General features: G+C 53.1%; 54 protein-coding genes and 2 tRNA genes (2 of these 56 running past the window's edge). 35 read left to right on the top strand and 21 right to left on the bottom strand.

The window, feature by feature from the left end; translation table 11 throughout:
• Positions 1–601: the beginning of an FAD-dependent oxidoreductase gene (locus QNN86_RS17420; RefSeq protein WP_182270905.1), read on the bottom strand. The gene continues 818 nt to the left of window position 1, outside the view; only the first 601 of its 1,419 coding nucleotides appear in the window; its start codon is at positions 599–601; its stop codon lies beyond the left edge, outside the window.
• A 12-nt stretch (positions 602–613) separates the two neighbouring features.
• The gene (gene gltB / locus QNN86_RS17415; protein ID WP_414211940.1) at positions 614–5,074 is read right to left on the bottom strand and encodes a glutamate synthase large subunit; all 4,461 of its coding nucleotides are present in this window, start codon (positions 5,072–5,074) and stop codon (positions 614–616) included.
• 687 nt (positions 5,075–5,761) lie between these two features.
• Here gltB and QNN86_RS17410 point away from each other — a divergent pair.
• From QNN86_RS17410 to mtgA, 4 genes are all read left to right on the top strand, one after another.
• Positions 5,762–6,691 carry a TIGR01212 family radical SAM protein gene (locus QNN86_RS17410; RefSeq protein WP_115257371.1) on the top strand — a complete coding sequence of 310 codons (930 nt, stop codon included), beginning with the start codon at positions 5,762–5,764 and terminating at the stop codon, positions 6,689–6,691.
• Positions 6,692–6,886: 195 nt separating this feature from the next.
• The gene (gene arcB / locus QNN86_RS17405; RefSeq protein ID WP_117342737.1) at positions 6,887–9,223 is read left to right on the top strand and encodes an aerobic respiration two-component sensor histidine kinase ArcB; all 2,337 of its coding nucleotides are present in this window, start codon (positions 6,887–6,889) and stop codon (positions 9,221–9,223) included.
• Positions 9,224–9,452: 229 nt separating this feature from the next.
• On the top strand, positions 9,453–10,106 hold the full coding sequence (gene elbB, locus QNN86_RS17400; protein ID WP_117342736.1) for an isoprenoid biosynthesis glyoxalase ElbB: 654 nt from the start codon (positions 9,453–9,455) through the stop codon (positions 10,104–10,106).
• Positions 10,103–10,822, top strand: coding sequence for a monofunctional biosynthetic peptidoglycan transglycosylase (gene mtgA, locus QNN86_RS17395; RefSeq protein WP_181618005.1), 720 nt, complete (start codon positions 10,103–10,105; stop codon positions 10,820–10,822). Before elbB ends, mtgA begins: the two co-directional genes overlap by 4 nt.
• A 98-nt stretch (positions 10,823–10,920) precedes the next feature.
• Here mtgA and npr read toward each other — a convergent pair whose 3' ends face one another.
• The 11 genes from npr to QNN86_RS17340 form a co-directional block, all read right to left on the bottom strand.
• On the bottom strand, positions 10,921–11,193 hold the full coding sequence (gene npr, locus QNN86_RS17390) for a PTS phosphocarrier protein NPr (RefSeq protein WP_096755498.1): 273 nt from the start codon (positions 11,191–11,193) through the stop codon (positions 10,921–10,923).
• Entirely contained in the window at positions 11,190–12,044 is an 855-nt protein-coding gene (gene rapZ, locus QNN86_RS17385; protein ID WP_096755499.1) for an RNase adapter RapZ, read from the bottom strand. Before rapZ ends, npr begins: the two co-directional genes overlap by 4 nt.
• A gap of 45 nt (positions 12,045–12,089) precedes the next feature.
• Positions 12,090–12,581, bottom strand: a complete 492-nt coding sequence (gene ptsN / locus QNN86_RS17380; RefSeq protein WP_096755500.1) for a PTS IIA-like nitrogen regulatory protein PtsN — start codon at positions 12,579–12,581, stop codon at positions 12,090–12,092.
• Positions 12,582–12,664: 83 nt separating this feature from the next.
• Entirely contained in the window at positions 12,665–12,952 is a 288-nt protein-coding gene (hpf, locus tag QNN86_RS17375) for a ribosome hibernation promoting factor (RefSeq protein WP_003025078.1), read from the bottom strand.
• A gap of 22 nt (positions 12,953–12,974) precedes the next feature.
• Complete coding sequence (gene rpoN / locus QNN86_RS17370; RefSeq protein WP_135911328.1) at positions 12,975–14,408, bottom strand: RNA polymerase factor sigma-54; 1,434 nt, start codon at positions 14,406–14,408, stop codon at positions 12,975–12,977.
• Positions 14,409–14,454: 46 nt separating this feature from the next.
• Entirely contained in the window at positions 14,455–15,180 is a 726-nt protein-coding gene (lptB, locus tag QNN86_RS17365; protein ID WP_040234138.1) for an LPS export ABC transporter ATP-binding protein, read from the bottom strand.
• A 6-nt stretch (positions 15,181–15,186) separates the two neighbouring features.
• A complete protein-coding gene (gene lptA / locus QNN86_RS17360) occupies positions 15,187–15,741 on the bottom strand; it encodes a lipopolysaccharide ABC transporter substrate-binding protein LptA (protein WP_181618001.1) in 555 nt (184 codons plus the stop codon).
• Entirely contained in the window at positions 15,710–16,285 is a 576-nt protein-coding gene (gene lptC / locus QNN86_RS17355; RefSeq protein ID WP_181618000.1) for an LPS export ABC transporter periplasmic protein LptC, read from the bottom strand. The genes lptA and lptC overlap by 32 nt, the downstream gene beginning before the upstream one ends.
• On the bottom strand, positions 16,282–16,848 hold the full coding sequence (kdsC, locus tag QNN86_RS17350) for a 3-deoxy-manno-octulosonate-8-phosphatase KdsC (protein WP_181617999.1): 567 nt from the start codon (positions 16,846–16,848) through the stop codon (positions 16,282–16,284). Before kdsC ends, lptC begins: the two co-directional genes overlap by 4 nt.
• Before the next feature lie 31 nt (positions 16,849–16,879).
• Complete coding sequence (gene kdsD / locus QNN86_RS17345; protein WP_096755505.1) at positions 16,880–17,866, bottom strand: arabinose-5-phosphate isomerase KdsD; 987 nt, start codon at positions 17,864–17,866, stop codon at positions 16,880–16,882.
• A 13-nt stretch (positions 17,867–17,879) separates the two neighbouring features.
• The gene (locus QNN86_RS17340) at positions 17,880–18,857 is read right to left on the bottom strand and encodes a calcium/sodium antiporter (protein ID WP_096755506.1); all 978 of its coding nucleotides are present in this window, start codon (positions 18,855–18,857) and stop codon (positions 17,880–17,882) included.
• 215 nt (positions 18,858–19,072) lie between these two features.
• Here QNN86_RS17340 and mlaF point away from each other — a divergent pair, with 215 nt between their 5' ends.
• The 7 genes from mlaF (at position 19,073) to murA (ending at position 23,923) form a co-directional block, all read left to right on the top strand.
• Positions 19,073–19,885, top strand: a complete 813-nt coding sequence (mlaF, locus tag QNN86_RS17335) for a phospholipid ABC transporter ATP-binding protein MlaF (RefSeq protein ID WP_115257381.1) — start codon at positions 19,073–19,075, stop codon at positions 19,883–19,885.
• A 7-nt stretch (positions 19,886–19,892) separates the two neighbouring features.
• Positions 19,893–20,675 (top strand): lipid asymmetry maintenance ABC transporter permease subunit MlaE, encoded by a 783-nt coding sequence (gene mlaE, locus QNN86_RS17330; protein WP_045448070.1) that lies wholly within the window; start codon positions 19,893–19,895, stop codon positions 20,673–20,675.
• Between the two features lie 4 nt (positions 20,676–20,679).
• A complete protein-coding gene (gene mlaD / locus QNN86_RS17325; protein ID WP_115259895.1) occupies positions 20,680–21,237 on the top strand; it encodes an outer membrane lipid asymmetry maintenance protein MlaD in 558 nt (185 codons plus the stop codon).
• Positions 21,238–21,255: 18 nt separating this feature from the next.
• Positions 21,256–21,891: a phospholipid-binding protein MlaC gene (gene mlaC / locus QNN86_RS17320; protein WP_115257382.1), complete on the top strand. Its 636-nt coding sequence runs from the start codon at positions 21,256–21,258 to the stop codon at positions 21,889–21,891.
• Positions 21,891–22,184 (top strand): lipid asymmetry maintenance protein MlaB, encoded by a 294-nt coding sequence (mlaB, locus tag QNN86_RS17315; RefSeq protein ID WP_096755509.1) that lies wholly within the window; start codon positions 21,891–21,893, stop codon positions 22,182–22,184. Before mlaC ends, mlaB begins: the two co-directional genes overlap by 1 nt.
• A gap of 171 nt (positions 22,185–22,355) precedes the next feature.
• Positions 22,356–22,610, top strand: a complete 255-nt coding sequence (gene ibaG, locus QNN86_RS17310; RefSeq protein WP_005121314.1) for a BolA family iron metabolism protein IbaG — start codon at positions 22,356–22,358, stop codon at positions 22,608–22,610.
• A 53-nt stretch (positions 22,611–22,663) separates the two neighbouring features.
• A complete protein-coding gene (gene murA, locus QNN86_RS17305) occupies positions 22,664–23,923 on the top strand; it encodes a UDP-N-acetylglucosamine 1-carboxyvinyltransferase (RefSeq protein WP_096755510.1) in 1,260 nt (419 codons plus the stop codon).
• A 56-nt stretch (positions 23,924–23,979) separates the two neighbouring features.
• Here the strand turns inward: murA and sfsB are convergent, their stop codons facing one another.
• Both sfsB and ispB read right to left on the bottom strand, forming a co-directional pair.
• Entirely contained in the window at positions 23,980–24,264 is a 285-nt protein-coding gene (gene sfsB / locus QNN86_RS17300) for a DNA-binding transcriptional regulator SfsB (protein WP_115257384.1), read from the bottom strand.
• A gap of 237 nt (positions 24,265–24,501) precedes the next feature.
• Positions 24,502–25,473, bottom strand: a complete 972-nt coding sequence (ispB, locus tag QNN86_RS17295) for an octaprenyl diphosphate synthase (protein WP_115257385.1) — start codon at positions 25,471–25,473, stop codon at positions 24,502–24,504.
• 258 nt (positions 25,474–25,731) lie between these two features.
• On the opposite strand from ispB, the gene rplU reads away from it, so the two are divergent.
• The 4 genes from rplU (at position 25,732) to cgtA (ending at position 28,601) form a co-directional block, all read left to right on the top strand.
• Entirely contained in the window at positions 25,732–26,043 is a 312-nt protein-coding gene (gene rplU, locus QNN86_RS17290; protein ID WP_003025032.1) for a 50S ribosomal protein L21, read from the top strand.
• 19 nt (positions 26,044–26,062) lie between these two features.
• Positions 26,063–26,320: a 50S ribosomal protein L27 gene (gene rpmA, locus QNN86_RS17285; RefSeq protein ID WP_096755516.1), complete on the top strand. Its 258-nt coding sequence runs from the start codon at positions 26,063–26,065 to the stop codon at positions 26,318–26,320.
• A gap of 127 nt (positions 26,321–26,447) precedes the next feature.
• Entirely contained in the window at positions 26,448–27,413 is a 966-nt protein-coding gene (locus QNN86_RS17280; RefSeq protein WP_096755517.1) for a DMT family transporter, read from the top strand.
• Between the two features lie 15 nt (positions 27,414–27,428).
• On the top strand, positions 27,429–28,601 hold the full coding sequence (cgtA, locus tag QNN86_RS17275) for an Obg family GTPase CgtA (protein WP_181617993.1): 1,173 nt from the start codon (positions 27,429–27,431) through the stop codon (positions 28,599–28,601).
• A 124-nt stretch (positions 28,602–28,725) separates the two neighbouring features.
• Here cgtA and dacB read toward each other — a convergent pair whose 3' ends face one another.
• Complete coding sequence (gene dacB, locus QNN86_RS17270) at positions 28,726–30,162, bottom strand: serine-type D-Ala-D-Ala carboxypeptidase (RefSeq protein WP_153880041.1); 1,437 nt, start codon at positions 30,160–30,162, stop codon at positions 28,726–28,728.
• Between the two features lie 247 nt (positions 30,163–30,409).
• On the opposite strand from dacB, the gene greA reads away from it, so the two are divergent.
• On the top strand, positions 30,410–30,886 hold the full coding sequence (gene greA / locus QNN86_RS17265; protein WP_096755520.1) for a transcription elongation factor GreA: 477 nt from the start codon (positions 30,410–30,412) through the stop codon (positions 30,884–30,886).
• Positions 30,887–31,039: 153 nt separating this feature from the next.
• On the opposite strand, the gene yhbY is transcribed toward greA, so the two are convergent.
• Positions 31,040–31,333, bottom strand: coding sequence for a ribosome assembly RNA-binding protein YhbY (gene yhbY / locus QNN86_RS17260; protein WP_003025016.1), 294 nt, complete (start codon positions 31,331–31,333; stop codon positions 31,040–31,042).
• 125 nt (positions 31,334–31,458) lie between these two features.
• Here yhbY and rlmE point away from each other — a divergent pair, with 125 nt between their 5' ends.
• The 4 genes from rlmE to glmM all read left to right on the top strand — a co-directional run bounded on the left by rlmE (position 31,459) and on the right by glmM (position 36,396).
• Positions 31,459–32,088: a 23S rRNA (uridine(2552)-2'-O)-methyltransferase RlmE gene (rlmE, locus tag QNN86_RS17255; protein ID WP_004106110.1), complete on the top strand. Its 630-nt coding sequence runs from the start codon at positions 31,459–31,461 to the stop codon at positions 32,086–32,088.
• Positions 32,089–32,187: 99 nt separating this feature from the next.
• Complete coding sequence (ftsH, locus tag QNN86_RS17250) at positions 32,188–34,119, top strand: ATP-dependent zinc metalloprotease FtsH (protein WP_115257388.1); 1,932 nt, start codon at positions 32,188–32,190, stop codon at positions 34,117–34,119.
• Positions 34,120–34,217: 98 nt separating this feature from the next.
• Complete coding sequence (gene folP / locus QNN86_RS17245; protein ID WP_096755524.1) at positions 34,218–35,066, top strand: dihydropteroate synthase; 849 nt, start codon at positions 34,218–34,220, stop codon at positions 35,064–35,066.
• A complete protein-coding gene (glmM, locus tag QNN86_RS17240; RefSeq protein ID WP_115257390.1) occupies positions 35,059–36,396 on the top strand; it encodes a phosphoglucosamine mutase in 1,338 nt (445 codons plus the stop codon). The genes folP and glmM overlap by 8 nt, the downstream gene beginning before the upstream one ends.
• A gap of 43 nt (positions 36,397–36,439) precedes the next feature.
• On the opposite strand, the gene dcuC is transcribed toward glmM, so the two are convergent.
• Both dcuC and iadA read right to left on the bottom strand, forming a co-directional pair.
• Complete coding sequence (dcuC, locus tag QNN86_RS17235) at positions 36,440–37,906, bottom strand: C4-dicarboxylate transporter DcuC (protein WP_115257391.1); 1,467 nt, start codon at positions 37,904–37,906, stop codon at positions 36,440–36,442.
• 10 nt (positions 37,907–37,916) lie between these two features.
• Positions 37,917–39,050 (bottom strand): beta-aspartyl-peptidase, encoded by a 1,134-nt coding sequence (gene iadA / locus QNN86_RS17230; protein WP_414211924.1) that lies wholly within the window; start codon positions 39,048–39,050, stop codon positions 37,917–37,919.
• Positions 39,051–39,201: 151 nt separating this feature from the next.
• Between iadA and QNN86_RS17225 the strand changes: the two genes are divergently transcribed.
• The 3 genes from QNN86_RS17225 (at position 39,202) to QNN86_RS17215 (ending at position 40,697) form a co-directional block, all read left to right on the top strand.
• Positions 39,202–40,095, top strand: a complete 894-nt coding sequence (locus QNN86_RS17225; protein WP_174361208.1) for a LysR family transcriptional regulator — start codon at positions 39,202–39,204, stop codon at positions 40,093–40,095.
• 169 nt (positions 40,096–40,264) lie between these two features.
• A complete protein-coding gene (gene secG, locus QNN86_RS17220) occupies positions 40,265–40,597 on the top strand; it encodes a preprotein translocase subunit SecG (RefSeq protein ID WP_003025000.1) in 333 nt (110 codons plus the stop codon).
• A gap of 13 nt (positions 40,598–40,610) precedes the next feature.
• Positions 40,611–40,697 (top strand) — tRNA-Leu (locus QNN86_RS17215).
• Between the two features lie 213 nt (positions 40,698–40,910).
• On the opposite strand, the gene argG is transcribed toward QNN86_RS17215, so the two are convergent.
• On the bottom strand, positions 40,911–42,254 hold the full coding sequence (argG, locus tag QNN86_RS17210) for an argininosuccinate synthase (RefSeq protein ID WP_115257395.1): 1,344 nt from the start codon (positions 42,252–42,254) through the stop codon (positions 40,911–40,913).
• 345 nt (positions 42,255–42,599) lie between these two features.
• On the opposite strand from argG, the gene QNN86_RS17205 reads away from it, so the two are divergent.
• The 12 genes from QNN86_RS17205 (at position 42,600) to mtr (ending at position 56,631) form a co-directional block, all read left to right on the top strand.
• A tRNA-Met gene (locus tag QNN86_RS17205) sits at positions 42,600–42,676 on the top strand.
• 208 nt (positions 42,677–42,884) lie between these two features.
• Entirely contained in the window at positions 42,885–43,337 is a 453-nt protein-coding gene (gene rimP, locus QNN86_RS17200; RefSeq protein WP_135911333.1) for a ribosome maturation factor RimP, read from the top strand.
• 28 nt (positions 43,338–43,365) lie between these two features.
• Entirely contained in the window at positions 43,366–44,853 is a 1,488-nt protein-coding gene (gene nusA, locus QNN86_RS17195; RefSeq protein WP_096755531.1) for a transcription termination factor NusA, read from the top strand.
• A 24-nt stretch (positions 44,854–44,877) separates the two neighbouring features.
• On the top strand, positions 44,878–47,574 hold the full coding sequence (gene infB / locus QNN86_RS17190; RefSeq protein WP_181617988.1) for a translation initiation factor IF-2: 2,697 nt from the start codon (positions 44,878–44,880) through the stop codon (positions 47,572–47,574).
• A 150-nt stretch (positions 47,575–47,724) separates the two neighbouring features.
• Positions 47,725–48,129: a 30S ribosome-binding factor RbfA gene (gene rbfA, locus QNN86_RS17185; RefSeq protein WP_096755533.1), complete on the top strand. Its 405-nt coding sequence runs from the start codon at positions 47,725–47,727 to the stop codon at positions 48,127–48,129.
• Positions 48,129–49,073 carry a tRNA pseudouridine(55) synthase TruB gene (truB, locus tag QNN86_RS17180; protein ID WP_181617987.1) on the top strand — a complete coding sequence of 315 codons (945 nt, stop codon included), beginning with the start codon at positions 48,129–48,131 and terminating at the stop codon, positions 49,071–49,073. Before rbfA ends, truB begins: the two co-directional genes overlap by 1 nt.
• 273 nt (positions 49,074–49,346) lie before the next feature.
• Complete coding sequence (gene rpsO / locus QNN86_RS17175) at positions 49,347–49,616, top strand: 30S ribosomal protein S15 (protein ID WP_096755535.1); 270 nt, start codon at positions 49,347–49,349, stop codon at positions 49,614–49,616.
• A 248-nt stretch (positions 49,617–49,864) separates the two neighbouring features.
• Positions 49,865–51,997 carry a polyribonucleotide nucleotidyltransferase gene (gene pnp, locus QNN86_RS17170; protein ID WP_181617986.1) on the top strand — a complete coding sequence of 711 codons (2,133 nt, stop codon included), beginning with the start codon at positions 49,865–49,867 and terminating at the stop codon, positions 51,995–51,997.
• 108 nt (positions 51,998–52,105) lie between these two features.
• A complete protein-coding gene (gene nlpI, locus QNN86_RS17165) occupies positions 52,106–52,990 on the top strand; it encodes a lipoprotein NlpI (protein WP_096755537.1) in 885 nt (294 codons plus the stop codon).
• Positions 52,991–53,096: 106 nt separating this feature from the next.
• Entirely contained in the window at positions 53,097–53,177 is an 81-nt protein-coding gene (gene yrbN, locus QNN86_RS17160; protein ID WP_010723222.1) for a protein YrbN, read from the top strand.
• Complete coding sequence (locus QNN86_RS17155; RefSeq protein ID WP_414211917.1) at positions 53,170–55,116, top strand: DEAD/DEAH family ATP-dependent RNA helicase; 1,947 nt, start codon at positions 53,170–53,172, stop codon at positions 55,114–55,116. The genes yrbN and QNN86_RS17155 overlap by 8 nt, the downstream gene beginning before the upstream one ends.
• A gap of 270 nt (positions 55,117–55,386) precedes the next feature.
• A complete protein-coding gene (mtr, locus tag QNN86_RS17150) occupies positions 55,387–56,631 on the top strand; it encodes a tryptophan permease (RefSeq protein WP_414211915.1) in 1,245 nt (414 codons plus the stop codon).
• Positions 56,632–56,717: 86 nt separating this feature from the next.
• Here the strand turns inward: mtr and QNN86_RS17145 are convergent, their stop codons facing one another.
• Positions 56,718–57,671, bottom strand: partial view of a luciferase-like monooxygenase gene (locus QNN86_RS17145; protein ID WP_181617983.1) — the 3' portion only. The gene runs 54 nt beyond the window's last position; 954 of the gene's 1,008 nt are visible here — the last part of the coding sequence; the start codon falls outside the window, past its right edge; the stop codon is at positions 56,718–56,720.

Raw genomic sequence — 57,671 nt, 5'->3', positions numbered from 1 at the left:
GGGTCATCACCTCTTTTTCCAGCTTGAAGGCTGGAATACCGAAGGTCAGCAGACCGCCGATTTCCGGGTGGCGGTCAAATACCACCGCCTTCACGCCGTTGCGGGTCAGCACATCGGCACACGCCAGTCCTGCCGGACCGGCACCGATAATCGCCACACGCTTATCCGTCTGGCGAACGCCGGTCATATCCGGGCGCCAGCCCATTTCAAACGCTTTATCGTTGATATAGCGCTCAATGTTGCCGATGGTTACCGCGCCGAACTCATCGTTCAACGTACAGGATCCTTCACACAGACGGTCCTGCGGACACACACGACCGCAGACTTCCGGCAGCGTGTTGGTCTGGTGTGACAGCTCGGCGGCTTCAAAAATACGTCCTTCGTTAGCCAGCTTCAGCCAGTTCGGGATGTAGTTGTGCACCGGGCATTTCCATTCGCAGTACGGGTTGCCGCAGGACAGGCAGCGATCTGCCTGCGCCTTGGCCTGGCCTTCGGAAAACGGCTCGTAAATTTCGATAAACTCGATCTTGCGGATCTTCAGCGGTTTCTTCGGCGGATCAACGCGCTGCAGGTCGATAAATTGGTATACGTTCTGGCTCATTGCTGCTACCCCTTACTGCGCCTGCACGCGCAGCTCAGCTGCGCTACGACTACGGTGACCCAACAGTGCTTTTACATCACTGGACTTCGGTTTAACCAGCGCGAATTTCGCCGAGAATGCCGGCCAGTTGGCCAGGATCTCTTCGCCGCGTGACGAACCGGTATGCTGAACATGCTCGGTGATCAGTCCACGCAAATGCTCTTCGTGGATAGCCAGCGAGTCTACGCTCAGGACTTCGACCAGCTCCGGATTCACGCGTTTGCGGAATTCGCCGTCTTCGTCCAGCACGTAGGCGAACCCGCCCGTCATGCCAGCGCCGAAGTTGACGCCCGTTTTACCGAGAATACAGACGATGCCGCCGGTCATGTATTCACAGCCGTTATCACCGATGCCTTCGACCACAGTGATGGCACCTGAGTTACGTACCCCAAAGCGTTCACCCGCGCGTCCTGCGGCAAACAGACGACCGCCGGTTGCGCCGTACAGGCAGGTGTTGCCGATGATGCTCGCTTTATGACTCGGAAAGGCAGAACCGACCGGAGGACGTACCGCCAGCAGGCCGCCCGCCATGCCTTTACCGACATAGTCGTTGGCATCGCCGGTCAGATACAGCTCCACGCCGCCCGCGTTCCACACGCCAAAGCTCTGGCCTGCGGTACCGCTGAAATGCGCCTTGATCGGGTCGGAAGCCAGCCCCTGATCGCCGTGCGTCTGAGCGATATAGCCCGACAGTGATGCGCCGACAGAACGGTCGGTGTTGCGGATGTCAAACCAGAACGTTTTACTCTGGCGCTCATCAACAAACGGTTTGGCCTGCTGCAGCAGCTGCGCGTTGAGCACGCCGTTGTCGAACGGCGGGTTGTTCTCAGTACAGTACACCGCTTTGCCCGGGTGCGGCTGTGCGGTTTCCAGCAGGTGAGACAGCACCAGCTTCTGTTGCTTGGCAGTATACCCATCCAGCTCTTTGAGCAGGTCGGTACGGCCAATCAGATCCACCAGGCGTGTTACGCCAAGCGATGCCATCAGCTCGCGGGTTTCACGGGCGACAAACTCAAAGTAGTTGGTCACCTTGAACGGCAGACCGTGGTAGTGGTTCTTACGCAGTTTTTCGTCCTGGGTTGCTACACCGGTTGCACAGTTGTTCAGGTGGCAAATACGCAGGTATTTACAGCCCAGCGCGACCATCGGGCCGGTACCAAAGCCGAAGCTTTCCGCGCCGAGAATGGCTGCTTTGATGATGTCGACGCCGGTTTTCAGACCGCCATCGACCTGCAGACGGATCTTATGACGCAGACCGTTAGCCACTAGCGCCTGCTGAGTTTCCACCAGCCCCAGTTCCCACGGACAGCCCGCGTATTTCACCGAGGAGAGCGGACTGGCGCCGGTGCCGCCGTCGTAACCGGCAATGGTTATCAGATCCGCGTAGGCTTTTGCCACGCCGGTGGCGATGGTACCGACGCCCGGTTCGGAAACCAGCTTCACAGAGATCATCGCCTTCGGGTTGACCTGTTTTAAGTCGAAAATCAGCTGCGCCAGGTCCTCGATAGAGTAGATATCGTGGTGTGGCGGCGGGGAAATCAGCGTCACGCCCGGCACCGAATAACGCAGTTTGGCGATGTATGGAGTAACTTTATCCCCCGGCAACTGGCCGCCTTCGCCGGGCTTCGCGCCTTGTGCGACCTTAATCTGAATGACGTCAGCGTTGACCAGATACGCCGGGGTGACGCCGAAGCGACCGGAAGCCACCTGCTTGATGCGCGACACCTTGTTGGTGCCATAGCGTGCAGGGTCCTCGCCGCCTTCGCCGGAGTTGGAGTTGCCGCCAATGCTGTTCATTGCTTCGGCCAGCGCTTCGTGTGCTTCCGGGCTTAACGCGCCGATGGACATGGCTGCGGTATCAAAACGTTTGAACAACTCGGTTGCGGGTTCGACGTCGTCAATACTTACTGCTTCATTGCCTGGTGCGATAGCCAGCAGATCGCGCAGCGTTGCCGCCGGACGCTCGTTTACCAGCGTGGCGTATTGCTGGTAGTCACTGTATTCACCGCTTTGTACCGCCTGTTGCAGCGTGCGTACCACGTCCGGGTTGTAGGCGTGGTATTCGCCACCGTGAACGTACTTCAGCAGGCCGCCCTGGCTAATCGGTTTGCGCGCCAGCCAGGCGTGTTTGGAGAGGTTCAGCAGATCCTGCTGGAAGTCGGCAAAGCCTGCGCCGCTGATGCGACTGACCACGCCCTGGAAGCACAATGCCACCACGTCATCGTGCAGGCCAACGGCTTCAAACAGCTTCGAACAGCGGTAAGAGGCAATGGTCGAAATGCCCATTTTGGACATGATTTTGTACAGACCTTTGTTGATGCCGTTACGGTAGTTCAGCATCACGGTCCGGTAATCTTTGGCGATGGCGTGAGTGTCAATCAGACGCCCCAGCGTTTCATAGGCCAGATACGGATAGATGGCCGTGGCACCAAAGCCGAGGAGTACCGCGAAGTGATGTGGATCGCGGGTACTGGCGGTTTCGACGATGATGTTAGCGTCGCAGCGCAGGTTTTGTTCCACCAGACGCGTTTGCACCGCACCAACCGCCATCGGTGCCGGGACCGGCAGGCGATTTTTGGCGATGTTACGGTCAGAGAGCACCAGCAATACCGTGCCGTTACGCACCATCTGTTCGGCTTTATCGCACAGCGCCTTGACGGTCTCTTCCAGCGTGGTTTCACTCACGTCGAAGGTGATATCGAGCCGGTCAGCGCGATAATGTTCCTCTTTCATGGTGGTGAGCTGGGTGAAATCAGAGTACAGCAAGATCGGCGATTTAAAGCTCAGGCGATGCGCCTGGCCTTCGGCTTCACAGAAGACGTTCATCTCACGGCCAATGCTGGTGGCCAGCGACATCACGTGCGCCTCACGCAGCGGATCGATAGGCGGGTTGGTCACCTGCGCGAACTGCTGACGGAAGTAGTCATAAATGATACGCGGCTGGCTGGAAAGCACGGCAAACGGGGTGTCATCGCCCATTGAACCGACCGCTTCCTGGCCGTTTTCACCCAACACGCGAATCACGGAATCCAGTTCTTCGGCGCTGTAGTTAAACTGTTTTTGGTAGCTGGCAAGGGTGTCGTCGTCCAGCTCACGGCTGCCGACTTGATCGTCAGCCAGGTCTTCAAACGGTACCAGACGGCGGACGTTCTTTTCCATCCACTCTTTGTACGGATGGCGACTTTTCAGGTCATCATCGGTTTCCGCCGAGTGCAGAATGCGACCCGAGCGGGTGTCGATCACCATCAGTTCGCCGGGACCGACGCGGCCTTTCTCGACGACTTCATCGGGCTGATAATCCCAGATACCCACTTCGGAGGCGCAGGTGATGAGCTTGTCTTTGGTGATGACGTAGCGCGCCGGGCGCAGGCCGTTACGGTCAAGGTTACAGGCGGCAAAGCGACCGTCAGACATGACAATGCCTGCCGGGCCGTCCCACGGCTCCATGTGCATGGAGTTAAAGTCAAAGAATGCGCGCAGCTCCGGGTCCATATCCGGGTTGTTCTGCCAGGCCGGTGGCACCAGCAGTCGCATCGCGCGGATGATGTCCATCCCGCCTGCCAGCAGCAGTTCGAGCATGTTATCCATTGAGCTGGAGTCGGAGCCGGTTTCGTTGACGAACGGCGCGGCATCGTGGAGATCCGGGATCAGCGGGGTCTGGAACTTATAAGTACGGGCGCGCGCCCACTGGCGGTTACCGGTAATGGTATTGATTTCGCCGTTGTGCGCCAGGTAGCGGAACGGTTGGGCCAGCGGCCAGCGCGGTACGGTGTTGGTGGAAAAGCGCTGGTGGAACAGGCAGATGGCCGATTCCAGACGCAGGTCCGCGAGGTCCAGGTAAAAGCGCGGCAGATCCGCCGGCATACACAGACCTTTATAGATATTGACCAGATTGGACAAGCTACAGACGTAGAAGTCTTTATCGTCCTGTAAACGTTTTTCGATGCGGCGACGCGCGATGAACAGACGGCGCTCCATATCGCGTGGACGCCAGCCCGCAGGGGCGTTAACAAAAATTTGCTCAATACGGGGCAGGGAGGAGAGGGCAATTTCACCGAGAACACCGTCGTTGGTCGGCACGTCGCGCCAGCCCACAATCGACAGGGTTTCCTGCTGTAACTCTTCTTCAACGATGCGACGAGACGCCGCCGCCAGTTCAGCGTCTTTATTTAAAAAGATCATGCCGACCGCGTAGTTTTTGGCTAAACGCCAGCCGCGCTCTTGCGCAACAATGCGGAAAAAGCGATCGGGTTTTTGTAATAACAGGCCACAGCCGTCGCCGGTTTTACCGTCCGCGAGGATGGCTCCACGGTGCTGCATACGGGCCAGTGCGTGTATGGCGGTACGCACTACCTTGTGGCTAGGTTCGCCTTCTATGTGGGCGATCAGGCCGAAACCACAGTTATCCTTCTCAAGGGATTTATCGTACAACATATCAGTGAACCTCCCCAGGCTCTGCGGGACGCCTCTCCGATACCGTTTGCGCACAGGCACACCAAGAGCATGGCGACGGGGGTTGCGCGTTATACGCTCACCTCGCATTCGCCCTCTTTAATCCTTTTCGCATAGGTCAAACAAGTTTGAGGACTTGCTTCAGAGGGAATCTCAATTACTGCATAAATATGATGAGCAGGCTGCTCATCCAGAAAGCTTCCAGCGGATTTCCACGTTATCGGGAATCCACACACAGGTCAAATGGCAATCTTATTTATGCAAAAATGTGCTATAGGTCGATTAACGATATGAATATCTTGAAATTAATGGCATTTTTACATTGATTTAACGCACAGTGGATGGCGAAGGAAGTGTGATCTGTCTCACTGTCAGAAAGGTCCGTTATCGCTTGTCCTCCCTTTGTTTATCGCGATGTTTGGTATTTTATGCTGGTTTATAGAGTTTACGCGTCTTAAAGATACTGTTTTTATCCATTGGCCGTCGGAAGATAAAAAAAATCACCGGATATAAGGAAAAGTAATCACATTTTGATTGAATGAAATTTCATTTATTTTGCTTGAATATGCAATGAATAAAAGCACGCCGGGGCGATTGATCCAGGTCATCGCCGACGGGGGCTAAAAATGGCAGGCTTTGGCCTCTTTTCAAGGCGCGGTCTATCAGATTATGCAGTTACAGAAATTAGTCAATATGTTTGGTGGGGATCTTTCTCGTCGTTATGGGCAAAAGGTTCATAAACTCACGCTGCACGGCGGGTTTAGCTGCCCAAATCGCGATGGCACCATTGGACGTGGCGGGTGCACCTTCTGTAATGTCGCCTCCTTTGCCGATGAGGCACAGCAGCATCATTCGATTGCTGAGCAGCTCGAACATCAGGCTCAACTGGTGAATCGCGCCAAGCGCTACCTGGCCTATTTTCAGGCTTATACCAGCACGTTTGCCGAAGTGCAGGTGCTGCGTTCGATGTACCAGCAGGCGGTCACTCAGGCCAATATTGTCGGGCTGTGCGTCGGGACACGCCCTGACTGCGTGCCAGAGGCGGTGCTCGATCTGCTGTGCGAATATAAAGATCAGGGCTACGAGGTGTGGTTGGAACTGGGGCTGCAAACGGCCCATGATAAAACGCTGCACCGTATTAACCGTGGGCATGACTTTGCCTGCTATCAACGCACCACGCAGTTGGCGCGTGAGCGTGGGTTGAAAGTGTGCTCACATCTGATTGTTGGCCTGCCGGGAGAAGGGCAAGCGGAATGTCTGCAAACGCTGGCGCGCGTGGTGGAGACCGGCGTTGATGGCATTAAGCTGCATCCGCTGCATATCGTGAAGGGCAGCATTATGGCAAAAGCCTGGGAAGCAGGGCGTCTGAGTGGTATTGAGCTTGCTGATTACACGGTCACCGCCGGTGAAATGATTCGCCATACGCCGCCAGAGGTCATCTATCATCGTATTTCCGCCAGTGCCCGTCGGCCGACGCTGCTGGCACCGCTGTGGTGTGAAAATCGCTGGACCGGGATGGTCGAACTGGACCGTTATCTCAATGAGCATGGTGTACAAGGCTCCGCTCTTGGAACGCCGTGGGCTCAGCCGGGGAGCTAACCCTCTGTAGGCCGGATAAGGCAAAGCCGACCTCCGGCAATCTGCGCCTGCTTGCCTGATGGCGCTTCGCTTATCAGGTCTACGATGACCTCTCCTCAGTCATTTCACCGATAGCCTCCGCATTTATTGCACAATCTCAAACGTCACGCCGAGAATTGAGTATTATTGTGCCAAGTTGTCGTGAAGGAACCCTCTATGAAGCAAATTCGAATGCTGGCGCAGTATTATGTCGACCTGATGATGAAATTAGGTCTGGTGCGCTTTTCGCTGCTATTGGCGCTGGCTCTGGTGGTGTTGGCCATAGTGGTGCAAATGGCCGTCACCATGGTGCTGCATGGCCAGGTAGAAAGTATTGATGTAATACGTTCCATCTTTTTTGGCCTGTTAATTACCCCCTGGGCGGTCTATTTCCTGTCAGTGGTCGTGGAGCAACTGGAGGAGTCCCGGCAACGCCTGTCACGACTGGTGCAGAAGCTGGAAGAGATGCGCGAACGCGATCTCAAGCTTAACGTGCAGTTAAAGGACAATATTGCGCAGCTTAACCAGGAGATTGTCGAACGTGAAAAGGCGGAAGCGGAGCGCCAGGAAACGTTTGAACAACTCAAAGTCGAAATTAAAGAGCGTGAAGAAGCGCAGATCCAACTGGAACAACAATCCTCTTTTCTGCGTTCTTTTCTCGATGCTTCACCGGATCTGGTTTTTTATCGCAATGAAGATAAAGAGTTCTCCGGCTGTAACCGCGCCATGGAATTGCTGACAGGCAAGAGCGAAAAGCAACTGGTGAATTTAAAACCGATTGAAGTTTACTCGCCAGAAGCGGCTGAAAAAGTTATCGAAACCGACGAGAAAGTGTTCCGCCATAATGTCTCGTTGACCTATGAACAATGGCTGGATTACCCGGACGGACGTAAAGCCTGCTTTGAAATTCGTAAAGTGCCTTATTACGACCGCGTCGGTAAACGACACGGCCTGATGGGCTTTGGCCGCGATATTACCGAGCGCAAGCGCTACCAGGATGCACTTGAACGTGCCAGCCGTGACAAGACGACCTTTATTTCCACCATCAGCCACGAACTGCGTACGCCGCTGAACGGTATTGTCGGTTTGAGTCGGATCCTGCTGGATACGGATCTGACCGCTGAGCAGGAAAAATACCTGAAAACTATCCATGTTTCCGCCGTTACGCTTGGGAATATTTTCAACGATATTATCGACATGGATAAGATGGAGCGGCGTAAAGTTCAGCTCGATAACCAGCCGATAGATTTCACCAGCTTTATGGCGGATCTGGAAAACCTCTCCGGCCTGCAGGCGCAGCAAAAAGGGCTGCGCTTTGTACTTGATCCGACCTTGCCGCTGCCGCATAAGGTCATTACCGACGGGACGCGTCTGCGTCAAATCCTGTGGAATCTGATCAGCAACGCCGTGAAGTTTACCCAGAAAGGGCAGGTCACCGTGCGGGCGCGCTATGACAAAGGCAACATGCTGCATTTTGAAGTGGAAGATTCTGGTATCGGTATTCCGCAGGATGAGCAGGATAAAATCTTCGCCATGTATTATCAGGTGAAGGACAGCAATGGCGGTAAACCGGCCACCGGGACCGGGATTGGTCTGGCGGTGTCTCGTCGTCTGGCGAAAAACATGGGCGGCGATATTACGGTTTCCAGCCAGCCGGGGAAAGGTTCCGTCTTTACCCTTACCGTTCATGCCCCAGCCGTTGCGGAAGAGATTGAAGACGCCTTCGAAGAAGACGACATGCCGTTGCCTGCCCTGAATGTGCTGCTGGTGGAGGACATTGAACTGAACGTGATTGTCGCCCGTTCGGTGCTGGAAAAACTGGGTAACAGCGTGGACGTCGCCATGACCGGGAAAGCCGCGCTGGAAATGTTCAAACCGGGTGAGTACGACCTGGTGCTGTTGGATATTCAGTTGCCGGATATGACGGGTCTGGATATCTCCAGAGAGTTAACGCAAAAGTACGCGCGGGAAGATCTGCCGCCGCTGGTGGCGCTCACCGCTAACGTTCTGAAAGACAAAAAAGAATATCTGGAAGCGGGTATGGATGACGTGCTGAGCAAGCCGCTGTCGGTACCGGCGTTAACCGCCATGATTAAAAAATACTGGGATACCCGAAACAAAGAGGAGAGCACTGTGACATCTGAAGAAAGCAGTAAATCGCAAGCGCTGTTAGATATTCCCATGTTGGAACAATACCTCGAGCTGGTGGGACCGAAGTTAATTACCGATGGATTGGCGGTATTTGAGAAGATGATGCCGGGTTATTTAAGTGTGCTGGAGTCCAACCTGACCGCGCGTGATAAAAAAGGCGTTGTTGAGGAAGGCCATAAAATCAAAGGTGCCGCGGGGTCAGTGGGACTGCGCCATCTGCAGCAGCTGGGTCAGCAAATTCAATCCCCGGACCTTCCTGCCTGGGAGGACAACGTGGGGGAATGGATTGAAGAGATGAAGCAGGAGTGGCAGCACGACGTGGCGGTATTAAGAGCCTGGGTGGCGAGTGTTGAAAAAAAATGACCCCGGCTTAGCCGGGGTGCGCGAATACTGCGCCAACACCAGGGAAATCGTGGCTGCGCCGTAAATTATTATCATTGTTTACAAGGGCGCAGCCCTAATTTTCAGGCCGCACGCAGTTAAGATAGCAAATCTTAAATAATTTGTTACATGAATCAGTTAAATGTGTGAAGCGTAGCATTTTAATAAGAATTATTAATATGCTACAGCCAGTTGCGAAAGGAGTATCACGATGAAGAAAATTGGCGTAGTGCTCGGTGGATGCGGCGTGTATGACGGCTCGGAGATCCATGAAGCCGTGTTAACGCTGCTGGCTATTGCCCGCAACGGGGCTCAGGCCATCTGCTTTGCGCCGGATAAACAACAAGCAGATGTGATTAATCATCTGACGGGCGAACCCATGCAGGAGACCCGCAATGTCCTGATTGAGGCTGCACGTATAACCCGTGGTGATATTCGCCCGCTTGCCCAGGCGGTCTCTGCTGAACTGGATGCGCTGATTGTCCCTGGTGGATTCGGTGCAGCGAAGAACCTGAGCAATTTCGCCAGCCAGGGAAGCGAATGCCGGGTGGATAGCGACTTAGCCGCGCTGGCAGTCGCCATGCATCAATCCGGTAAGCCGTTGGGGTTCATGTGTATTGCCCCAGCGATGCTGCCTAAAATATTCGATTTTCCGCTGCGTCTGACGATTGGCACCGATATCGATACTGCGGAAGTGCTGGAAGATATGGGGGCAGAGCATGTGCCGTGTCCGGTCGATGATATTGTGGTTGATGAAGACCATAAAATCGTCACCACGCCGGCTTATATGCTGGCACAGGATATTGCCCAGGCGGCGAGCGGTATCGACAAGCTGGTCTCGCGTGTGCTGGTGCTGACTGAATGAAAAAAGGGGTGACCGCCAGTTTGCGGCGACTCTTTCTGCGGGCGGTCATTGTCCTCGCCGTGTTCTGGGGCGGGGGCCTCGCCCTCTTCAGCGTGCTGCCGGTGCCTTTTTCAGCGGTGATGGCTGAACGACAAATTAGCGCCTGGTTGCACGGTGATTTCGGCTATGTGGCGCATTCTGACTGGGTCAGTATGGATGAGATCTCACCGTGGATGGGGCTGGCGGTGATTGCCGCAGAAGACCAAAAATTTCCGCAGCACTGGGGATTTGATGTCTCTGCGATAGAAAAGGCGCTGGCGCATAATGAGCGCAATGAAAGCCGCATTCGTGGAGCATCGACGCTTTCGCAGCAGACAGCAAAAAATCTCTTTCTGTGGGATGGACGCAGTTGGGTGCGTAAAGGTCTTGAGGCCGGACTCACGCTGGGCATGGAAACAGTGTGGAGTAAGAAACGTATTCTGACCGTTTATCTGAACATCGCTGAGTTTGGCGACGGAATTTTTGGCGTGGAGGCGGCGGCGCAGCGCTATTTCCATAAGCCCGCCAGTCGCTTGAGCCAGTCCGAAGCGGCGTTGCTGGCGGCGGTGCTGCCAAATCCTCTGCGTTTTAAGGCGAATGCGCCTTCTGGTTATGTGCGTAGCCGTCAGGCGTGGATTATGCGGCAAATGCGCCAGTTAGGCGGTGAGTCGTTTATGCGGGAAAATAAGCTATATTGAGTCGGCATTGCCGGATGGCGGCGTAAACGCCTTATCCGGCCTACGGGAGTAGGTCATTGCCGTGTAGGCCTGATAAGCGTAGCGCATCAGGCACTTTACTAATCCTCATCAAACCCCGAATTAAACAGCGCAATCACCGCCGCCAGGGCTTCTACTTCCTGTGGGCCAGAGGCTTCAACCTCTATCTGGCGACCTTTGGCGGAATCCAGCATCAGCAGGGCGATGACGCTGTTCGCCTCCGCCTCTGTACCTTCATCGTTACGCAACAGCACTTCCGCCTCAAAACCCTGCATTAATTCAAACAGCTTCATCGCAGGCCGGGCGTGCATGCCCAGCTTATTGGTGATTTCGACAGTCTGTTTTACGGTCATGATTTGCGTTTTTCCAGCGTGCGATGGCGTGACTGCACGTTTTTACCGCGAGAGCGGAAGTAGTCAGCCAGTTGCTCTGCAATATACACCGATCGGTGTTTCCCGCCGGTACAGCCGATGGCTACGGTGAGGTAGCTGCGGTTGTTAGTCTCCAGCATGGGTAACCATAGCTCAAGATAGCTGCGAGTCTGGTAGATAAAATTGTGTACTTCTGTGTGGCGGTCGAGAAACGCGGCAACGGGCCTGTCCAGACCGGTCATCGGACGCAGTTTAGGATCCCAGTGTGGGTTTGGCAGGAAGCGCACGTCAAAGACGTAATCCGCATCAATCGGGATGCCGTGCTTGAAGCCAAAGGACTCGAATACCATGGTCAGTTCACGTTCACGTTTGCCTAGCAGTCGGGTACGCAACATTTCTGCCAGCTCGTGCACGGACATTTCAGAGGTATCGACGATCAGGTCCGCGCGAGAACGCAGTGGCTCCAGTAAGTCACTTTCCTTATCGATAGCACTTTCCAGTGACAGATTTTTGCTGGAGAGTGGGTGCAGTCGACGGGTATCACTGTAGCGACGGATCAGCGTGTTACGGTCAGCATCGAGGAACAGCAGCTGCGGCGAGAAACCTTCAGGCAGGTTATTCATTGCCTGCTCGAAAATTTCTGGTGACTCAGGCATATTGCGCACATCAATGCTGACGGCCGCAGAAATTTGGCTATCGGCCAGGGTGCGGGCCAGATCGGGCAACAGCACTACGGGAAGGTTATCCACGCAGTAAAAACCCATATCTTCCAGCGCTCGCAGGGCAACAGATTTGCCTGACCCTGAACGACCGCTGACGATCATCAGTACCATGTACTGTTTCTCCTCACAACGACAAAAAAGGGTGCCATTGGGTTGTTATGCTTCATCCTGTACACCTTCGGTGTCCGTGATGATTTGATACAGCTCCTGATCGCTCTGCGCGGAACGCAGGCGGCGACAGATGGTTTTATCCGCCAGACGTTTGGCAACCAGTGACAAGGTGTGCAAATGCGTCTTGGTTTGGTCTGCGGGAACCAGCAGGGCGAACAACAGATCGACCGGTTGATTATCAATGGCGTCGAACGCGATAGGCGTTTCGAGCTGCACAAACACGCCGACCGCGCGCATCGTGTCTTCTTCCAGCTTTCCGTGCGGAATGGCAATACCATTGCCGATGCCGGTACTGCCCATTTTTTCACGCGTCAGAATGGCTTCAAATACCACCTGAGAAGGCAAGCTGAGCTGCTTTGCTGCCAGTTCGCTGATGATTTCCAGAGCGCGTTTTTTGCTTTGGCAGTGAACACCAGAGCGCGTACATTCCTGGTTAAGAACAGTACTCAGTTGTAGAGTCGTATCGTTATTTGTCATAATTTCACCTAAGCGCTAACTGTACAAATGGCCCGTTGTGCTGCACAACAGGCCGTCCTGCACCCGCTAACTGCCCGGACAAGTTAGTGCTGTTTCAGTTTATCTTTATGTTTTGTTAACTGCCGAGCCAGTTTATCAATTAAACCGTCAATGGCGGCGTACATATCCTGACCTTCCGCGCTGGCATGAATTTCGCCACCGTTCACATGCAGTGTTGCATCCGAGATGTGTGTCACCTTCTCCACCTTCAACACAATATAGACCTGATTAATCCGGTCGAAATATTGCTCAAGTTTGGCGAACTTTGTGTTCACAAAGTCACGCAGTGCTTCAGTGATTTCGACGTTGTTTCCAGTGATGTTGAGCTGCATAGTGTCTTCCTTATCGGTTGGGTCAGACCAGCTGTTTGCGCTGGTTAGACGGCGGAATGGATAAAGACTCTCGGTACTTCGCAACGGTGCGGCGTGCCACCATGATACCCTGTTCTGACAGCATAGAGGTTAACTTGCTGTCACTCAGCGGTTTCGCAGGGTTCTCCGCAGCAATTAATTTCTTCACCAGTGCGCGTATCGCTGTAGAAGAGGCTTCGCCCCCGCCCTCAGTGTTGACGTGGCTGGAAAAGAAATACTTGAGTTCAAAAATGCCGCGTGGACTGTGCAGATACTTTTGCGTGGTCACTCGGGAAATGGTTGATTCGTGCATCTCGACGGCTTGGGCGATATCCGCCAGCACCATCGGCTTCATAAATTCTTCGCCTTTCTCAAAGAAGGCTTGCTGTTGCTCAACGATACATCGACTGACGCGCAACAGCGTGTCGTTACGGCTTTCCAGACTTTTAATCAGCCACTTTGCATCCTGGAGATTGGTGCGAATAAACTGGCTGTCGGCATCGTTGCGCGCGCCATTGCACATGGCGGCATAGTGCTGATTAATCTGTAGACGCGGAATGCTGTCGCTGTTCAGTTCGACGACCCAACGATCGTTATGTTTGCGGACCAGTACATCTGGGATCACGTACTCTGGCTCACCGGTTTGGATCGACTGCCCGGGTCTCGGATCCAGCGACTGGATCAGGTTGACGGCTTCTTTCAGCACATCTTCTTTCAACCGGGTAACGCGCATGAGCGAGCGGAAATCGTGATTGGCTAACAGATCGAGGTGATCGCTGATGATCAGGCGGGCTTCTTCCAGCCATGCTGTGGCTTTGTCAAACTGCGACAGTTGAATCAACAGGCAGTCGCGGAGATCTTTCGCCGCCACGCCAACTGGATCAAAACGTTGAACGCGTTTTAGCACGGCTTCGACTTCATCGAGACCAATGTCGTCATCACCCATGCTCTCGAGAATATCATCCAGAGAAACGGTGAGATATCCGGTGTCATCAACCGCATCGACAATTGACGTCGCAATGGCGCGATCGGTATCCGAGAACGGGGTCAATCCCACTTGCCACATCAGGTAATCTTGTAATGATTGCGTAGTTTCACCCTGATACACAGGCAGTTCGTCGTCGATGTAATCCCCACTGGTGCCCGACGGCGTGCCTGCGGTGTAAATTTCATCCCAACTGGCATCCAGCGGCAGTTCTTCCGGCATCTCTTTTTGTTCGAGAGCATCTGCGGTATCGAGGGAATCGCTGTCCTGCTTTTCCTGGGTATCAATTTCGTCGTGAAGATCGGTTTGCTCGAGCAGTGGGTTACTTTCCAGCGCTTGCTGAAGTTCTTGCTGAAGTTCCAGCGTAGACAACTGCAACAGACGGATAGCCTGTTGTAGCTGAGGCGTCATTGCCAGTTGTTGGCTAAGCCTGAGTTGCAAACCTTGCTTCATGTTCAGAGTGGTTTTCTCCTGCAGTAACGTGACGTCTTCTACCCTATCAGAGTCTGAAGTCTTCCCCAAGGTATACGCGCTTAACGTGTTCGTCTTGCAGTATTTCGGTTGGCGTGCCGTGTGCTATCAGATGTCCCTGACTCACAATATAGGCGCGTTCACAGACCGCCAGCGTTTCACGTACGTTATGGTCGGTGATCAGCACGCCCAGTCCGCTGTCGCGCAGGTGTTCAATGATACGTTTGATATCAATAACGGAGATCGGGTCAACGCCGGCAAACGGTTCATCCAGCAGGATAAATTTCGGATTTGCAGCCAATGCACGAGCGATTTCCACACGGCGACGTTCCCCCCCGGACAGCGACTGTCCCAGGCTGTCCCGCAGGTGTTCGATATGGAACTCTTCCATCAGTTCGTTAGCACGATCTTCGCGCTGTTCGCTGGAGAGATCGTCACGAATTTGCAGTACCGCCATCAGGTTATCAAACACGCTCAGACGACGAAAAATAGAGGCTTCCTGCGGTAAATAACCGATGCCGCGACGGGCGCGTGCATGCAGCGGCAGCAGGCTGATGTCTTCGTCATCGATGATGATGTTGCCCGCATCGCGCGGCACAATGCCCACCACCATGTAAAAGGTCGTTGTTTTGCCCGCACCGTTAGGGCCGAGCAGACCGACGATCTCCCCGGAGTTGACGGTCAGACTGACGTCTTCCACCACACGGCGGCCTTTATAGGCTTTTGCAAGGTTCTTTGCAGTTAATGTTGCCATAACGAATCAGTTACCTTTTTTCTCTGCCGGAGCTTTGGTTTTGTTTTTATCCTGCAGCTGTGACGGCACTAAAACGGTAGTGACGCGTTTGCCTTTATCGCTGAAGGCCTGCATTTTCTGCTCTTTTACCAGATAGGTAATTTTGTCGCCGGTGATGTTGCTGTCCACCTGCTCCAGATAGGCTTTACCCGTCAGCACAACGAAATCTTTTGCCAGTTCATAGTGCATCTGTAAGGCATGGCCGTTAACGGGTTTACCGTTATCCTGCATCTGGTAAAACGTTGCCGGATTGCCGTAGCCATCGATCACTTCTTTACCGTCTTCACCGCCCGGACGGGTCACGACAACCTTATCGGCATTAATTTTGATGGTGCCCTGCGTCACGATAACATTACCGGTAAATGTCACCACGTTACCCTGCATATCCAGGGACTGCTGATCCGATTCAATGTGAATCGGCTGCTCGGTATCGCCGGTGACGGCAAATGCCGGAATGCTGGCGGCCAGAAGGGCGCTGGCAAGCACAAGATTAAGGCTGAGTTTGTTTGTTTTGGATTTCATATGAGGTTCTAACCTTTTCAATCAGCTCGGCGTTCTTGCTGCGTAAATTGCCGCGCATCTTCAGTCCGCTGGAGTTAAATGTTGTGCCATACAACGTGACCAGATCGTTTGAGGTGACATCTTGCGTCACCAGGTTAATCTGCGCGTTATCGGTCGTAATTCTGCGTAGTTGAGAGTCTGCCACCAGGGCGTTGACTTCAACATGGCCATACAGATACAGCATCCGATCCTCAGTCAATTTGGCTTTATCGGCCTTGATCGACCAGGTCGGCACTTTATCCTTATCAAACGTGGTTAATACCGGTTGAGTAAACCACGAAACAGCCTGATCGGAATAATATTCAACGTGTTGAGCGACGAGTCGATAGCTCAGCGCGCCTTCCGGGCTATACACGACGGTGTCGGTATGTTCGCTCTTATAGGTCGGCTCGTTGTTATTGATTACCACCTGAGTGGTGTCGTCTTTGTCTGCCAGATTAATACCGATCAGTACAAGGACGGCCAGCGACAGTAGAATGATAACCCAACGTCTGGTTTTGCTCATATCGATTGACCTTTGGCCTCGTCCAGTTTGCCCTGCGCCAGGAGTAATAAATCGCAGACCTCACGTACCGCGCCGCGCCCTCCATCAATGCGCGTGACATAGTTGGCTCGCGGGATTAGCAGCGGGTGGGCATCCGCTACCGCCACGCTTAATCCGACTTTCGCCATCACCGGCCAGTCGATCAGATCGTCGCCGACGTATGCCACCTGTTCCGGCGCGATCGCCAGCTTGTTGAGCAGATCGTCGAAGGCGACCAGTTTGTCCGACTGTCCCTGGTACAGATGGGTAATCCCCAACGTGTTACAGCGGTCTTCTACAAGTTTAGCCTTTCGTCCGGTAATAATAGCAACCTCGATACCGGAAGTGAGCGCACAACGAATTCCGTAGCCATCACGGACGTTAAACGCCTTGAGCTCTTCGCCGTTGTTGCCCATATAAATCAGGCCATCAGACAGTACGCCATCCACATCAAGGATCAGCAGACGAATATTCTCTGCCCTGGTGATGACTTCAGCGCTGACGGGTCCATAACAGGTCGCAAGCGACGCACCTGCGTTACTCATTTCTTTTATCCTTGCGTTTCTACTCTACTTTTTACACTACGCCTGCACGCAGCAGATCATGCATATGTAACACACCGAGTAAACGGTCGCCATCAGCAACCATCACCGAGGTAATATGGCGGGATTGCATTAAATTCAGAGCGTCCACGGCAAGAATGCCCGGACGCACGCGAATGCCCCCGGGGGTCATCACGTCGGCAATCCCCAACTGGCGAACGTCAACGCCCATATCAAAGACGCGGCGTAAGTCACCATCCGTGAAGATGCCGTCGATCTTCATGGTGTCATCGCAAATGACGGTCATGCCGAGATTTTTACGCGTAATCTCAAGTAACGCATCGCGCAGGCTGGCGTTTTTATTCACATGCGGGATCTCGTCGCCCGTATGCATAATATCGTTAACGCGCAGCAAAAGCTTACGCCCCAGTGCGCCACCGGGGTGCGACAACGCAAAATCTTCCGCAGTAAAGCCGCGGGCTTTCAATAATGCCACGGCGAGCGCATCGCCCATCACCAGCGTCGCGGTTGTGCTGCTGGTCGGCGCCAGACCTAATGGGCAGGCTTCCTTGGGTACTTTAACACACAGATGCACATCTGCTGCACGCGCCATGCTGCTTTCCGGACGACCGGTCATGCAGATAAGCGGGACGTGAAGGCGTTTGAGCACCGGAATTAATGCGGCAATCTCATTGGATTCACCGGAATTAGAAATGGCGATCACCACGTCCTGCGGCGATACCATGCCCAGATCGCCGTGTGCGGCTTCACCAGGATGTACGAAAAAGGACGGCGTACCGGTACTGGCAAACGTGGCGGCCATTTTGCGCCCGATATGCCCGGATTTCCCCATTCCCATCACCACAACTTTACCCGCGCAGTTGACGATTTTCTCACAGGCGAGGGTAAAGTTCAGGTCGATGTACTGATCAAGCTCCGCCAGGCCTTCACGTTCAATAGCCAGGACTTCCTTGCCTGCTTGCTGAAAGTCAAAACCCGGTTGCAACTCTAAGTGCGACATAATGCGTTTCCAGTTATCCAACGAGAAGTGGCGATACCCAATACAGCATCGCCAGCCATATGATAAAACCGCCGGTCAGCAGCGCACCCGCGCCGCGACCAATCTGGCGCGGACGTCGCCAGCAGAGTAATGCAAAAATAACACTTACCAGTAGCATCACACTGTAGTCACGGACGAAGGCCATCGGATTGACCTCGCCCGGTGTGATCAGTGCGGGGAGTCCGAGAACGATAACAATATTAAAAATGTTGGCACCGATGATGTTGCCGACAGCAATATCATTTTCACCCTTACGCAGGCCCGCGATAGCCGTTGCCAGCTCTGGCAGGCTGGTGCCAATCGCCACCACCGTTAATCCGATGGTGAGTTCGCTCATGGCAAAGTAATTCGCCAGTACGGTGGCGTTATCGACCACCATTCGCGTTGCCATTGGCATAATAATCAGCGCAATGCCCAGCCACAGAAAAGCGACAGGTAGTCCCCCTTCGCGCGGCAGTTCTGCCACTTGCTCCCGGGTCAGGCTGTCATTGCCTTCCCGTTCCGCCAACCGCGCGATTTTAACAATGAATAGCAGCCATAGCACGGCCAGAAGCAGAAGAAAAAAACCATCGCTGCGGCTTAGTTCCCCGTCGTACAGCACGGATGCGGCCAGAATACTGACCAGCAACATTAGCGGTAATTCGCGACGCAGAACATCAGAATGCACGGTAAAAGGGTGAATCAGCGCTGACAGGCCTAAAATCAGGAGAATATTGGTGATGTTTGAGCCGAGCGCGGTGCCGACGGCTAAATCGAGCTGCCCATTCATAGAGGCGGCAACGGAGACAATAATTTCAGGTAACGATGTGCCTATGCTGACGACGGTCATCCCAATGATGATGGGGGGAATGCCGAAGGTGCGGCATAAAATAGAGGCGGCAAATACCAGACGGTCGGCACCGTAGACCACCAGAAGTAAACCAATTATTAACAGCGCCGTCGCTAAAAGCATCTAAAGTCCTTTCTTCAGGTATACTCGCCGGTCCACGTGAAGGATCTTCTGGAAGCCGTAACGAAGTCTTAATTTTGACTTTATGCGGCTAAAAAGTAAAACAAATGCCAGCTTTCGCTAACCAGAGCGGGTAATAATCTGTAAATATGTTGGGTTCATGGCTAAATTGAGCGCCAAACTCTTCGATCAACGAGGCAATAGTAAAGGATGAATCAATGGGTCAGTCTGTGGCGAATCTAGTCGATATGCACGATGTCAGCTTTTCCCGAGGCGACCGCTGCATTTTTGATAATATTTCCCTGACGGTGCCGCGCGGCAAGATAACGGCGATCATGGGGCCATCAGGCATCGGCAAAACGACGCTGTTGCGTCTGATTGGCGGACAAATCCCCCCGGATAAGGGTGAGATCCTGTTTGATGGCGAGAACGTCCCGGCCATGTCTCGTTCGCGGTTATACACCGTGCGTAAACGTATGAGTATGCTGTTTCAATCGGGTGCGCTGTTTACCGATATGAACGTGTTCGACAACGTTGCCTATCCGCTACGTGAGCATACGACGCTACCCGCGCCGTTGCTGAAAAGCACGGTGATGATGAAGCTTGAGGCAGTTGGCCTGCGCGGTGCAGCAAAATTAATGCCTTCTGAATTATCTGGTGGGATGGCGCGACGTGCCGCACTTGCACGCGCCATTGCGCTGGAACCAGACCTGATCATGTTTGATGAGCCGTTTGTCGGTCAGGACCCCATCACCATGGGCGTGCTGGTGAAGCTGATCTCTGAACTGAACAGCACGCTGGGCGTCACCTGTGTGGTGGTGTCTCATGATGTGCCGGAGGTTCTGAGTATTGCGGATTACGCCTATATAATGGCGGATAAAAAAATTGTGGCCTACGGTAGTGCTCAGGCACTGCAAGAAAATGCCGATCCGCGTGTACGTCAGTTCCTCGATGGCATTGCTGATGGGCCGGTTCCGTTCCGCTACCCGGCGGGTGATTACCACTCCGATTTACTTAAAACAGGGAGTTAAGCCATCCATGTTGTTAAATGCGCTGGCCTCACTCGGACATCGAGGGATTAAAACCCTCAGGACGTTCGGGCGTGCCGGATTAATGTTGTTCAATGCGGTAGTCGGCAAGCCGGAGTTTCGCAAACATGCGCCGCTTCTGATCCGTCAGCTCTATAATGTCGGCGTCTTATCGATGCTGATTATTATCGTTTCTGGCGTGTTCATCGGTATGGTGTTGGGGCTGCAGGGATACCTGGTTCTGACCACCTACAGTGCGGAAACCAGTCTTGGTATGCTGGTGGCGCTTTCGCTGCTGCGTGAACTGGGACCGGTTGTGGCGGCGCTGCTGTTCGCCGGGCGAGCCGGGTCGGCCTTAACCGCAGAAATTGGTCTGATGCGGGCAACCGAACAGCTTTCCAGTATGGAAATGATGGCGGTTGATCCCCTGCGTCGGGTGATATCCCCACGCTTTTGGGCGGGGGTGATTTCACTGCCGCTGCTGACGATTATTTTTGTCGCGGTAGGTATCTGGGGCGGTTCACTGGTCGGCGTAAGCTGGAAAGGTATTGATGCAGGCTTTTTCTGGTCTGCGATGCAAAATGCCGTCGACTGGCGCCTGGACCTGGTCAACTGTTTAATTAAGAGCGTGGTGTTCGCCATTACGGTCACATGGATTGCATTGTTCAATGGTTATGATGCAATCCCGACCTCTGCCGGGATTAGCCGGGCAACGACACGTACCGTTGTGCACGCCTCTCTTGCCGTTCTGGGGCTGGATTTTGTGCTGACCGCACTGATGTTTGGGAATTGAGTTCATGCAAACGAAAAAAAATGAAATTTGGGTCGGGTTATTCCTGTTGGTTGCGCTGCTGGCGGCGCTGTTTGTCTGCCTGAAAGCAGCTAACGTCACCTCTATGCGTACTGAGCCGACCTACACGATTTATGCGACCTTTGATAACATTGGCGGCTTGAGAGAACGCTCTCCGGTGCGGATTGGCGGGGTAGTTGTTGGACGCGTGTCGGACATTTCGTTGGATCCGAAATCGTACCTGCCGCGTGTGACGCTGGAGATTGAATCGCGCTTTAACCAGATTCCAGATACCAGTTCGCTGAGTATCCGGACTTCCGGTCTGCTGGGTGAGCAATATCTGGCATTGAACGTCGGTTTTGAGGATCCTGAACTGGGAACCGCTATTCTCAAGGATGGTGATACGATCCAGGACACCAAATCGGCGATGGTGCTGGAAGATATGATTGGTCAGTTCCTTTACAACAGTAACAGTAAAGGCGATGACAATAAGAATTCTGGCGATGCGCCGACTGCGGCTCAGGGTAATAATGAAGCCACCACGCCTGCGGGCGCGACGAAATAATCTCAGGAGAATCGACATATGTTTAAACGATTGATGATGGTGGCTATGCTGGTCATTGCTCCACTTAGCGCAGCAACGGCAGCGGATCAAGCCAACCCTTACAAACAGATGGATGAGGCGGCGCAGAAAACCTTCGACCGTCTGAAGAACGAACAGCCGAAAATCCGTTCTAACCCGGATTACCTGCGTGATATCGTCGATCAGGAGCTGTTGCCGTACGTGCAGGTGAAATATGCCGGCGCGCTGGTGCTGGGTCGTTATTACAAAGAAGCGACGCCTGCACAACGTGACGCGTATTTTGCTGCGTTTCGTGAGTACCTGAAACAGGCCTACGGCCAGGCGCTGGCGATGTACCATGGCCAGACTTATCAGATTGCCCCGGAACAACCGCTGGGTGACGCGACCATCGTGCCGATCCGTGTCACCATTATCGATCCGAATGGCCGTCCTCCGGTACGTCTGGATTTCCAGTGGCGTAAAAACTCCCAGACCGGTCACTGGCAGGCGTATGACATGATCGCCGAAGGCGTCAGCATGATCACCACCAAACAAAATGAGTGGAGTGACCTGCTGCGGACCAAAGGTATTGATGGCCTGACGGCGCAGCTGAAATCTATTTCTCAGCAGAAAATCACTCTGGAAGAGAAAAAATAATGACGCAGTCACTCGCCTGGGCGCGTGAAGGTGACAAGTTGTTGCTGGTGGGGGAACTGGATCAGGACGTGTTAAACCCATTATGGGATGCGCGTGTTGAAGCGATGAAAGGGGTTACCTGCATCGATCTGAGCCAGGTTTCCCGGGTTGATACCGGTGGACTGGCACTGCTGGTCCATCTTATTGACCAGGGCAAGAGGCAGGGGAACCGTGTTGTACTCAGCGGTGTGAACGATAAGGTTTATACGCTGGCAAAGCTTTACAATCTGCCTGACGATGTCCTTCCGCGTTAATTTTTTGTAGGCCGGATAAGGTCTTGTGCCGCCATCCGGCAAACCCCCTGAGGGGGTAGCAGCCACCAAAGCCTTGTCTGATTTATCGGCGAGGCTTTTTGCTTATTTATGACAGCGCAACTTTGCTCTAAGATGTTGGGCTGTTTTCACTATCTGACGAATGAAGAGCCCATGGAAAATAATGAAATTCAGAGCGTGCTGATGAACGCACTCTCCCTCCAGGAAGTCCACGTCTCTGGCGATGGCAGTCACTTTCAGGTTATTGCCGTGGGTGAGATGTTTGACGGCATGAGCCGGGTCAAGAAGCAGCAATCGGTCTATGGCCCATTGATGGAGTATATTGCGGACAACCGCATTCATGCCGTGTCGATCAAAGCATTTACCCCAGCGGAATGGGCACGCGATCGCAAACTTAACGGTTTTTGAGCTACGGGTGATGCGCCGGTAGCGAATATGAATTCTTAACAGAGAACAGAATAATGGATAAGTTTCGTGTACAGGGGCCGACTAAGCTCCAGGGCGAAGTCACAATTTCAGGCGCTAAAAACGCCGCACTGCCAATCCTGTTTGCGGCATTGCTGGCAGAAGAACCTGTCGAAATCCAAAACGTCCCGAAACTGAAGGACGTTGATACCTCGATGAAGCTGCTGAGTCAGCTGGGCGCAAAGGTTGAACGTAACGGTTCCGTGCACATTGATGCTCGCGACGTTAACGTCTTCTGCGCGCCATACGACCTGGTAAAAACCATGCGTGCGTCTATCTGGGCGCTGGGGCCGCTGGTGGCTCGCTTTGGTCAGGGCCAGGTATCACTGCCGGGCGGCTGCACGATTGGCGCGCGTCCAGTTGACCTGCACATTACCGGTCTGGAGCAGTTAGGGGCGACCATCAAGCTGGAAGAAGGCTATGTGAAGGCGTCCGTTGATGGCCGTCTGAAAGGCGCGCACATCGTGATGGATAAAGTGAGCGTCGGCGCGACGGTCACTATCATGTGTGCGGCTACGCTTGCCGAAGGTACGACCATCATCGAGAACGCCGCGCGCGAGCCGGAAATCGTTGATACCGCGAACTTCCTGATTGCACTGGGTGCGAAGATCACCGGTCAGGGCACCGATCGTATCACCATCGAGGGCGTTGAGCGTCTCGGTGGCGGCGTGTATCGCGTTCTGCCAGACCGTATTGAAACCGGGACGTTCCTGGTGGCTGCGGCGATTTCTCGCGGCAAAATCATCTGCCACAACGCACAACCGGACACGCTGGATGCCGTTCTGGCGAAGCTGCGTGATGCGGGTGCGGATATTGAAGTCGGGGCAGACTGGATTAGCCTCGACATGCACGGCAAACGTCCGAAAGCGGTCAATGTGCGCACTGCTCCGCATCCGGCGTTCCCGACTGACATGCAGGCACAGTTCACGCTGCTGAATCTGGTGGCTGAAGGCACCGGTTTCATCACGGAGACCGTGTTTGAAAACCGCTTCATGCACGTGCCTGAACTTAGCCGTATGGGCGCTCATGCAGAGATTGAAAGCAATACCGTGATTTGTCACGGCGTTGAAACGCTCTCCGGCGCGCAGGTGATGGCAACGGATCTGCGTGCGTCAGCAAGCCTGGTACTGGCAGGCTGTATTGCAGAAGGCACCACGGTAGTTGATCGCATTTATCACATCGATCGTGGCTATGAGCGCATCGAAGATAAGCTGCGTGCGCTGGGCGCAAATATCGAGCGCGTGAAAGGCGAGTAATAGTCAACGTGTCTAGTGACCCCTTGGTTTTTGCTCAGGGGTCACTGTTCAGCACTTCACTCGAGGGGCATTTTCTCTTTACGCACTCTCATCATCCGTGTTCTGTCGATGAATTCATGCGTCTTTGCGTCGTGATATCGTGACGGCCAAATTACCCAGGGTTCCGTGCCTAGCGCTTTCGCGATAATGACTTCTCCTTTTGGCCATGGACGAGTTAACGCATTTGCCAGCGTTGATGAACTCAACCCATTTCTCCGCGACTCTGCGGCCATTGAGGTCCCTTTCTTGCGCAGTCCTGCGATGATATCAGCTGGATGCCAGTCAATGAGTTTGCTTTCCATACGTCCCTTTCTCCTTTGGTTCACCACTTATGGTTTAACAATTAGCCAGTAGTGACACTATACTCGCGGAGAACGAATGTTCTAAAATGTTCGTGTAAAGGGTTTGTATATTCAGAATAAACCAAGATTTTTTCTAGTGTTATGTAAAATTGTTGTGTTTATTGGAATTTACTGGAATGTAAAAAAATCCCGTGCAGTGCACGGGATGATGTTATACGAAGAAAGGTGAGGAAAGGATTAACGGTCGCGCTGTACGGCGATATGTGCCAGGCCAATCAGGGCTTCTTTCCATTGCGTTTCAGGGAGTACCTGAAGCGCGGCGATGGCCTTGTCGGCCTCTTCTTCTGCACGCTGGCGGGTCCATTCCAGCGAGCCGCAGGCGTTCATGGCCTCCAGAACCGGCTCCAGAAGATGACGCCCGTTTCCTTGCTCGATAGCCTGACGAATCATTTGCGCCTGTTCTGGGGTACCGTGGCGCATCGCATGCAGCAGCGGCAGCGTCGGTTTCCCTTCGTTGAGATCGTCGCCCACGTTTTTACCCAGTTGCTCGCCGTCTGCGCTGTAATCGAGTAAGTCGTCGATTAACTGGAAAGCGGTGCCAAGATAGCGGCCATAATCCTGCAAGCCTTTCTCTTGTTCTTCGCTGCAGCCGGCAAGAATACCAGAGCACTGTGCTGCCGCTTCAAACAGGCGCGCTGTCTTGCTGTAGATGACGCGCATGTAGTTTTCTTCGGTAATGTCAGGGTCGTTGACGTTCATCAATTGCAGAACTTCACCCTCAGCAATGACGTTCACTGCCTTAGACATCACTTCCAGCACTTTCAGTGAGCCAAGGCTGGTCATCATCTGAAAGGCGCGGGTATAGATAAAATCGCCGACCAGTACGCTGGCTGCATTACCAAACGCTGCGTTTGCCGTTGCTTTCCCACGGCGCATGTCGGATTCATCCACCACATCGTCATGAAGCAGGGTTGCGGTGTGGATAAACTCGATTAGGGCCGCGATCGTAACGTGGGCGTTTTCCTGATAGCCAACGGCGCGAGCAGCAAGTACGGCGATCATTGGGCGAATGCGTTTTCCGCCGCCGCTGATGATGTAGTACCCCAACTGATTGATCAGCTGGACGTCGGAATTGAGCTGTTCAAGGATTGTCGCATTGACACCCGCCATATCTTGCGCGGTTAACTCATTGATTTTTTCTAAATTCATCGCAAAAGCCGGGCTTCTCGCCCCGATTACCTCACTGTATGGCAAGGTAACTACGGGTTTAGGGTTAGAAATATATGCTGATTGTACTGAAAAAACGCCACAGATAAACGTTACCATACACGTTGTGTTTTTTTTCTGCATGTATTGACGGTAGCACTTGTCAAAGGCTCGCGTTTTGCGTAATATTCGCGCCCTATTGTGAATATTTATAGCGCACTCTGAATCATCAAAAAGGTGTGCGCGGAAGCGGAGTTTTTTATGTACGCGGTTTTCCAAAGTGGTGGTAAACAACACCGAGTAAGCGAAGGTCAGACCGTTCGCCTGGAAAAGCTGGACATCGCAACTGGCGAATCTGTTGAATTCGCAGAAGTTCTGATGATCGCAAACGGTGAAGAAGTCAAAATCGGCGTTCCTTTCGTTGATGGCGGCGTTATCAAAGCTGAAGTCGTTGCTCACGGTCGTGGCGAGAAAGTTAAAATTGTTAAGTTTCGTCGTCGTAAACACTACCGTAAGCAGCAGGGCCATCGTCAGTGGTTCACTGATGTGAAAATCACTGGCATCAGCGCTTAAGTTAAGAGGAGCAGATTAAATGGCACATAAAAAGGCTGGCGGCTCGACTCGTAACGGTCGCGATTCAGAAGCTAAACGTCTGGGCGTAAAACGCTTTGGCGGCGAAACAGTTCTGGCAGGTAGCATCATCGTTCGTCAACGTGGTACTCAGTTCCACGCTGGTTCTAACGTAGGCTGCGGCAAAGACCACACTCTGTTTGCTAAAGCAGACGGTAAAGTGAAATTCGAAGTGAAAGGCCCGAAAAACCGTCGTTTCATCAGCATTGTTGCTGAATAAGTTTTTCGCGTCCCGGTAACGGATGAAAGCCCCGCAACGTGTTGCGGGGCTTTTTACATTCGATGGCCGGTAAATATGCTCGTCTCGCCGTGACAACCCGGAAACGAGCTCTTGCAGGGAATACGGCATGAAGCAGCAGGCAGGTATTGGTATTCTTTTAGCGCTGACGACGGCAGTCTGTTGGGGCGCTTTACCAATAGCGATGAAGCAAGTGCTGGAGGTGATGGAGCCTCCTACGGTAGTGTTCTACCGTTTTTTAATGGCAAGTATTGGCCTTGGGGCGATTCTTGCTGTTAAAAAAAAGCTCCCGCCATTGCGTATTTTTCGCAAAGCGCGTTGGTTGGTACTGTTGGCAATCGCCACCGGTGGGCTGTTTGGTAACTTCATTCTGTTTAGTTCATCTTTGCAATATTTGAGCCCAACGACTTCGCAGGTTATCGGACAATTGTCACCGGTTGGCATGATGGTCGCCAGCGTCTTTATCCTGAAGGAAAAGATGCGCGGTACGCAGATTATTGGCGCCATAATGCTGCTGAGTGGACTGGTGATGTTTTTTAATACCAGTCTGATCGAGATTTTTACCAAACTCACTGATTACACCTGGGGTGTGATCTTTGGTGTCGGTGCGGCGACGGTCTGGGTGAGCTATGGGGTTGCGCAAAAGGTGTTATTGCGTCGCCTGGCATCACAGCAGATCCTGTTTTTACTGTACACTTTATGTACGCTCGCGTTGTTGCCGCTGGCTAAACCCGGTGTGATAACGCAGCTCAGCGACTGGCAGCTGGCTTGCCTGATATTCTGCGGCCTGAATACGCTGGTAGGATACGGCGCACTTGCGGAAGCAATGGCGCGCTGGCAGGCGGCTCAGGTGAGCGCCATTATTACGCTCACACCGCTGTTTACGTTGTTATTTTCAGATTTATTATCACTGGCCTGGCCCGATTTCTTCGCCAGACCGATGCTAAACCTTTTAGGTTATCTCGGTGCGTTTATCGTGGTTGCGGGCGCGATGTATTCCGCCATTGGTCATCGTATTTGGGGCGGTTTACGTAAGCATGAAACGGTGGTTTCGCAACCCCGCTCAGGCGAATGATTTACGGAGAGTAAAATGAAGTTTGTTGATGAAGCATCGATTCTGGTCGTTGCAGGTGATGGCGGTAATGGTTGCGTCAGCTTCCGCCGCGAAAAGTACATCCCGAGAGGCGGTCCGGACGGCGGTGATGGTGGTGATGGTGGCGACGTCTGGCTGGAAGCCGACGAAAACCTGAACACGCTGATCGATTACCGCTTCGAAAAATCGTTCCGTGCGGAACGTGGTCAGAATGGCGCGAGCCGTGATTGCACCGGTAAGCGTGGTAAAGACGTGACGATTAAAGTGCCTGTCGGTACGCGTGTGATCGATCAGGGCACGGGCGAAACCATGGGCGACATGACCAAGCACGGTCAGCGTCTGATGGTCGCTAAAGGCGGCTGGCACGGTCTGGGTAACACCCGTTTCAAATCCTCGGTCAACCGTACACCGCGTCAGAAAACAATGGGTACGCCGGGCGATAAACGCGATCTGATGCTGGAGCTGATGCTGTTAGCGGATGTCGGTATGCTGGGTATGCCAAACGCCGGTAAATCGACGTTTATTCGTGCGGTATCTGCGGCGAAGCCGAAAGTTGCTGATTATCCGTTTACCACCCTGGTGCCGAGTCTGGGCGTTGTGCGTATGGACAACGAAAAGAGCTTTGTGGTTGCTGACATCCCGGGTCTGATTGAAGGCGCTGCGGAAGGCGCAGGTCTTGGGATCCGCTTCCTGAAGCACCTGGAGCGTTGCCGCGTTCTGCTGCACCTCATCGATATCGATCCGATTGACGGTTCCGATCCAGTAGAAAACGCCCGTATTATTATTGGCGAACTGGAAAAATACAGTCAGGATCTGGCCTCCAAGCCGCGTTGGTTAGTGTTCAACAAAATTGATTTGATGGACAAAGACGAAGCGGAAGCGAAAGCGAAAGCGATCGCTGAAGCGCTGGGCTGGGAAGGTAAATATTACCTGATCTCTGCTGCCAGTCAGCTGGGCGTGAAGGATCTTTGCTGGGATGTGATGACGTTTATCATTGAGAACCCAATTGTTCAGGCTGAAGAAGCGAAGCAGCCAGAGAAAGTGGAGTTCATGTGGGACGATTATCACCGTCAGCAGCTCGCGGAAGTCGAAGACGAAGCGGAAGATGACTGGGATGAGGATTGGGACGAAGACGACGAAGAAGGCGTTGAGTTCATCTACAAGCGTTAATCTCGTAGCCGGATGGCGCTTACGCTTATCCGGCCTACAAAAGCCAACGGGCCGCAAATGCGGCCCGTTTTGTTATGTGCGCTGTAGGTCGGATACGCGCAAGCGCTATCCGACAGCATCACCGTCAGTTATTCTGATAAATATCTTTGTACAACCGGCTTTCAAAGCGTACCAGCGGGATACGGCGGTTACGCTGGTCAGCGGGTTCTACCGCATAGCCAGACAGATACTGTACAAACGCCATGCGTTGCCCGCTTGCCGTGGTAATGAATCCTGCAAGGTTATACACCCCCTGTAACGAGCCGGTCTTCGCGGAGACTTTGCCATCCACGCCAGCCTGATGCAGGCCTGCACGGTATTGCAGAGAGCCGTCATGGCCTGCCAGCGGCAGCATCGTAATAAAGTTCAGTTCATTGTCATGCTGCGCGATGTACTGCAGTACCTGCATCATGGTGGCGGGTGCTATCAGATTATGGCGAGAGAGACCGGATCCGTCGGCAATGATCGTGTTACCAATATCGACACCCGCCTGCTGGCGCAGGATCTGACGTACGGCATCGGAACCTGCTCGCCAGGTGCCGGGAACATTAAATCGCGCGTGGCCAATCATACGAAATACGGTATCGGCAATCATGTTGTCCGACTTTTTCAGCATAATCTTAAGCAGGTCATGCAGCGGTGCGGATTGTTTACTGGCGACAACGGTACCTGGCTCGTTGACCTGCGTCTGGCGCAGCAGCGTACCGCTGTAGGTGATACCCGCTTGTTTCAGCTCATCTTTAATAATGGCCCCGGCATAGCTGGCGCCGTCCTGAATGGCAAACGCCAGCGGCAGTGGGTCGGTGCGCTGGGGCAGACAACCGGTTAACGTGAAGCGGTTTAAATCGCCAGGAACGACATCGAGTTCACAATACTGTGCTTCCGCAGAACCACGTGCGAGGGTGCGAACCTGGCTGAACATTGTTACCGGGTAGTATGATGCCACGCGAATAAAGGCGAGATCGTTGGGTTTTTGCGCACTGTAAAGCGACACCGAGAAGCAGTTACGATCAACAATCGCCGCCGCAGGCGGTGCGCTAAAACACTGCGTCATGTCGTTCCAGGGCCAGCCAGGTGCTTTATCATGACTGGCGAAAATGGACGTGTCGATGAGGACATTTCCGGCAATTTGCGTCACGCCTGATTTTTTCAGGGTTGCCACCATATTGCGAATATCCTGACGTTTTAGCGTCGGATCGGCACCAAATCGCGCCACCAGGTCCCCTTTCAATACCCCGCCTTCCACGCTGCCTTTGGTTTCGAGCGTAGTGGTAAAACGGAAGTCCGGCCCAAGCTGGATCAAGGCCGCCAGGGCGGTGATGACTTTCTGGGTGCTGGCGGGTAGGGCCATTTGTTGGCTATGGTAATCAATAGCAGGCGTCGGGGCCCCAACCTTCTGTACCATAAGGGCGAGGTTGGCTCCGGCAGGGAGCTGGTTGATGTACTCGTCAACATTCGCAGCCTGAACGCTGAACGCCGCAATACTGGCAGTCAATCCGATGGTAAATCTGGGAAATCGCATAATCTCGCGCTAACAACCTGGAAACAGGCCGTCATACTACGGCGCAACGCCCCAAAAAGTAAACGATGACCCATAGGGAACTCCAGGGTAAAATGATCATCAAATAGAGAATTGTAGCTGACCTGGGTCCTCGGGCCCGGGTCGGTATTTTTTTGCTTCTGACTCTGGCATCGCGTTTGCCAGGGTGGGCTTAGCAGCCGGGGTGAGGACAACCGCCCCCTACAGGAATGTTCAAGAGGTATAACAAATGCAAGCTATCCCGATGACCTTACGTGGTGCTGAAAAACTGCGCGAAGAGCTGGATTTTCTGAAATCTGTGCGCCGCCCTGAAATCATTGCCGCGATCGCCGATGCGCGTGAGCACGGTGACTTGAAAGAGAACGCGGAGTACCACGCGGCCCGTGAACAGCAGGGATTCTGCGAAGGACGCATTAAAGATATCGAAGCTAAGCTATCTAACGCGCAGGTTATCGACGTCACTAAAATGCCGAACAATGGCCGTGTCGTTTTCGGTGCAACGGTGACCGTTCTGAATCTTGATAACGATGAAGAACAGACCTGGCGCATCGTAGGTGATGACGAAGCCGATTTTAAACAGAACCTGATTTCAGTTAACTCGCCTATTGCTCGTGGCCTGATTGGCAAAGAGCAGGATGACGTGGTGGTTATCAAAACGCCGGGCGGTGAAGTGGAATATGAAGTGGTGAAAGTAGAATACCTGTAATTCGCATCTTGGTTAAGATGTTGATACATTGTAAAGAAAGGAAAAAGGCCGCATAGCGGCCTTTTATCAACGAAGAGAGCGTGGCATTTTGCTCTCCTGCTAGCGGAAATTCCCGCGTTTTACACAAACTACGTGTTCAACTTTGGGATATTCTTAGCGTGGCAGCGAGATTTTACGTTCTTTAGTCGGGCGATACAGTACCAGCGTTTTGCCGATGACCTGTACGTTACAGGCGCCGGTTTCGCGTACGATAGCTTCCACGATCAAGGTTTTGGTATCGCGATCTTCCGAGGCGATTTTCACCTTGATAAGTTCATGGTGCTCTAGCGCTTGTTCAATCTCGGCCAGTACCCCTTCGGTCAAACCATTATTGCCAAGCATGACTACAGGCTTGAGCGGATGTGCCAGACCTTTCAGGTGCTGTTTTTGTTTAGTACTCAGATTCATCGTATATTTTTGCTTAGGTTGGGATTGAAAACGGGTCATTCTACCGCCATCTCCCATATATCACCAAATAGCAGTGTAGAAATTTACACCATTGGTTACGATGAACTGCCCGATGGGAAAGTAAAATGACAGGTAAAAAGCGTTCTGCCAGCTCAAGCCGCTGGCTTCAGGAACACTTTAGCGATAAATATGTTCAGCAGGCACAGAAAAAGGGGTTACGTTCCCGTGCCTGGTTTAAACTTGATGAAATACAGCAAAGTGACAAAATTTTTAAACCGGGGATGACGATAGTTGACCTCGGCGCTGCACCCGGTGGCTGGTCGCAATACGCGGTTACGCAGATCGGAAACAGCGGCCGCATTATCGCTTGCGATCTTTTACCTATGGATCCAATCGTTGGTGTGGACTTCCTTCAGGGCGACTTTCGTGATGAATTAGTCCTGAAAGCGTTACTTGAGCGCGTAGGTGACAGTAAAGTACAAGTTGTCATGTCCGATATGGCACCAAATATGTGTGGAACACCGGCGGTGGACATTCCCCGGGCCATGTATTTGGTAGAGCTGGCGCTTGGAATGGCTCGTGATGTATTAGCGCCAGGTGGTAGTTTTGTAGTTAAGGTGTTCCAGGGCGAAGGCTTCGATGAGTATCTAAGAGAGATTCGCTCCCTGTTTACGAAGGTCAAAGTTCGTAAGCCGGACTCTTCCCGCGCTCGTTCGCGTGAAGTGTACATTGTAGCGACCGGGCGTAAACCATAACCGGCAGATTTTAAACGAAAGTTTGAAAGACGCTGGATATAGAGTATCCTGACGCTGTTTTTAACACAGTTGTAATAAGAGGTTAATCCCTTGAGTGACATGGCGAAAAACCTAATACTCTGGCTGGTCATTGCCGTTGTGCTGATGTCAGTATTCCAGAGCTTTGGGCCCAGCGAGTCTAATGGCCGTAAGGTGGATTACTCTACCTTCCTGCAAGAGGTCAATCAGGACCAGGTTCGTGAAGCGCGTATCAACGGACGTGAGATTAACGTTACCAAGAAAGACAGTAACCGTTACACGACCTACATCCCGGTTAACGATCCGAAGCTGCTTGATAACCTGCTGACCAAAAACGTCAAGGTTGTTGGCGAGCCGCCTGAAGAGCCGAGCCTGCTGGCTTCTATCTTCATTTCCTGGTTCCCAATGCTGCTGCTGATTGGTGTCTGGATCTTCTTCATGCGTCAAATGCAGGGCGGGGGTGGCAAAGGCGCCATGTCGTTCGGTAAGAGTAAAGCGCGCATGCTGACGGAAGATCAGATCAAAACCACTTTTGCCGACGTTGCAGGTTGTGACGAAGCGAAAGAAGAGGTGGCTGAGCTGGTTGAGTACCTGCGCGAACCGAGCCGTTTCCAGAAGCTGGGCGGTAAGATCCCGAAAGGCGTCCTGATGGTCGGCCCTCCGGGTACCGGTAAAACCCTGTTGGCAAAAGCCATCGCGGGTGAAGCGAAGGTTCCATTCTTCACAATTTCCGGTTCTGACTTCGTGGAAATGTTCGTTGGTGTGGGCGCATCTCGTGTGCGTGACATGTTCGAACAGGCCAAGAAAGCAGCACCGTGCATCATCTTTATCGATGAAATCGACGCCGTCGGCCGCCAACGTGGCGCGGGTCTGGGCGGTGGTCACGATGAACGTGAGCAGACGCTGAACCAGATGCTGGTTGAGATGGATGGCTTCGAAGGTAACGAAGGTATCATCGTTATCGCTGCAACTAACCGTCCGGACGTTCTTGACCCTGCGCTGTTGCGTCCAGGTCGTTTTGACCGTCAGGTGGTTGTAGGTCTGCCGGACGTTCGTGGTCGTGAGCAGATTCTGAAAGTGCATATGCGTCGCGTACCGCTGTCTCCGGACATCGATGCGGCAATTATTGCCCGCGGTACGCCTGGTTTCTCCGGTGCAGATCTTGCGAACCTGGTGAACGAAGCAGCGTTGTTCGCTGCCCGTGGTAACAAGCGCGTTGTATCGATGGTTGAGTTCGAGAAAGCGAAAGACAAAATCATGATGGGTGCAGAACGTCGCTCCATGGTGATGACGGAAGCGCAGAAAGAATCTACCGCGTACCACGAAGCAGGCCACGCGATTATCGGTCGCCTGGTACCGGAACACGATCCGGTGCACAAAGTAACGATTATTCCACGCGGTCGTGCGTTGGGTGTGACCTTCTTCCTGCCGGAAGGCGATGCAATCAGCGCCAGCCGTCAGAAACTGGAAAGTCAGATCTCTACGCTGTACGGCGGTCGTCTGGCTGAAGAGATTATCTACGGTGCTGAACATGTTTCTACCGGCGCGTCGAACGACATTAAAGTCGCGACTAACCTGGCACGTAACATGGTGACGCAGTGGGGCTTCTCTGAAAAGCTGGGTCCGTTGCTGTACGCGGAAGAAGAAGGCGAAGTGTTCCTCGGTCGTTCTGTTGCTAAAGCAAAACATATGTCCGATGAAACCGCGCGCATTATCGATCAGGAAGTTAAATTGCTGATTGAACGTAACTACGAGCGTGCTCGTCGTCTTCTGAACGATAACCTGGACATTCTGCATTCGATGAAAGATGCGCTCATGAAGTATGAGACCATCGATGCACCGCAGATTGACGATCTGATGGCTCGCCGCGATGTGCGTCCGCCAGCAGGTTGGGAAGAGTCAGGTACGTCTAACAACTCTGGTAATAATGGCACCCCAAGTGCGCCGCGTCCGGTTGATGAACCGACCTCGCCAAATCCGGGTAACATGTCAGAGCAGTTAGGTGACAAATAAGTTATCGTTGCTGATGACCGTGTTTTAATTGAAAACCCTGGGGCTTGCTCCGGGGTTTTTCTTATCTGTATATTCAAGATTTTACCAGGGATAACACTATGAAACTCTTTGCTCAGGGTTCTTCGCTGGATCTCAGCCATCCCCACGTCATGGGGATTTTAAACGTCACGCCGGACTCTTTTTCCGATGGCGGCGCGCACAACACCTTGGTTGAGGCGGTGAAACACGCCAATCTGATGATTAACGCCGGGGCGACTATCATTGATGTGGGTGGCGAATCCACGCGGCCGGGGGCGGCAGACGTCAGCGTAGAAGAAGAACTGGAACGGGTGATCCCGGTCGTTGAGGCCATTGCCCAACGCTTTGAGGTGTGGATCTCGGTAGATACCTCAAAACCGGAGGTGATTCGTGAATGTGCCCGAGTCGGTGCGCATATCATTAATGATATTCGCTCCCTGACAGAACCAGGTGCACTGGAAGCTGCGGCGGAAACTGGATTACCCGTGTGTCTGATGCATATGCAGGGGCAGCCGAAGACCATGCAGGAAGCGCCAAAGTACGAAGATGTTTTTGCTGAGGTAAATCGCTACTTTGTTGAGCAAATAGCACGTTGTGAAAGGGCTGGGATCGCAAAAGATAAATTGTTGCTCGACCCGGGATTCGGTTTCGGTAAAAATCTTACCCACAACTACACATTACTGGCACGCCTGGCAGAGTTTCATCATTTTAATCTGCCGCTGCTGGTCGGGATGTCACGAAAATCAATGATTGGTCAGTTACTGAACGTGGGGCCATCTGAACGTTTGAGCGGAAGCCTGGCATGTGCGGTGATTGCTGCCATGCAGGGCGCGCAGATTATTCGTGTCCATGACGTCAAAGAAACCGTAGAAGCGATGCGTGTGGTGGAAGCCACATTGTCTGCAAAGGAAAAAAAACGCTATGAGTAATCGTAAATATTTTGGCACTGACGGTATCCGCGGTCGCGTTGGCGATACCCCAATTACGCCTGATTTTGTGCTTAAACTGGGTTGGGCGGCAGGAAAAGTGCTGGCACGTCATGGTTCCCGCAAAATCATTATCGGCAAAGATACGCGTATTTCCGGCTATATGCTGGAGTCAGCGCTGGAGGCTGGTTTGGCCGCAGCGGGCCTGTCTGCTTCATTCACCGGGCCAATGCCAACCCCCGCGGTTGCGTATCTGACGCGCGCTTTCCGCGCCGAAGCAGGGATTGTCATCTCTGCCTCGCACAACCCGTTTTATGATAACGGAATTAAGTTCTTCTCCATCGACGGGACCAAATTGCCTGACTCCGTTGAAGAAGCTATCGAAGCCGAGATGGAAAAGCCGCTCACTTGTGTGGACTCTGCTGAACTGGGGAAAGCCAGCCGTATTGTCGATGCTGCGGGCCGCTATATCGAATTTTGCAAAGGTACGTTCCCGAACGAGCTGAGCCTGAACGAGCTAAAAATCGTGGTGGATTGTGCGAACGGCGCGACGTATCACATTGCGCCAAATGTACTCCGTGAACTGGGCGCAAATGTCATTGCGATTGGCTGTGAGCCGGATGGCGTCAACATCAATGAAGAAGTGGGTGCGACCGACGTTCGTGCGCTGCAGGCGCGCGTGATTGCAGAAAAAGCCGATCTGGGTATTGCGCTGGACGGCGATGGTGACCGTGTGATCATGGTGGACCACGAAGGTAACAAGGTCGACGGTGACCAGATCATGTATATCATCGCGCGTGAAGCGTTGCGTCAGGGGCAACTACGCGGTGGCGCTGTCGGTACGCTGATGAGCAACATGGGACTGGAACTGGCGCTGAAGCAGCTGGGTATTCCCTTTGCTCGGGCGAAAGTGGGAGACCGCTACGTGCTGGAAAAAATGCAGGAAAAAGGCTGGCGCATCGGGGCTGAAAACTCAGGGCACGTGATCCTGCTGGATAAAACCACCACCGGTGACGGTATTGTGGCGGGTCTGCAGGTGCTGGCAGCAATGGTACGTAACCATATGAGCCTGCACGACCTGTGCAGCGGTATGAAAATGTTCCCACAACTGCTGGTTAACGTTCGCTTTACCGCCGGTAGCGGCGATCCGCTGGAACATGAAACCGTGAAAGCGGTGATGGCGGACGTTGAAGCGGCGTTGGGTAACCGAGGTCGTGTTCTGCTGCGTAAATCAGGTACTGAGCCGTTAATCCGTGTGATGGTTGAAGGCGAAGATGAAGCGCAGGTTACTGAGTTCGCGCACCGTATTGCAGATGCGGTGAAAGCCGTATAAGTCCTGAAGTTTGAGAGCCGGAGTCCGAGACTCCGGCTTTTTTTTATCCTACTGAAAGTGCCTGTTTGCGTCGATGCTGCCAGAAGTAGCCCCCGGCCATCATCAGTACAAGAGCAGCCAGCCACGGCAGGACCGCCAGCAAATGCCCTGAACGGGCAAATGTCAGGGCAATCATCAGTAACCACCCTCCCAGCATTGGAATTGCGGTACGTTTAACAATATCCACTGGTGATACGCCTGCGATCCCGGCAATGGCAATGATCACGCCAGCAATCGGCGATAACGTCCGGCCAATACCCGCCGAAATCTGAATAGGTAGCATCATCACGGCGATGTCGCTGCCGATATGGCGGCTGATATCCGGCACCATGGGGGCGAAGGAGAAGAACGCGGCATTCCCCGACCCCATCAACGCAGAAATCGCAAAGGTGATCAGCGTCATCAGCAGGATTATCGAGGCGGCACTGAGACCAAATTCACCGGAGAGTGAGAGCAGCGCGTCGACTGCACCAATGGCTTTTAGCCCGGCTGAAAAAACTTCACCCGCGATAATCAACGTTACGACGGTGGCAAACACGCTGCCCATGCTGTCGAACACTTTTTGCACGCCAGCCATCACTTCACGTGCCTTGCGATGACGCCAATACTCGCAAATCAGCGTAATGGCCAGGCTAATCAGAACGGCGGTATCCAGCGTAATTTTGAGCGAGCTAAACAGTAAATCACTGCACAGCAGCATCAATACCAACGGTAGCATCGGCAGAAACAGCCAGGCGATCGGGGCGTGGGTTTCTTCTGTGGCGGTCAACGTTTGCATCTGCTGGGTTACATCGCCGCCGCTTTCCCGGCGATCGAAAAAGCGTTGGACGACAATATGGAGCAGGGCGATGAAAAGAATGACCGGCACGACGATGGGAAGCTGATCGTGAACAAAATAGTTCACCACTTCGATACCCGCTGTTTTGGCGGCAAGGACCGAGTTACCGGAACCGGGTCCGAATTCAACCGCACAGGTACTGGCGATAACGGCGGCAACGGCGGCACGGCTGCAGCCAAGACGGGTGAGCAGCGGGTAAAGCGTTGCCATCAGCAGCAAACCCAACCCCGTGGCGCTGCTGATAAACAGCGACAAAAATTGCCCCAGCAGCAACGCCAGCCCCAGCAGGAGATACGGTGAGTTCAGACGCTGTAATGGACGCGAAGTCACCCGAACCAGCACCTGACTGGCACCAATGGCTGACATATAGGTGGCAAAGCCGCCAATCAGCATAATTTGCAGACCAAGGCCACCCAGGCGCACGCTCAGGGTATCGCGGATAAACTCAAACGCATCAAAGGGGCCAAACCCGGTGCTTTTCTTCACCAGGCTACTGAGCGTGGTCATTCCGCTAAAATGGGCGATGAGTAGCAATACAATCCCGGTGAGCAGCAGCACGGACTGGGGATGGTACTTTTTCAGGATCAGCCGTCCGGCAAAGACAATGGCGACTAGCGCCAGCAATAAAGACATTCTTTCATCCTCACTCAAAGTTGCCGTTGACCAAACACTCTCCATCGCGCAGTAACGGCCTACCCGCGGCGAACAGATGCGCCAGCGACAGGTCATCATTGAGGACGCAAATATCGGCACGTTCTCCGGCACAAAGCTTGCCGCCGGAAATTCCCAGCGAGCATGCAACGTTTGCCGTCATCATGGCCACGGCCTGTGCGATCGGAATGCCGACATCAATCAGGCGAGGGAGCAAAGCAAGGTTACCACCTACCGGCGCTGCCGTGAGTCCTTCAACCATGCCCTGTGCATTAAAGCGCGGCACGCTGCCATTGCCATCCGAGCTGATGGTGATGCGATCGGCAGGCACTTGAGCCTCCAGCGCGTGGAGAATGGCCTCTTCCTGGGGCATAAAACGGCTACCGCCAGACGTCACGTCAATGTGGCCGCCGCGATGGGCGAAAGCGATCGCCTGGTTGAACAGGGCTTCGGTTCTGGCCACGTGAGTCGGTGAAATATGGTGGATTGGAATACCGGCATCGCAAAGCGCGATAAGTTGCGACATGCCTTCTGGCAGGTTGCCCAGGTGCACATGCAGCAGCCCTTTTTTCCCCGCCAGCAGTGAGGCCACGCGGATATCGCTGACGATTCTCAACAGTTCCTGGAATGAGGGATATGAACCCCGATGATCGGCGAGGGCGATTTTAACGCCGAGAATGGCCGGGATAAAGGTCATGTCTTCGCGAATGGATTGCGTAATCGTCGGGCTGGGTACCGCGTAAGCCCCAGTGTGCATAAACGCGCGCACGCCCTCCAGATTCAGCGACTGCATTTTGGCGTACAGATCTTTGGGCGAGCGAGAAATGGCATCGGTGCCCAGCACGCCGACGACCGTCGTAATGCCAGCTTGAAGCAGATCGCGCAGTTTTACGGCAGGCGTTCGGCTGGCAAATCCTGCTTCACCACCGCCGCCGGTCAGATGGACATGCTGGTCGATAATCCCCGGAATTACCCATTTACCCCGGCAATCGATGACCTCGTTGACGCCATCGAAACGTGAAATATCGTTGCCTACCGCCACAATACGATCGGCATATATGAGCAGAGAGCAGAGGCCTAAATCCTCCGGGGAAATGACACGGGCATTAGTCAGTAAAGTAAACATATTAGTCCTGTCAAACGTCAAGGGGAGGGAGACTCGGCAGGTGAAACAGAATATTGTTGTTATGCGGTCCACACTAAAGCCATTACTATAACTGTGACTATTTCCGATTTGTTATCGGAGGATACGGATATGGAATGGTGGAGAATGCGACGTGGATAGTAAGTGGTTAGATGATTTCCTGGCTTTAAGTCAGCATGGGAATTACTCCCAGGCCGCCATACAGCGGCATATTACTCAGCCTGCGCTAAGTCGGCGTATTAAAGCGCTGGAAGAGACGTTAGGCGTCCCGCTATTTGATCGTACCACGACACCCGTTACGTTAACCCGTTATGGTGAACGGTTTGAACCCTATGCCCGGCATGTCCTCAGTATGCTGACGGAGGCGCGTCATGAGCTGGCCGCCATGATGCCGGTAACGGAAAATACGCTGGTGATGGTCAGTCTTCACACGCTGTCGGTGAATATCCTGCCTGACATGATCAATTACCTGCGCCAAAGCGAACCGCAATTAAGTTTTACGGTAAACGCCAGCATCCAGGGAATTGATAATCACTTTAACGCGCTGATAAACCGGCAAATTGATTTTCTGGTAACCTACGATTTGCCGTCTTCGCAGCCGGGGCTGGAGATTGTCGGGGGGCTAAAACGCTCATTGTGGCGATATGAGCGGTTCATCCCGGTGATTTCAGCCCAACTGGCGGACAAGCTTGATTCTCCAGATGCTCCGATTCCCTGGCTTTGCTACAGCGACTATACCTTTGTCAGACGCATTATCGATCCGCTAGAGCAACAGGTTCACCCACGACTGAAAAAGGTCTTTGAGAGTGGGTTAAGCGAAACAATCCGGGAAATGGTGCTGCGCCATATGGGAATGGCATGGTTGCCCGAGTCGATGGTGGCTGAAGAATTAGTGAATAATGAAATTATCCACTGTTGGCCAGATAATTCAGATCTGATAGGTGAAATCCCGGTTGTTGTTTGGGCAAACCTTGACGATCAGCGACCCGTGATGCAGCGATGCTGGGATAAATTGCTGCGTTTTTGATTGATGTGGCGATTTTTTCTTCAGTTGATACAATACACTTAAATTGCCCTTGCGAAGGTTATTCGCATTGGTTAGTATTCACACCCGCTTCAGTGGGAAACAGTTAAACATTCCCGCTTTAATGGTCGAAGCATTGGTACGCGGCAACTCCGCAAGGAACAGGTTGATTATGCACGAAGCTCTTTTAGTAGTTTTCCTTATTGTAGCAATTGGCCTGGTAGGCTTGATCATGCTGCAGCAAGGCAAAGGCGCTGATATGGGAGCCTCTTTTGGCGCAGGCGCTTCTGGTACACTGTTTGGTTCAAGTGGTTCTGGTAACTTCATGACCCGAATGACAGCCGTATTGGGAACCTTGTTCTTCATTATCAGTCTGGTGCTGGGTAACATGAACAGCAATAAGACCAATAAAGGAAGTGAGTGGGAAAATCTGAGTGCACCGGCGAAAACCGAGCAAACTCAGCCAGCTGCTCCGGCTCAGCCGACCAGCGATATCCCGCGCTAATAGTAGTATCTGTGCTGAGGTGGTGGAATTGGTAGACACGCTACCTTGAGGTGGTAGTGCCCTAACGGGCTTGTGGGTTCGAGTCCCATCCTCAGTACCAATATTCCGAAAGAAAGACGCTGAAAAGCGTCTTTTTTTTCGTCTGTCATTTGTGGCTGCTCCGTAGGCCTGATAAGCGTAGCGCCATCAGGCGATGTAATAATGTCGGATGGCGGTGTAAACACCTTATCCGACCTACGGAGCAGCAGAGCATCCCTGTATTCCGCGCATAAAAAAGGCCGCTTACGCGGCCTTTTGTCATTTCTGTTGGCGATTATTTCGCTTTGTTTTCCAGATTCTCTACCTGCGGCAGACCGGTGGCGGAAGAGGCGGTCAGCAGGCCTGACTGGGCGTAGCCGAACAGCTTCTCACGGGTATCGGTAATATCCAGGTTACGCATAGTCAACTGACCGATACGATCGTCCGGTGAGAAGACGGAATCCCCTTTCTCCATGGTCAGACGTTCTGGCTTGTAGGTCAGGTTGTCGGAGACGGTATTCATAATGGAATAGTCGTTACCGCGACGCAGTTCCAGTGTGACTTCGCCGGTGATTTGGCTTGCAACCCAACGCTGCAGACCGTCACGTAGCATCAGCGCCTGGGAGTCGAACCAGCGACCCTGGTACAGCAGACGACCCAGTTGGCGGCCGTGAGCGTGATACTGCTCAATGGTATCTTCATTGTGAATACCGGTCAGCAGACGTTCGTAGGCGATATGCAGCAGCGCCATCCCCGGGGCTTCGTAAATGCCACGGCTTTTCGCTTCGATAATACGGTTTTCAATCTGATCGCTCATGCCCAGACCATGACGGCCGCCAATGCGGTTGGCTTCCATCATCATCTCAACATCGTCGCTGAAGGTTTTGCCGTTCAGCGCAACCGGATGTCCCTGCTCAAAACGTACGGTCACTTCTTCCGCCGGGATCTTCACGCTTTCATCCCAGAACTTGACGCCCATAATCGGGTTAACGATCTTCAGGCTGGAGTTAAGGAATTCCAGATCTTTCGCTTCGTGCGTAGCGCCGAGCATGTTGGAGTCAGTGGAATACGCTTTTTCGACAGACATTTTGTAGTCGAAACCGCAGGCGATCATAAATTCAGACATCTCATGGCGACCGCCGAGTTCGTCAATGAAGTCAGTGTCCAGCCATGGTTTGTAAATCTGCAGTTCGGCATTGGTCAGCAGACCGTAGCGATAGAAACGCTCAATATCGTTGCCTTTATAGGTACTGCCGTCACCCCAGATATTCACACCGTCATCTTTCATGGCGGCCACCAACATGGTGCCGGTCACCGCGCGGCCTAGTGGCGTGGTGTTGAAATAGGTCAGTCCGCCGGTGGTGTTATGGAATGCACCACATTGAATCGCTGCGATCCCTTCGGCAACCAGTTGCTTGCGGCAATCAACCAGGCGAGCGTTCTCAGCACCATATTCCATTGCACGGCGAGGGATGGCGTCATAGTCATCCTCATCCGGCTGTCCCAAATTCGCAGTATATGCATATGGGACAGCCCCTTTTTGTCGCATCCACAGCAGTGCAGCACTGGTGTCCAGGCCGCCAGAAAAAGCGATACCAATACGTTGACCTACCGGGAGATGCTTGAGAATCGTCGTCATAAAATAAAACCCTGCTTGATAGACTGGTGAAGAGGTTGGTTTTTTATGCCAAATGCATTTTTATGCAAAATAAATGAGTTTTCATTTAATCACCTTTTAACGGTGACAGGAAGAGTTTAGTGATAATTTCGTTAAATAACGGCGTTGAAGGCAGATTTATCTTTGTTGCACTTTGCTAAATTTGTGCGGGCTGGCATTCATTCATTTGCATAGTAGTAACAAGGTTGACATAAGGGATAGAAAATCAATATACTGTGCGCAGATTTTACGTCCCGTCCTCGGTACCAAATCCCAGCAGTATTTGCATTTTTTACCCAAAGCGAGTAAAATTTGCCACGTTTCAGGCGCGGGGTGGAGCAGCCTGGTAGCTCGTCGGGCTCATAACCCGAAGGTCGTCGGTTCAAATCCGGCCCCCGCAACCACTTTCCCTTAGAGTTCTTTTTCAAATATACTGTGAAGACTTAGGCCTTCGTAGCTGGATTTGAAAAAAAATTCTTTCGGAAGGTTCTCCGAACCGCAGGTGCGGTTATAGGGTTCAGTTATCTAAAGCCCCGATTTATCGGGGTTTTTTGTTATCTGATTACAGAATAACTGGGCTTTAGGCCCTTTTTTTATGTCTTGGGGGTGGGCTTGTCCACATTAGAGCAAAAATTAACAGAGATGATTAAAGCACCAGTTGAAGCCTTGGGCTACGAGCTGGTCGGCATCGAATTTATTCGTGGTCGCACATCCACACTGCGCATCTATATTGATAGTGAAGATGGCATCAATGTTGATGATTGTGCTGATGTGAGCCACCAGGTTAGCGCCGTGATGGACGTTGAAGATCCGATCACCGTTGCTTATAACCTGGAAGTCTCCTCGCCGGGTCTCGACCGTCCTATGTTCACGGCTGAACACTACGTGCGTTTCCTGGGTGAAGAAGTCACGCTGGTTCTTCGTATGGCGGTACAAAATCGCCGTAAATGGCAGGGCGTTATCAAAGCGGTGGATGGTGAGATGATCACTGTCACAGTCGACGGTAAAGATGAAGTGTTCGCGCTGAGTAATATCCAGAAGGCGAACCTGGTTCCCCACTTTTAACAGTCTGGATTGAGGTGAAAAGCCCGCGATGAACAAAGAAATTTTGGCTGTTGTTGAAGCCGTATCCAATGAAAAATCGCTGCCACGCGAGAAAATTTTTGAAGCGCTGGAAAGTGCGCTGGCTACAGCAACAAAGAAAAAATACGAACAAGAGATCGACGTTCGCGTAGAAATCGATCGTAAAAGCGGTGATTTCGATACCTTCCGCCGTTGGGTAATTGTGGAAGAAGTCACTCAGCCAACCAAAGAAATTACTCTGGAAGCCGCACGTTACGAAGACGAGAGTCTGAACGTGGGTGAATACGTTGAAGACCAGATTGAATCAGTCACCTTTGACCGTATCACCACCCAGACGGCGAAACAGGTTATCGTACAGAAAGTACGTGAAGCTGAACGTGCGATGGTTGTTGATCAATTCCGCGAGCACGAAGGCGAGATCGTCACCGGTGTGGTGAAGAAAGTTAACCGTGACAACATTGCGCTGGACCTCGGCAGCAATGCTGAAGCCGTGATCCTGCGTGAAGACATGCTGCCGCGTGAAAACTTCCGCCCGGGTGACCGTATCCGTGGTGTTCTGTACTCCGTTCGCCCGGAAGCACGTGGCGCGCAACTGTTTGTGACGCGTTCCAAACCGGAAATGCTGATTGAACTGTTCCGCATTGAAGTGCCAGAAATCGGCGAAGAAGTGATTGAAATTAAAGCGGCGGCTCGCGATCCGGGTTCTCGTGCGAAAATCGCGGTGAAAACCAACGATAAGCGTATCGATCCGGTGGGTGCTTGCGTAGGTATGCGCGGTGCACGCGTTCAGGCGGTTTCTACCGAACTGGGCGGCGAACGTATCGATATCGTCCTGTGGGATGATAACCCGGCACAGTTCGTGATCAACGCAATGGCGCCTGCAGACGTCGCGTCTATCGTGGTGGATGAAGATAAACACACCATGGATATCGCGGTTGAAGCCGGTAACCTGGCTCAGGCGATTGGACGTAATGGTCAGAACGTCCGCCTGGCTTCACAATTGAGCGGTTGGGAACTCAACGTAATGACCGTTGATGACCTGCAGGCTAAGCATCAGGCTGAAGCGCATGCTGCTATTGATACCTTCACCAAATATCTCGATATCGATGAAGATTTCGCGACGGTTCTGGTAGAAGAAGGTTTTGCTACGCTGGAAGAGCTGGCCTACGTGCCAATGAAAGAGCTTCTGGCAATCGACGGCCTGGATGAAGCAACCGTTGAAGCGCTGCGCGAGCGTGCTAAAAACGCACTGACCACTCTGGCACTGGCCCAGGAAGAAAGCCTCGGTGATAACAAACCGGCTGACGATCTGCTGAATCTGGAAGGATTAGATCGTGATATGGCCTTCAAACTGGCTGCCCGTGGTGTTTGTACGCTGGAAGATCTCGCTGAACAGGGCATTGATGATCTGGCTGATATCGAAGGGTTGACCGACGAAAAAGCCGGTGAGCTGATTATGGCTGCCCGTAATATTTGCTGGTTCGGCGACGAAGCGTAATAAACTGTAGCAGGAAGGAACAGTATGACAGATGTAACCGTAAAAACGCTGGCTGCAGAGATACAGACCTCCGTGGATCGCCTGGTACAGCAATTTGCTGATGCAGGTATCCCGAAGTCTGCTGACGACGCTGTGTCCGCACAAGAGAAACAAACCTTACTGGCGCACCTGAACCGTGAGAACGGCTCTGCACCAGATAAGTTGACATTGCAGCGTAAAACGCGCAGTACTCTCAATATTCCTGGTACCGGTGGAAAAAGTAAATCGGTACAAATCGAAGTCCGCAAGACACGCACCTTTGTGAAACGCGATCCGCAAGAGGCAGAACGCCTTGCCGCGGAAGAGCAGGCGCAGCGTGAAGCGGAAGAGCAAGCCCGTCGTGAGGCAGAAGAAACTGCTAAACGCGAGGCGCAACAAAAAGCCGAACGTGAGGCCGCAGAACAAGCTAAACGTGAAGCCGCTGATAAAGCGAAACGTGAAGCTGCGGAAAAAGACAAAGTGAGCAATCAACAGACCGACGATATGACTAAAACCGCCCAGGCCGAAAAAGCCCGCCGTGAAAATGAAGCCGCAGAACTGAAGCGTAAAGCGGAAGAAGAAGCGCGTCGCAAGCTTGAAGAAGAAGCTCGCCGTGTGGCTGAAGAAGCCCGTCGTATGGCGGAAGAAAATGCCGGTGTTTGGGCAGAGCAAGAGAAAGCAAAAGGTGAAGAGGATAAGACCGATTATCACGTCACCACTTCTCAGCATGCTCGCCAGGCAGAAGACGAAAACGATCGCGAAGTAGAAGGCGGCCGTGGCCGTACGCGTACTGCGACGAAAGCTGCTCGTCCTCAGAAGAAAGGCAATAAGCACGCTGAATCTAAAGCCGATCGCGAAGAAGCACGTGCTGCTGGTCGCGGTGGTAAAGGTGGCAAGCGTAAAGGTTCTTCCCTGCAGCAAGGCTTCCAGAAGCCAGCTCAGGCCGTTAACCGTGACGTTGTGATTGGCGAAACCATCACCGTTGGCGACTTAGCGAACAAGATGGCGGTTAAAGGTTCTCAGGTCATCAAAGCGATGATGAAGCTGGGTGCGATGGCCACCATCAACCAGGTCATCGATCAGGAAACCGCACAGTTGGTTGCTGAAGAGATGGGCCACAAAGTTATCCTGCGTCGTGAAAACGAGCTGGAAGAAGCGGTAATGAGCGACCGTGACACTGGCGCAGCGGCTGAACCGCGTGCACCGGTTGTGACCATCATGGGTCACGTTGACCACGGTAAAACCTCTCTGCTGGACTACATTCGTTCAACGAAAGTCGCCTCTGGCGAAGCGGGCGGCATTACCCAGCACATTGGTGCATACCACGTTGAAACTGACAACGGTATGATCACCTTCCTGGATACCCCGGGGCACGCCGCGTTTACCTCTATGCGTGCTCGTGGTGCACAGGCAACAGATATCGTTGTTCTGGTTGTTGCAGCAGATGATGGCGTGATGCCTCAGACCATTGAAGCTATCCAGCATGCGAAAGCAGCGCAGGTGCCGATGGTTGTTGCAGTCAACAAAATCGATAAGCCAGAAGCCGATATGGATCGCGTTAAGAACGAACTGTCTCAGTACGGCGTTATGCCGGAAGAGTGGGGCGGCGAATCTCAGTTCATCCCTGTTTCTGCGAAAGCAGGTACCGGTATTGATGACCTGTTGAACGCTATCCTGCTGCAGGCTGAAGTTCTGGAGCTGAAAGCGATTCGTAAAGGTATGGCAAGCGGTGCGGTAATCGAATCCTTCTTGGACAAAGGTCGTGGCCCAGTTGCTACCGTCCTGGTTCGTGAAGGTACCCTGAATAAGGGCGATATCGTACTGTGTGGCTTCGAATATGGCCGCGTTCGTGCAATGCGTAACGAACTGGGTCAGGAAGTCCTGGAAGCAGGTCCGTCTATTCCAGTTGAAATCCTGGGTCTGTCCGGCGTTCCGGCTGCGGGTGACGAAGTTACCGTCGTACGTGACGAGAAAAAAGCGCGTGAAGTTGCACTGTATCGTCAGGGCAAATTCCGTGAAGTTAAACTGGCTCGCCAGCAGAAATCTAAACTCGAGAACATGTTCGCCAACATGACCGAAGGCGAAGTTCACGAAGTGAACGTTGTCCTGAAAGCTGACGTTCAGGGTTCTGTCGAAGCGATCTCCGACTCCTTGCTGAAACTGTCTACCGACGAAGTGAAAGTGAAGATCATCGGTTCCGGCGTAGGTGGTATCACCGAAACCGACGCCACGCTGGCTGCGGCATCCAACGCGATTCTGGTTGGCTTCAACGTTCGTGCTGATGCCTCTGCACGTAAAGTGATTGAATCTGAAAGCCTGGATCTGCGTTACTACTCCGTCATCTATCACCTGATCGACGAAGTGAAAGCGGCGATGAGCGGCATGCTGTCTCCGGAACTGAAACAGCAGATCATCGGTCTGGCTGAAGTACGTGACGTGTTCAAATCACCGAAATTTGGCGCCATCGCAGGTTGTATGGTTACCGAAGGTACGATTAAACGTCACAACCCAATCCGCGTTCTGCGTGACAACGTGGTTATCTATGAAGGCGAGCTGGAATCCCTGCGCCGCTTCAAAGATGACGTTAACGAAGTCCGTAACGGCATGGAATGTGGTATCGGCGTTAAGAACTACAACGACGTTCGCGTTGGCGATATGATCGAAGTGTTCGAAATCATCGAGATCAAACGTACCATCGCATAATTTTCGTCGTCTTTTGGGCTGCCGCTGTGTTGGTAGTTCAAGGCATAGAAGCTTATTTGAGGTAGGCCGGGTAAGCGAAGCGCCACCCGGCAATGAAATTTAAAAAGGGGCTTATGGCCCCTTTTTTGTCTTTATTCTGGAGAATTTATTATGGCGAAAGAATTTGGTCGCCCGCAGCGCGTGGCCCAGGAGATGCAAAAAGAGATTGCACTCATCCTGCAACGCGAAATCAAAGATCCGCGCGTCGGCGTGATGACTACCGTGTCCGGCGTTGAGATGTCTCGTGACCTGGCGTATGCCAAAGTGTTCGTGACGTTCCTGAATGACCAGGACGAAGCTGCCGTGAAGAACGGTATTAAAGCCTTGCAGGAAGCCTCTGGCTTCATCCGCTCTCTGCTGGGTAAAGCCATGCGCCTGCGTATCGTGCCGGAACTGACTTTCTTCTACGACAACTCGTTGGTCGAAGGGATGCGCATGTCTAACCTGGTGACCAGCGTGGTGAAGCATGACGATGAACGTCGTGTGAATCCTGCGGACGACAGCAAGGAGGACTAATGAGTCGTCCTCGTCGTCGTGGTCGCGATATTCATGGCGTCCTGTTGCTGGATAAGCCGCAAGGCATGTCCAGCAATGACGTGCTGCAAAAAGTAAAACGCCTCTACAATGCCAACCGTGCCGGCCATACCGGTGCGCTGGATCCGCTGGCGACAGGCATGCTGCCTATCTGCCTGGGAGAGGCGACCAAGTTTTCGCAGTACCTGCTGGACTCTGACAAACGCTATCGCGTGGTGGCCCGCCTGGGACAGCGTACTGATACCTCTGATGCCGATGGGCAAATTGTGCAGGAGCGTCCGGTGACGTTTACCCCGGAACAGCTTGCCAGCGCGCTGGAGACGTTTCGCGGTGACATCCAACAGATTCCGTCGATGTACTCAGCGCTGAAGTATCAGGGTAAAAAGCTGTACGAGTACGCGCGTCAGGGTATTGAGGTCCCGCGTGAATCCAGACCGATTACCGTGTACGAACTGCTGTTTATTCGCCACGAAGGTAATGAACTGGAGCTGGAAGTCCATTGCTCCAAAGGCACGTACATTCGCACGATTGTTGACGATCTGGGCGAGAAGCTCGGATGCGGCGCGCACGTGACGTATCTGCGTCGTCTGACGGTCAGCAAGTATCCGGTAGACCGTATGGTCACGCTGGAACATTTGCACAGCCTGGTTGAACAGGCTGAACAGCAGAACATTCCGGCGGCAGAATTACTTGATCCGCTGCTGATGCCAATGGACAGTCCGGCATCGGACTTTCCTGTGGTTAATCTGCCTTTAACATCATCGGTTTACTTTAAAAACGGTAATCCGGTACGTACGTCGGGCGTGCCGCTGGAAGGGCTGGTTCGCGTGACGGAAGGCGATGATGGCAAATTTATCGGCATGGGGGAGATCGACGATGAAGGTCGTGTCGCCCCTCGTCGACTGGTGGTTGAGTATCCTGCATAGCGCTCTCTGTCTTGCGATAAGAAGGCGCTGCGAGTAGAATACCGCCGCTTAACGTCGCGTAAATTATTTAACAGTTCGCGCGGCGTGTACACAAAATCATTCGAGCTGCATCAAGGCGGCAAGTCTGAGGATCCTCAGGAGCTTACTGAAGTAAGTGACTGAGGTGAGCGGACGCAGTCAACGCAGAGGCAGTTTGAAGGATGACGTGTATACACTGGGATCGCTGAATTAGAGATCGGCGTCCTTACATTCTTAACACTTTGGAGTTTTAAAATGTCTCTAAGTACTGAAGCTACAGCTAAAATTGTTTCTGAGTTTGGTCGCGATGCAAACGACACCGGTTCTACCGATGTTCAGGTTGCTCTGTTAACTGCACAGATTAACCACCTGCAGGGTCACTTCTCTGAACACAAAAAAGATCACCACAGCCGTCGTGGTCTGCTGCGTATGGTTTCTCAGCGTCGTAAACTGCTCGACTACCTGAAGCGTAAAGATGTTGCACGTTACACTGCGCTGATCGAGCGTCTGGGTCTGCGTCGCTAAGTCTTTCGAGTTTCAGAAAGAGGGGGCCTTCATGGCCCCTTTTTTCCAGCAGATGGCAGCAATTCGCTGGAAACTAATGTATTGTTGCTATGAATGATCTTCCGTCGCAGAGGTTCGCGCGGCTAATGAGAGGCTTTACCCAATACGCGTGGGTTAGGGTTGTCATTAGTCGCGAGGATGCGCAGAAGATCGGGTATTAACGATGGCGTGTATAAATACGCCGTTAAAAAAAGAGAAAGGATATTATTTTGCTTAATCCGATCGTTCGTAAATTCCAGTACGGTCAACATACCGTAACGCTGGAAACCGGCATGATGGCACGTCAGGCTACTGCTGCTGTTATGGTTAGCATGGATGACACCGCGGTATTTGTGACCGTTGTGGGTCAGAAAAAAACCAAGCCAGGCCAGGATTTCTTCCCGCTGACCGTTAACTATCAGGAGCGTACCTACGCTGCTGGCCGTATCCCGGGTAGCTTCTTCCGTCGTGAAGGCCGTCCGAGTGAAGGCGAAACCCTGATCGCGCGTCTGATTGACCGCCCGGTTCGTCCGCTGTTCCCGGAAGGTTTCATTAACGAAGTTCAGGTTATTGCGACCGTTGTCTCCGTTAACCCGCAGGTTAACCCGGATATCGTGGCAATGATCGGCGCATCCGCTGCGCTGTCCCTGTCCGGCCTGCCGTTCAACGGCCCGATCGGTTCTGCCCGTGTTGGTTATATCAATGACCAGTACGTACTGAACCCGACTCAGGACGAACTGAAAGAAAGCAAGCTGGACCTGGTTGTTGCCGGTACTGAAGCTGCCGTACTGATGGTTGAATCCGAAGCCGAACTGCTGAGCGAAGACCAGATGCTGGGTGCAGTGGTGTTCGGTCACGAACAGCAGCAGATTGTTATCAAAGAAATCAACGAGCTGGTAAAAGTTGCTGGCAAACCGCGTTGGGACTGGCAGCCAGAAGCTGTCAACGAAGCGCTGAATGCGCGCGTTGCTGCGCTGGCAGAATCTCGTCTGAGCGATGCTTACCGCATCACTGACAAACAAGAGCGTTATGCTCAGGTTGACGTGATCAAATCCGAAACCATCGCTCAGCTTGTTGCAGAAGACGAAACCCTGGACGCTAACGAACTGGGTGAAATCCTGCACGCTATCGAGAAAAACGTTGTTCGTAGCCGCGTACTGGCAGGCGAGCCGCGCATCGATGGCCGTGAAAAAGACATGATCCGTGGTCTGGACGTGCGTACTGGCGTACTGCCGCGTACCCATGGTTCCGCACTGTTCACCCGTGGCGAAACTCAGGCGCTGGTTACCGCGACCCTGGGCACCACCCGTGATGCGCAGAACCTTGATGAACTGATGGGCGAGCGTACTGACAACTTCCTGTTCCACTACAACTTCCCTCCGTACTGCGTAGGCGAAACCGGTATGGTCGGTTCTCCGAAGCGTCGTGAGATTGGTCACGGCCGTCTGGCGAAACGCGGCGTGCTGGCAGTGATGCCGGAACTGGACAAATTCCCGTACACCGTACGTGTTGTGTCTGAAATCACCGAATCTAACGGTTCTTCTTCCATGGCTTCCGTGTGCGGTGCTTCTCTGGCACTGATGGACGCAGGCGTGCCGATCAAAGCCGCTGTTGCGGGTATCGCGATGGGTCTGGTGAAAGAAGGCGATAACTTTGTGGTTCTGTCTGACATTCTGGGTGACGAAGATCACCTGGGCGACATGGACTTTAAAGTGGCGGGTTCCCGCGATGGTATCTCTGCGCTGCAGATGGATATCAAAATCGAAGGTATCACCAAAGAGATCATGCAGGTTGCTCTGAACCAGGCTAAAGGTGCACGTCTGCACATCCTGGGCGTGATGGAACAGGCGATCAACGCGCCGCGCGGCGACATCTCTCAGTTCGCTCCGCGTATCCACACCATTAAGATCAGCCCGGACAAGATCAAAGACGTTATCGGTAAAGGCGGTTCTGTTATCCGTGCTCTGACCGAAGAAACCGGCACCACCATCGAAATCGAAGATGATGGTACTGTGAAGATCGCGGCGACCGACGGCGAAAAAGCAAAATATGCTATCCGTCGTATCGAAGAGATTACCGCAGAAATCGAAGTTGGCCGTATCTACAATGGTAAAGTGACCCGTATCGTTGACTTTGGCGCATTCGTTGCCATCGGTGGCGGTAAAGAAGGTCTGGTACACATCTCTCAGATAGCCGACAAGCGCGTAGAGAAAGTGACCGATTACCTGCAGATGAACCAGGAAGTGCCGGTTAAAGTTCTGGAAGTTGACCGTCAGGGCCGTGTACGTCTGAGCATTAAAGAAGCAACTGAGCAGTCTCAGCCTGCAGCTGCGCCGGAAGCACCGGCAAGCCAGGGCGAGTAAGGTTGCCATTGCCCTCCGCGCGAGCGGGGGGCCTTTAACCCGGCAGGAAGCCTTGTTAGCAACCGGGGAACAGGACGTTCATTCAATCGTTGTCTTCGGGAGTGGGAAATGAAGCCTTTTTTGCGCTGGTGTTTCGTTGCGACAGCACTCACGCTGGCTGGATGCAGTAATTCCGCCTGGCGTAAGAGTGAAGTCCTCGCAGTACCACTGCAACCGACTTTGCAGCAGGAAGTGATTCTGGCACGTATGGAACAAATTCTTGCCAGTCGGGCTTTAACCGATGACGAACGCGCACAGCTTTTATATGAGCGCGGAGTGTTGTATGATAGTCTCGGTCTGAGGGCACTGGCGCGAAATGATTTTTCACAAGCGTTGGCAATCCGACCAGATATGCCTGAAGTATTCAATTACTTAGGTATATATTTAACGCAGGCAGGCAATTTTGATGCTGCCTATGAAGCGTTTGATTCTGTACTTGAGCTTGATCCAACTTACAACTACGCGCACTTAAATCGCGGTATCGCATTGTATTACGGCGGTCGCGACAAGTTAGCGCAAGATGATCTGCTAGCGTTTTATCAAGACGATCCCAATGATCCATTCCGCAGTCTGTGGCTGTATCTCGCCGAGCAGAAGCTCGATGAGAAGCAGGCTAAAGAAGCGTTAATACAGCGCTTCGAGAAATCGGATAAAGAGCAATGGGGATGGAACATTGTCGAGTTCTACCTGGGCAACATTAGCGAAGCAACGCTGATGGAACGCCTGAAGGCGGACGCAACGGATAACACCTCGCTCGCTGAGCATCTCAGTGAAACCAACTTCTATTTAGGTAAGTACTACCTAAGTCTGGGGGATTTGGACAACGCTACGGCATTGTTCAAACTGGCGGTGGCTAACAACGTTCATAACTTTGTTGAGCACCGATACGCATTGTTGGAATTATCGCTCCTGGGCCAGGACCAAGATGACCTGGCAGAATCGGACCAGCAATAGCTGACGTACACATCAGCCCGTAATCTTTTTTGATTGCCATCACCTTCACCGGTGAGGGCGTTGTTGTTCGTTAATACACCTACTTTGAGCCGGTTCACACTTTTCAATGAAAATTGCAGATCAATTTCATGATGAGTTATGTAGACTGGCCGCCATTAATTTTGAGGCACACGTACTACATGGCTGAATTCGAAACCACTTTTGCAGATCTGGGCCTGAAGGCTCCTATCCTTGAAGCCCTTAACGATCTGGGTTACGAAAAACCATCTCCAATCCAGGCAGAGTGCATTCCGCATCTGCTGGGCGGTCGCGATGTTCTGGGTATGGCCCAGACCGGTAGCGGCAAAACTGCAGCGTTCTCCTTACCGCTGCTCAACAATCTTGATCCTGAGCTGAAGGCACCTCAGATTCTGGTGCTGGCACCGACCCGCGAACTGGCGGTTCAGGTTGCAGAAGCCATGACGGATTTCTCTAAACATATGCACGGCGTGAACGTGGTAGCCCTTTACGGCGGCCAGCGTTATGACGTGCAGTTACGTGCCCTGCGTCAGGGCCCGCAGATCGTCGTCGGTACGCCGGGTCGTCTGCTGGATCACCTGAAGCGCGGTACCCTGAACCTCTCTAAACTGAGCGGTTTAGTGCTGGACGAAGCCGATGAAATGCTGCGTATGGGCTTCATCGAAGACGTTGAAACGATTATGGCGCAGATCCCGGAAGGTCATCAGACCGCTCTGTTCTCTGCAACCATGCCGGAAGCGATTCGCCGTATTACCCGCCGCTTTATGAAAGAGCCGCAGGAAGTACGCATTCAGTCCAGCGTCACCACGCGTCCTGACATCAGCCAGAGCTACTGGACTGTCTGGGGCATGCGTAAAAATGAAGCGCTGGTGCGTTTCCTGGAAGCAGAAGATTTTGATGCGGCGATTATCTTCGTTCGTACCAAAAATGCGACCCTGGAAGTGGCAGAAGCGCTGGAGCGTAGCGGCTATAGCAGCGCTGCACTGAACGGTGATATGAACCAGTCCCTGCGTGAGCAGACTCTGGAACGTCTGAAAGACGGCCGTCTGGATATTCTGATTGCAACCGACGTTGCGGCCCGTGGCCTGGACGTTGAGCGTATCAGCCTGGTTGTTAACTATGACATCCCGATGGACTCCGAGTCTTACGTTCACCGTATCGGCCGTACCGGTCGTGCGGGTCGTGCTGGCCGTGCGCTGCTGTTCGTTGAGAACCGTGAGCGTCGTCTGCTGCGTAACATCGAACGCACCATGAAGCTGACCATTCCGGAAGTTGAACTGCCGAACGCAGATCTGCTGGGCAAACGCCGTCTGGAAAAATTCGCCGCGAAAGTACAGCAGCAGCTGGAAAGCAGCGATCTGGACCAGTACCGTGCTCTGCTGGCGAAAATGCAGCCGGAAGAAGAGCTGGATATCGAAACACTGGCCGCAGCGCTGCTGAAAATGGCACAGGGCGAACGTCCGCTGATCGTGCCACCAGATGCACCGATGCGTCCGAAGCGCGAATTCCGTGACCGTGACGATCGTGGTCCGCGTGACCGCAATGATCGTAACGATCGTGGCCCGCGTGGTGATCGTCCGGAGCGTGGTGGCGAAGACCGTCCGCGTCGTGAACGTCGTGACGTTGGCGATATGCAGCTGTACCGCATTGAAGTGGGCCGTGATGACGGTGTTGAAGTACGTCATATCGTTGGCGCTATCGCTAACGAAGGTGACATCAGCAGCCGTTACATCGGTAACATCAAGCTGTTCGGTACGCACTCCACCATCGAACTGCCGAAAGGCATGCCAGGTGACGTGCTGCAGCACTTTACCCGTACTCGCATCCTGAACAAGCCGATGAACATGCAACTGGTTGGCGATGCAGTACCGCACACCGGTGGTGAGCGTCGTGGCGGCGGCGGTGGTCGTTTCAGCGGCGAACGTCGTGAAGGTGGTCGTGGCGAAAACCGTGGCAACAGCACTGAGCGTCGTGAAGGTGGCCGTGGTGATGGTCGTCGTTTCAGTGGCGAACGTCGTGAAGGCAGCCGTGCTCCACGTCGTGACGATACTTCCGCTCCGCGTCGTGATGACTCCGCAGGTCGTCGTCGTTTCGGCGGTGACGCATAAGCCTCTTGGCTTCATAGCTGTAAAGTAAAATATACAGCCCCGATCTTAACGGTCGGGGCTTTTTTTATTCCTTTTGTACTCGTGTACTGGTACAGTGCAGCGCATTGAACTGTATTAGCTAATTTTAACCCTAAATAATTCGAGTTGTAGGAAGGCGGCAAACGAGGACATTCCAGGAGCTTGCTCAAGTAAGTGACTGGGATGGCGGAGTGCAGCCAAGGCATCTACAGCTTGAAGTATGACGGGTAAATACACTGGAGATCAGGCTAAATGGCAACACTAACCACCACCCAAACGTCACCATCGCTGCTTGGCGGCGTGGTGATTATCGGCGGCACCATTATTGGCGCGGGGATGTTTTCTCTGCCCGTGGTCATGTCCGGGGCGTGGTTCTTCTGGTCAATGGCGGCACTGATCTTTACCTGGTTCTGCATGCTGCATTCCGGGCTGATGATCCTCGAGGCTAACCTCAACTATCGTATTGGTTCGAGCTTCGACACCATCACCAAAGATCTGTTGGGCAAAGGCTGGAACGTTGTCAACGGCATCTCGATTGCATTTGTACTGTATATCCTGACCTACGCGTATATCTCCGCAAGCGGTTCGATCCTGCACCATACCTTTGCAGAGATGTCGCTGAATGTCCCGGCGCGTGCGGCAGGGTTTGGCTTCGCGCTGCTGGTGGCGTTTGTGGTGTGGTTGAGTACTAAAGCGGTGAGCCGCATGACGGCAATTGTGCTGGGGGCGAAGGTAATTACCTTCTTCCTGACCTTTGGTAGCCTGATGGGACATGTATCTCCAACCACGTTGTTTAACGTCGCAGAAAGCAATGCGTCGTACACGCCGTATCTGCTGATGACGCTGCCGTTCTGTCTGGCATCCTTTGGTTATCACGGTAACGTACCGAGTCTGATGAAGTATTACGGTAAAGATCCGAAGACTATCGTGAAGTGCCTGGTGTACGGCACGCTGCTGGCGCTGGTGCTATACACCGTATGGTTGCTGGGGACGATGGGCAATATTCCACGCCCGGAATTCATTGGCATTGCTAAGCAGGGCGGTAACATTGATGTACTGGTACAGGCGCTGAGTGGGGTGCTGAACAGCCGCAGTCTGGACCTGCTGCTGGTGGTGTTCTCCAACTTTGCCGTGGCGAGTTCGTTCCTTGGCGTGACGCTGGGCCTGTTCGACTATCTGGCGGATCTGTTTGGTTTTGATGACTCAGCAATGGGGCGTTTGAAAACCGCTTTACTGACCTTTGTCCCACCGATTGTCGGTGGCCTGCTGTGGCCGAACGGCTTCCTGTACGCCATTGGCTATGCAGGACTGGCGGCAACTATCTGGGCGGCCATTGTGCCGGCGCTGCTGGCACGTAAATCCCGCGAACGTTTCGGTAGCCCGAAATTCCGCGTCTGGGGTGGCAAGCCGATGATTGCGCTGATTCTGGTGTTCGGTGTCGGCAACGCGGTTATCCATATCCTGTCGAGCGTTAATTTGTTGCCGGTGTATCAGTAAGTAGCGTGCCGGATGGCGGCTACGCCTTATCCGGCCTACTCGAACCCGTAGGCCCGGTAAGCGTAGCGCTACCGGGCAACCTAGACCTACCCAACCAACTCCTCTTTCACCTGCATCGCCAGATCAAACGAATGCAGGCGTGCCTGATGGTCAAAAATCTGCCCGTTAACCATAATCTCATCGGCCTGGGTTTCACGCAGGATTGACTCCAGCCCGTGACGCACTTTCGCTTTATCCCCCACCAGCGACATGCTTAATGCCTGCTGGACGCCATATTGCTCGGATGCGGACCACAGCTGATGCATATTCTCCACCGGCGGTGGGAGTTGTCCGGTTTCACCCCGACGCAGTTTCATAAACGCCTGCTGCATAGAGGTGAAGAGAAACTCAGCGTCGCGATTGCTGTCGGCAGCGATGATGTTGATGCATACCATCGCATACGGTGTTGCCAGACGCGTGGAGGGTTTGAACTGAGTGCGATAAAGATGCAGCGCCTGGTGCAGCATATCCGGGGCGAAGTGGGAGGCGAAGGCAAACGGCAGGCCAAGCTGAGCGGACAGCTGTGCGCTATACAGACTGGAGCCTAACAGCCAGACCGGGATTTGCTCACCGTAGCCGGGAACCGGACGCACGTGGGGATTCGGGTCACGTGCGTCAAACCAGTCCACCAGTTCTGTCACGTCGCGGGGAAAGTTATCAATATCACCACTCATATGGCGGCGCAGCGCGCGCATGGTTGGTTGATCGCTGCCCGGCGCTCGACCCAGACCGAGGTCAATTCGTCCCGGATACAGCGTATTCAGCGTGCCAAACTGTTCGGCAATCACTAGCGGGGAATGGTTGGGTAACATCACGCCGCCAGAACCCAGATGCAGGGTGGTGGTATTGGCCGCCAGATAACCGATGAGCACCGAGGTTGCCGCACTGGCGATGCCGGTCATATTGTGATGTTCAGCCAACCAGAAGCGATGGTAGCCGCGCTTTTCCGCCAGTTGGGCGAGGTCACGAGAGTGCGAAAAGGCCTGCTTTGCGCTGGATCC

The sequence above is a fragment of the Citrobacter sp. C348 genome (assembly GCF_047467975.1).
In the GTDB taxonomy this organism is placed as follows: Bacteria; Pseudomonadota; Gammaproteobacteria; order Enterobacterales; family Enterobacteriaceae; genus Citrobacter; species Citrobacter gillenii.
This window is presented reverse-complemented; position numbering and strand designations above follow the sequence as displayed.

Excerpts from the sequence above, each read along its gene's own strand:
- gltB (WP_414211940.1), bottom strand. The coding sequence starts at position 5,074 with ATGTTGTACGATAAATCCCTTGAGAAGGATAACTGTGGTTTCGGCCTG.
- QNN86_RS17410 (WP_115257371.1), top strand. The coding sequence starts at position 5,762 with ATGCAGTTACAGAAATTAGTCAATATGTTTGGTGGGGATCTTTCTCGT.
- arcB (WP_117342737.1), top strand. The coding sequence starts at position 6,887 with ATGAAGCAAATTCGAATGCTGGCGCAGTATTATGTCGACCTGATGATG.
- elbB (WP_117342736.1), top strand. The coding sequence starts at position 9,453 with ATGAAGAAAATTGGCGTAGTGCTCGGTGGATGCGGCGTGTATGACGGC.
- mtgA (WP_181618005.1), top strand. The coding sequence starts at position 10,103 with ATGAAAAAAGGGGTGACCGCCAGTTTGCGGCGACTCTTTCTGCGGGCG.
- npr (WP_096755498.1), bottom strand. The coding sequence starts at position 11,193 with ATGACCGTAAAACAGACTGTCGAAATCACCAATAAGCTGGGCATGCAC.
- rapZ (WP_096755499.1), bottom strand. The coding sequence starts at position 12,044 with ATGGTACTGATGATCGTCAGCGGTCGTTCAGGGTCAGGCAAATCTGTT.
- ptsN (WP_096755500.1), bottom strand. The coding sequence starts at position 12,581 with ATGACAAATAACGATACGACTCTACAACTGAGTACTGTTCTTAACCAG.
- hpf (WP_003025078.1), bottom strand. The coding sequence starts at position 12,952 with ATGCAGCTCAACATCACTGGAAACAACGTCGAAATCACTGAAGCACTG.
- rpoN (WP_135911328.1), bottom strand. The coding sequence starts at position 14,408 with ATGAAGCAAGGTTTGCAACTCAGGCTTAGCCAACAACTGGCAATGACG.
- lptB (WP_040234138.1), bottom strand. The coding sequence starts at position 15,180 with ATGGCAACATTAACTGCAAAGAACCTTGCAAAAGCCTATAAAGGCCGC.
- lptA (WP_181618001.1), bottom strand. The coding sequence starts at position 15,741 with ATGAAATCCAAAACAAACAAACTCAGCCTTAATCTTGTGCTTGCCAGC.
- lptC (WP_181618000.1), bottom strand. The coding sequence starts at position 16,285 with ATGAGCAAAACCAGACGTTGGGTTATCATTCTACTGTCGCTGGCCGTC.
- kdsC (WP_181617999.1), bottom strand. The coding sequence starts at position 16,848 with ATGAGTAACGCAGGTGCGTCGCTTGCGACCTGTTATGGACCCGTCAGC.
- kdsD (WP_096755505.1), bottom strand. The coding sequence starts at position 17,866 with ATGTCGCACTTAGAGTTGCAACCGGGTTTTGACTTTCAGCAAGCAGGC.
- QNN86_RS17340 (WP_096755506.1), bottom strand. The coding sequence starts at position 18,857 with ATGCTTTTAGCGACGGCGCTGTTAATAATTGGTTTACTTCTGGTGGTC.
- mlaF (WP_115257381.1), top strand. The coding sequence starts at position 19,073 with ATGGGTCAGTCTGTGGCGAATCTAGTCGATATGCACGATGTCAGCTTT.
- mlaE (WP_045448070.1), top strand. The coding sequence starts at position 19,893 with ATGTTGTTAAATGCGCTGGCCTCACTCGGACATCGAGGGATTAAAACC.
- mlaD (WP_115259895.1), top strand. The coding sequence starts at position 20,680 with ATGCAAACGAAAAAAAATGAAATTTGGGTCGGGTTATTCCTGTTGGTT.
- mlaC (WP_115257382.1), top strand. The coding sequence starts at position 21,256 with ATGTTTAAACGATTGATGATGGTGGCTATGCTGGTCATTGCTCCACTT.
- mlaB (WP_096755509.1), top strand. The coding sequence starts at position 21,891 with ATGACGCAGTCACTCGCCTGGGCGCGTGAAGGTGACAAGTTGTTGCTG.
- ibaG (WP_005121314.1), top strand. The coding sequence starts at position 22,356 with ATGGAAAATAATGAAATTCAGAGCGTGCTGATGAACGCACTCTCCCTC.
- murA (WP_096755510.1), top strand. The coding sequence starts at position 22,664 with ATGGATAAGTTTCGTGTACAGGGGCCGACTAAGCTCCAGGGCGAAGTC.
- sfsB (WP_115257384.1), bottom strand. The coding sequence starts at position 24,264 with ATGGAAAGCAAACTCATTGACTGGCATCCAGCTGATATCATCGCAGGA.
- ispB (WP_115257385.1), bottom strand. The coding sequence starts at position 25,473 with ATGAATTTAGAAAAAATCAATGAGTTAACCGCGCAAGATATGGCGGGT.
- rplU (WP_003025032.1), top strand. The coding sequence starts at position 25,732 with ATGTACGCGGTTTTCCAAAGTGGTGGTAAACAACACCGAGTAAGCGAA.
- rpmA (WP_096755516.1), top strand. The coding sequence starts at position 26,063 with ATGGCACATAAAAAGGCTGGCGGCTCGACTCGTAACGGTCGCGATTCA.
- QNN86_RS17280 (WP_096755517.1), top strand. The coding sequence starts at position 26,448 with ATGAAGCAGCAGGCAGGTATTGGTATTCTTTTAGCGCTGACGACGGCA.
- cgtA (WP_181617993.1), top strand. The coding sequence starts at position 27,429 with ATGAAGTTTGTTGATGAAGCATCGATTCTGGTCGTTGCAGGTGATGGC.
- dacB (WP_153880041.1), bottom strand. The coding sequence starts at position 30,162 with ATGCGATTTCCCAGATTTACCATCGGATTGACTGCCAGTATTGCGGCG.
- greA (WP_096755520.1), top strand. The coding sequence starts at position 30,410 with ATGCAAGCTATCCCGATGACCTTACGTGGTGCTGAAAAACTGCGCGAA.
- yhbY (WP_003025016.1), bottom strand. The coding sequence starts at position 31,333 with ATGAATCTGAGTACTAAACAAAAACAGCACCTGAAAGGTCTGGCACAT.
- rlmE (WP_004106110.1), top strand. The coding sequence starts at position 31,459 with ATGACAGGTAAAAAGCGTTCTGCCAGCTCAAGCCGCTGGCTTCAGGAA.
- ftsH (WP_115257388.1), top strand. The coding sequence starts at position 32,188 with ATGGCGAAAAACCTAATACTCTGGCTGGTCATTGCCGTTGTGCTGATG.
- folP (WP_096755524.1), top strand. The coding sequence starts at position 34,218 with ATGAAACTCTTTGCTCAGGGTTCTTCGCTGGATCTCAGCCATCCCCAC.
- glmM (WP_115257390.1), top strand. The coding sequence starts at position 35,059 with ATGAGTAATCGTAAATATTTTGGCACTGACGGTATCCGCGGTCGCGTT.
- dcuC (WP_115257391.1), bottom strand. The coding sequence starts at position 37,906 with ATGTCTTTATTGCTGGCGCTAGTCGCCATTGTCTTTGCCGGACGGCTG.
- iadA (WP_414211924.1), bottom strand. The coding sequence starts at position 39,050 with ATGTTTACTTTACTGACTAATGCCCGTGTCATTTCCCCGGAGGATTTA.
- secG (WP_003025000.1), top strand. The coding sequence starts at position 40,265 with ATGCACGAAGCTCTTTTAGTAGTTTTCCTTATTGTAGCAATTGGCCTG.
- argG (WP_115257395.1), bottom strand. The coding sequence starts at position 42,254 with ATGACGACGATTCTCAAGCATCTCCCGGTAGGTCAACGTATTGGTATC.
- nusA (WP_096755531.1), top strand. The coding sequence starts at position 43,366 with ATGAACAAAGAAATTTTGGCTGTTGTTGAAGCCGTATCCAATGAAAAA.
- infB (WP_181617988.1), top strand. The coding sequence starts at position 44,878 with ATGACAGATGTAACCGTAAAAACGCTGGCTGCAGAGATACAGACCTCC.
- rbfA (WP_096755533.1), top strand. The coding sequence starts at position 47,725 with ATGGCGAAAGAATTTGGTCGCCCGCAGCGCGTGGCCCAGGAGATGCAA.
- truB (WP_181617987.1), top strand. The coding sequence starts at position 48,129 with ATGAGTCGTCCTCGTCGTCGTGGTCGCGATATTCATGGCGTCCTGTTG.
- rpsO (WP_096755535.1), top strand. The coding sequence starts at position 49,347 with ATGTCTCTAAGTACTGAAGCTACAGCTAAAATTGTTTCTGAGTTTGGT.
- nlpI (WP_096755537.1), top strand. The coding sequence starts at position 52,106 with ATGAAGCCTTTTTTGCGCTGGTGTTTCGTTGCGACAGCACTCACGCTG.
- yrbN (WP_010723222.1), top strand. The coding sequence starts at position 53,097 with ATGAAAATTGCAGATCAATTTCATGATGAGTTATGTAGACTGGCCGCC.
- QNN86_RS17155 (WP_414211917.1), top strand. The coding sequence starts at position 53,170 with ATGGCTGAATTCGAAACCACTTTTGCAGATCTGGGCCTGAAGGCTCCT.
- mtr (WP_414211915.1), top strand. The coding sequence starts at position 55,387 with ATGGCAACACTAACCACCACCCAAACGTCACCATCGCTGCTTGGCGGC.